The sequence below is a fragment of the Martelella sp. FOR1707 genome, assembly GCF_053484265.1.
In genome coordinates, this window is the sequence record NZ_JBAKFP010000002.1 from 56,950 (window position 1) to 113,931 (window position 56,982).

Here is a 56,982-nt window from a genome sequence, read left to right on the forward strand (position 1 = left end):
CCGGTTCCGGGATACCGACCGCAACAACCGCATGCCGGGTTTTGAAGGAGACTGACTTGAACGATATTCTTGTGTTGGCCGCCCAGCCCGAAGCATGGGCCGCGCTCGTGACCCTGATCGTGATGGAGGTGGTGCTCGGGATCGACAATCTCGTGTTCATCTCGATCTTGACCAATAAATTGCCCGAGGCGCGCCGGCAGAGCGCGCGGCGCATCGGTCTGGGACTTGCGCTGGTTCTGCGACTTGTCCTGCTCGGCGCGGTCGCCTGGATCGTGCAGCTCACCGAACCGGTGTTCACCGCATTCGGGCACGGGTTTTCGTGGAAGGACATCATCCTGATCGCGGGCGGTCTGTTCCTTGTCTGGAAGGCCACCAAGGAAATTCATCACAATGTCGATCCGGAAGAAGAGGCCGGCGAGATTGTCGGCGGCGCTGTGAAGACCGGCTTTGCCGCCGCGATTTTCCAGATACTGCTGCTCGATCTCGTGTTTTCGGTCGACAGCATCATCACCGCCGTCGGCATGACCGATCATCTGCCGATCATGATCATCGCCGTGGTGGTCGCCGTCACGCTGATGCTGATCGCCGCCGGTCCGCTTGCCCGCTTCATCGAGGCCAATCCGACCATCGTGATGCTCGCGCTCGCCTTCCTGCTGATGATCGGCATGACGCTGATTGCCGATGGCCTCGGCTTCCACGTACCGAAGGGCTATATCTATGCGGCGATGGCGTTCTCGGGGCTTGTCGAGGCGCTCAACATGCTGGCGCGGCGCAAACGGATGAAGGATCGTGCCATGGGCGGCGAAAGTACAGCGAGCGCATCGACGGTTCACTGAACCTGCCGGAGAAGGCCGATGGCCGGGCCGATGGCTTGACGGAAAGGGTTGAATATGGCCTAAGGCTGGCCTGAACGGGCCGCCGTCCTTCAAGACCTTTCGCGGCCAGCACATTCAGCATTTTCAGGGAAGCTGCCGGCCTGCCCGGCGCTACGGACAAGAACAATGAGCACAACCGGCCCGCGCCTTCGCATCGCGCCATCCCCGACCGGCGAGCCGCATGTCGGCACCGCCTATACCGCGCTGTTCAATTATCTCTACGCCAAGAAGATGGGCGGCACCTTCATTCTGCGCATCGAGGATACCGACGCCACGCGCTCGACGCCGGAATTCGAGAAGAACGTGCTCGACGCGCTGAAATGGTGCGGGCTCGAATGGGCCGAAGGTCCGGACGTCGGCGGCCCTTACGGCCCCTATCGTCAGTCGGACCGGAAGGATCTCTACAAGCCCTATGTCGACCGTCTGGTCGAGGAAGGCCATGCTTTCCATTGCTTCTGCACGCCGGAGCGGCTGGAGCGGATGCGCGCCGGCCAGCGCGCCGAAGGCAAGGCGCCGAAATATGACGGGCTCTGCATGCATCTGAAGGCGGAGGAGGTGAAGGCCCGCATCGAGGCCGGCGAGCCCAATGTCGTGCGCATGAAGATCCCGACCGAAGGGTCCTGCAAGTTCACCGACGGCGTTTACGGCGATGTCGAAATCCCGTGGGATGCGGTCGACATGCAGGTGCTGCTGAAGGCCGACGGCATGCCGACCTACCACATGGCGAACGTCGTCGACGACCACATGATGAAGATCACCCATGTGGCGCGTGGTGAGGAGTGGCTGGCCTCGGTGCCGAAGCATATCCTGCTTTACACCTATCTGGGTCTGGAGCCGCCGCAGTTCTTCCATCTGCCGCTGATGCGCAATCCCGACAAGTCGAAACTGTCGAAGCGCAAGAACCCGACCTCGATTTCCTATTACTCGGCGCTCGGCTACCTGCCGGAAGCGCTGATGAATTTCCTCGGCCTGTTCTTCATCCAGATCGCCGAAGGCGAGGAACTGATGGATATGCCGACGCTGATCGAGAAGTTCGATGCCGACAATCTCAACAAGTCGGGCGCCGTCTTCGATACGCAGAAGCTCGAATGGCTGAACGGAAGGTTCCTCCGCGAGACGTTGTCGGAGGAGGATTTCATCCTCCGCGTTGCCGCCTGGGCGTCGGAGAACGCGCGGCTGAAGGAAGGGCTGAAACTCTCCCAGAGCCGGATCACCAAGCTTGGCGAACTGCCGGCGCTGATGGGCTTCCTGCTGCAGTCCGACATGGTTCCGGAGGCCGAAGCCTTCGCGAAGATCAAGAAGACCAATCCGGAGGAAATCCTGGAAATCCTCAAGGCCGTGCAGCCGGTGCTGGAAAAGCTGGTCGAGTGGAACGCCGCGACGGTGGAAGAAGCGTTGCGCCAGCTTGCCGAGGACATGGACAAGAAGCTGCGCACCGTTGTTGCGCCGCTGTTCGTCGCCATGTCCGGCTCGTCGCGCTCGCTGCCGCTGTTTGACAGTATGGCCATTCTCGGCCGCGCGGTCGTTCGCCAGCGGCTGAAGACGGCCGAGGGCGTCGTCGCGGGCATGGTCGCAGAAGAGGCAAAGAAGTAAGATGAACAAGAAGACCGAAGAACTCTCCTCCGACGCAACGGAAGTCCGCGCCCAGAAGCTTGAAATCCTGCGCGAGAAGATCGGCGACGTCTATCCGGCGCATTTCCACCGCACGATGACCAATGCGGAGCTTGCCGAAAAATACGCCGACTTGCCCGATGACGTGACGACCGAGGATGTCGTCACCGTCGCCGGTCGCGTCTATTCGATGCGCAATTCCGGCATGTTCGTCGATCTGCGCGATGCCTCCGGCAAGATCCAGATCTTCTCGCACAAGGACACGACGCCCGAGGATGTGCGCGAACTCTGGTCGCTGGTGGATCTCGCCGATATTGTCGGCGTCACCGGCGTCGTGCGCCGCACCAAGCGCGGCGAGCTGACGATCAACGCCCAGGAGCTCACAATTCTCACCAAGGCGCTGAAGCCGATGCCCGAGAAATATCACGGGCTTGCCGATATCGAGACGCGCTATCGCCAGCGCTATCTCGACATCATGAGCAACGAGGATTCCAAGCTGCGCTTCATCCAGCGCTCCAAGGTGCTGTCGGGCGTCCGCCGCTTCCTCGAGGACGAGGGCTTCATGGAAGTCGAGACGCCGATGCTGCAGTCGATCTATGGCGGCGCGACGGCCGATCCGTTCAAGACCCATCACAATGCGCTCGACATGGATATGTATCTCCGCATCGCGCCGGAGCTCTATCTGAAGCGCATTCTGGTGTCGGGGCTGACCGACAAGGTGTTCGAGGTCAACCGCAACTTCCGCAATGAAGGCGTGTCGACCCGGCACAATCCAGAATTCACCATGATGGAGTGCTACTGGGCCTATGCCGACTACGAGGACATGATGGGCCTCGTGGAGCGCATGTTCGAAGCGCTGGCGCTCAAGCTGCACGGCCAGACGAAGCTGCCCTTCGGCGATATCGAACTCGACTTCAAGGGCCCGTTCAAGCGCGTTCCGATGCCCGATGCTGTGAAGGAAGCAACCGGCATCGATTTCCGCGCGATCGCGACCGATGAAGAGGCCCGCGCCGCCGCCAAGGCCGCCGGCTTCGAGATCGAGGACGACTGGACCTGGGGCGAATGCCTCGCCTTCATCTTCGAGGAGAAGGTCGAGGACACGCTGATCCAGCCCGCTCACGTGACCCATTTCCCGAAGGACATCTCGCCCTTCGCCAAGGAAGTGCCGGGCGAACCGCGCCTGGTCGAGCGCTTCGAGACCTATGTCAACGGCTGGGAACTCGGCAATGCGTTTTCCGAGCTCAACGACCCGGTCGAACAGCGCCGCCGCATGGTGGAACAGCTTGAACAGTCTCACGCGCGCGGCGAGACCGAGAAGCGTCTCGATGAGGATTTCCTCAACGCCATGGATCACGGCATGCCGCCGGCCGGCGGGCTGGGCATCGGCATCGACCGCCTGATCATGCTCCTGACCAACGGCCCCTCAATCCGCGACGTCATCCTGTTCCCGGCGCGGCGCCACAGGGATTGAGTTTTCGGGAGAGCGGCATGCGCGAAAAGGAAATTCCCCTTTCCGGCGGCCGCTTTACTCCCGGGGTGGTGCGGCTCGGTGACACGGTGCGCCGGCCTTTGCGCGAGGGCCTTGCCGAGTCCTTGCTCGGCTACCTGGAGGCGGCGGGCTTTTCCGACGCGCCGCGCTTTCTTGGGCGCGATGACAAGAGTAGGGCGATTCTGACCTATATCGAGGGTAGTGTGCCCTCCGAACTTGGCCATTTCGACGATGCTGCCCTGGCTGCCGCTGCGGGTTTGCTACGACGGTTTCATGATGCCACGGCGGAATTTCCGGTTGTCGTCGAAGCCTCTGCCGAAGTCGTCTGCCACAACGACTTCTCGCCAACCAACGCCGTTTTCCGAGATGGCCTGCCCATTGCGTTGATTGATTTCGATACGCTCGCCCCCGGAACAAGGCTTTGGGACCTGGGTTATTCCGCCTTTACCTGGCTTGATCTCGGCAATGACGATTATTCCGGTGCCGAGCAGTTGCGGCGACTTGCCGTTTTTGCTTATGGCTACGGGCTGGCGGCATGTCCGGCCGAGGCTATCCTGTCGTATGCGGTGGTTCGCCAGAACGCGCTGGCGGCAAAGGCCCGCGCCGCCGGGCAATCCGACATGGCGGAATGGGCGGCGGCGGCTGCCGAATGGACGGCGCGCCATATGGCCTCGATGAGCATGCCGTAACCGGGGCGCGGCAAGCTGAGGTTATCAGCCCGCCCGCGCAAAAAGCCGGCGGCTGAACATCAGCGGCACCAGAACCAGTCCCACGGCCGGGAACACCAGCCAGTTCATCATGCTCCAGCCATTGTCGATATGCACCAGCGCGCCGGCGAGGAAGGAGGCGGTGGCGGTGGAGCCGAAGACGAGGAAATCGTTGAGGCCCTGCACCTTGCCGCGCTCCTCCGGGGTGTGGCAGTCGGTGATCATCGCGGTGGCGCCAATAAAGCCGAAATTCCAGCCGACGCCGAGCAGGATCAGCGCCAGCCAGAAATGCGTCAGCCCGAGGCCGGAAAGCGCGATCGCCGAGCAGGCGGCAATCAGCGCCAGACCGGTCGCGGCGATCGTTTCCTTGCCGAAGCGGGCGATCAGCCGGCCGGTGACGAAGCTCGGACCGAACATCGCCAGCACATGCCACTGAATGCCGAGCGTCGCCTGGCCGACGGAATGGCCGCAGGCGACCATGGCGAGCGGCGTCGCCGTCATGATGAAGGCCATTAGCGCGTATGAAACGACGCCGGTGGCGGCCGCCATGATGAAACGGGGCGAGCGGGCGATCTCGGAAAGCGGCCGTCCGCCGGAGATCGTGACGGCAACGGGGCGCGGAATATTCAGCCGCGAGACCAGCAGCAGCGTGATCAACGCCAGCGCGGACAGCCCGATGAAGCTTGCGACATAGGGGTGGCCGGGCACGGCATCGACCGTCCAGATCGCCACCTGCGGGCCGATGATCGCGGCGGCGAGCCCGCCGATCATGACCCGCGAAATCGCCTTCGCCTTCATGTCGCCATCGGCGGTGTCGGCGGCGGCGAAACGGAAGCTCTGGATATAGGAGCCGTAAAGCCCGACGGTCATGATCGCGAGGCAAAACAGCAGAAACAGGCCGGCGGTGATTGCCGTTGCGGCCAGAAGCCCGCCCAGGATGCCGATCATCGCGCCGAAAATATAGCCCTCGCGCCGGCCGAAGCGGCGCATGATCCATGCCGCCGGCAGCGTGCCGACGGCGACCCCCACATTGTAGAGGCTGACCGGAAAGGTCGCGAAGGCCGGGTCCGGCGCCAGCGCCGTGCCGACAATCCCGCCAAGCGAAATCACGATCGGCGGCGCGGCGCCGCCGATGGCCTGTCCCATTGTCAGGATATTGATGTTGCGGAAGGCATTGCTGTCGGTCATCGGGCGTCTCCGGCCTTGTCATGCCCCGCCTTTGGCAAGCGGAAGGGCCGGTTCGTGCCTAGCGCATTAGCGCGAAAATCGGAAACGGTTTTCGCGCTGCAGGATATATGCGCGGCAATCAGTGGATGAAATTGGTGATGGCGTAGCCCTGTTTTTCCAGGCCCGCGCGCACGGCAGCCGCTATCGGAATGGCTCCGGGCGTATCGCCATGGACGCAGATCGAATCGATGGCTGTGGGGATTCGTTTGCCGGAAAGGGTGATGATCGCGCCTTCGCGCACCATTTCGCCGACGCGGCGCGCGGCCTCTTCCGGGTCGTGGACCACCGCGCCCTGCAGGCCGCGCGAGACCAGCAGGCCATCGTCACCGTAAGCGCGGTCGGCGAAAACTTCCGACACCACCGTCAATCCCATTTCCGTGGCCGCGCGCTGCTGCTCGCCGTGGGCGATCGTGAGGCAGATCAGGGCGGGGTCGACCGCCTTGATGGCATTGCAGATCGCCCGGGCGACCTCCTTGTTTTCCTGCGCGAGATTTCCAAGCGCGCCATGGGGCTTCACATGGGTGATGGGGTGGCCGACATATTGCGCCATCGCCTGCGCCGCGCCGATCTGATAGGCGACCAGCCGCTCGATCTCGGTCGCGGAATAGGGGATGCGCCTGCGCCCGAAGCCCATGAGATCGGGAAAGCCCGGATGGGCGCCGACGGCGACATTGCGGTCGCGCGCCAGCACGAAGGTTTTCGCCATCGTATCGGGATCGCCGGCATGGAAGCCGCAGGCGACATTGGCCGAGGAGACGATCTTCAGCATCTCGGCATCGTCACCCTTGTCCCATGCGCCGAAGCTCTCGCCCATGTCGCAATTGATGTCGATGCGCGGTGCTGTCATATGGGTATCTCCCGGGTCGGTTGATGCGACATGTTTAAATCCCGCCGCGCGGTGAGACAACGCCTTTCCTTCAAACCGTCAGAATTTCGCGGCAAGGGCTGGTGGTCGGCCGAGGCTTCCAATTTTTGCGCGGAGGCATTATGCCCTCAACGAGAGCGCCCTGGAGATATGCGATGAACAGCCTGACGATCCGCCGCCCCGATGACTGGCACCTGCATTTGCGCGATGGCGCGATGATGGAGGGCGTGATCGGCGATACCGCGCGCCATTTCGGCCGCGCGATCATCATGCCCAATCTGGTGCCGCCGGTGGTAACTGCCGTTGATGCCGCGGCCTATCGCGACCGCATCGTCGCGGCCCTTCCGGCCGGCGCGCGCTTCACGCCGCTGATGACGCTCTACCTGACCGAGACCACCGAGCCCGCCGATGTTGCATCCGCCTTCAGCGAGGGCCTGATCAAGGCGGTCAAGCTCTATCCCGCCGGTGCCACCACCAATTCCGCCAGCGGCGTGCGCAATATCGACAATGCCATGCCGGTGCTGGAAAAGATGGCCGAGATCGGCCTCAATCTCTGCGTCCATGGCGAGGTCACCGACAAGGATGTCGACATTTTCGACCGCGAGGCGGTGTTCATCGAAACCGTGCTGGACAAGATCAGGTGGCGGCTGCCGGAGCTGAAGATCACCATGGAGCACGTCACGACCAGGGATGGCATCGATTACATCAGGGACGCGCGCAAGAACCTTGCCGGCTCGCTGACCACCCATCACCTGATCATCAACCGCAACGATATCCTCGTCGGCGGCATCCGCCCGCACTATTACTGCCTGCCAGTCGCCAAGCGCGAGGAACACCGCAAGGCGCTGGTGGCGGCCGCGACCTCGGGCGACAAGCGTTTTTTCCTCGGCACGGATTCCGCGCCCCATGTCGATCCCGCCAAGGAATGCGGCTGCGGCTGCGCCGGCATCTACACCGCGCCCAACACGATGAGCTGCCTTGCCCATGTTTTCGAAAACGAGGACGCGCTCGACAAGCTCGAGGCCTTCGCCTCGCTCAACGGTCCGGCCTGGTACGGGCTGAAGCCGAACGAAGAGACGATCACGCTGGTCAAGCGCGACGAGCCGGTGCAATATCCGGAAAAGCGGGAGACCGGGGCTGGCCCGGTCACCGTCTTCGATCCGAAATTCCCGCTTTACTGGGATGTGGAGACCGCCTGACGCGCGCGGCGTCCGGCGACCAGCATGGTCCGCAGAAAACTCGCGATGAAGGCGAGCGTCATCACCAGCACGATTGTCGGGGCCGGGGCGCTGTCGATGTAAAAGCTGGCATAGATGCCGGTGAGCGTCGAGCCGAGCGCCACGGCGAGCGCCACCAGCAGCATCGCGGAAAACCGCCGCGTCCACAAAAACGCGATCGCCCCCGGCGCGACCAGCAGCGCGACCGACAGGATGATGCCGACAGCCTTCAACGCTGCAACCACCGTCAGCGACAGCACGATCAGCAGACCGTAATGCAGGAGCTTCGTCGGCAGGCCGATGGCGCGGGCATGCTGTTCGTCAAAGGCATGGACCAGCAGATCCTTGCGCTTCAGCACCAGAAAGGCGGTGGCGGCCAGCGCGATCAGCCCGGCCTCGATAAGGTCGCGCATGGTGATGCCGAGCATGTCGCCGAACAGGATGTGGTCGAGATGCACGGCGGAGTGGACCTTCACGTAAAGCACCAGACCCAGCCCGAACATGCCTGAGAAAACGATGCCGAGAACGGTGTCCTCCTTCACCCGGCTGTTTTCGGCAAGAAACCCGGTCGAGAGCGCGCAGACCATGCCGGCGACGAAGGCGCCGAGGCCGAGCGGCAGGCCGATCATATAGGCAAGCACCACGCCCGGCAGCACCGCATGGGAAACCGCATCGCCCATCAGCGACCAGCCCTTGAGCACCAGAAGGCAGGATAAGAGCGCCATCGGCGCGGCGACCATGAGCGTGATCGCGAACGCCTTGAGCATGAAATCGAGCTGGAAGGGAAAGGTGGCCATCATCCAGAAATCGCTCATGGCTTGGCCTCCTTCAGCGCAAGCCGCGCGCGCCGCTTCGCGGCAAGCAGCCCGTGCTTGGGCGCAAAGGCGAAAGCGATCAGGAACAGCGCCGTCTGCATCACGATGATCACGCCGCCGGTCGCGCCGTCGAGGAAATAGGAGACATAGGCTCCGAGCGCGGAGGTCACCGCTCCGATCAGGGCGGCCAGCGCGATGAGGCGCGGGAAGCGGTCGGTCAGAAGATAGGCGGTCGCGCCGGGGGTGACGACAAGCGCGATTACCAGAAACGCGCCGACCGTCTGCAGCGCTGCCACGGTGGAGGCGGCGAGCAGCGTGAAGAACAGCAGCTTCATGGCGTCGGGGTTGATGCCGATCGAACGGGCGTGGTTCTCGTCGAAGAATACCACCATCAGGTCCTTCCACTTTACCGCCAGCAGGGCCAGCGTCACGCCGCCGATGATTGCAAGCTGGATCGTGTCGGAACGCGTGATCGCCAGCACATTGCCCATGATGATGGTCTGGATGTCGATCGGAACCGGCGAGATCGACACCATGAACAGGCCGAGACCGAAAAAGCCGGTGAAGATCAGGCCGATGATCGCGTCTTCCTTCAGCCTGGTCTTGTTGTTGAAGAACAGCATCGCGCCCGCCGCAAGGCCACCGGCCGCAAAGGCCCCAAGCGAGAACGGCAGGCCGAGCATATAGGCGCCGGCGACGCCGGGCACGATCGAGTGGGACAGCGCGTCGCCGATCAGCGACCAGCCCTTCAGCATCAGATAGGCGGAGAGAAAGCCGCAAACGCAGCCCACCAGCGCACTGACCCAGATCGCGTTCAGCATATAGCCATAGGTGAGCGGTTCCAGCAAACGGTCAAGCATCGCCGTCTTTCCGCCGGCTTGTCGCAACGGCGGTATCGGTGCCGCGCTCGCCATAGATCACGAACGGTCGCTCGTCATCGGTGATCACCTTTATCCGTCGGGTGTCCTCGTCGTCGTGAAGGGCAGCGCCCTCCAGCACGAAATGCCGCAGCACGCCGCCAAAGGCCTGTTCCAGATTGGCCTGGGTGAAGGTGGTTTCGGTCGGGCCATAGGCCAGCACCGTGCCCTTGACGAACACCGCCCGGTCGCAGAATTCGGGCACCGAGCCGAGATTATGGGTCGAGACCAGCATGATCCGCCCCTCGTCGCGCAATTCGCCGAGAAGCTTGATGATCTGCTCCTCGGTCTTCACGTCGACGCCGGTGAAGGGCTCATCGAGCAGGATCACCTGGCCTTCCTGCGCCAGCGCGCGGGCCAGAAACACGCGCTTGCGCTGGCCGCCCGAAAGCTCGCCGATCTGGCGTTTGGAAAACGCCGTCATGTTGACCCGCTCGAGCGCGGCGGCGACCATCTCATGGTCGGTGCGCGAAGGGTGGCGCAGAAAGCCCATATGGCCGTAGCGCCCCATCATCACCACATCCTCGACCAGCACCGGAAAGTTCCAGTCGACCTCCTCGGATTGCGGAACATAGGCGACGAGGTTCTGTTTCAGCGCCGCGCGCGCCGGCTGGCCGAGGATTTCGACTGTGCCGCGCGCCAGCGGTACGAAACCCATGATCGCCTTGAACAGCGTTGATTTTCCCGCGCCGTTGACGCCGACCAGCGCCGTGATCGTGCCGCGCGGGATTTCGAAACTGGCATTGGCGAGCGCGGTGTGGCCGTTGCGATAGGTCACGGTCGCTTCGCGAACCGCAAGGCCGGGCTCTGCTTTTGTCATTCGCTGAGGCCTTTCGCCACGGTTTCGGTAGTGACCGACAACAGGTCGAGATAGGTGGGCACCGGCCCGTCCGGCTCGCTCAGACTGTCGACATAGAGCACGCCGCCATAATCCGCCCCGGTTTCGCGGGCGATCTGGCGGGCGGGTTTGTCGGAGACCGTGCTTTCGGAAAAGATCACGCCGATATCGTTCGCCCGCATGGTGTCGATTACTTCGCGGATCTGCTGGGGCGTGCCCTGCTGGTCGGCGTTGACCGGCCAGAGATAGAGTTCCTTCAGGTCAAGGTCGCGGGCAAGATAGGAAAATGCGCCCTCGCTCGTCACCAGCCAGCGCTTTTCCTCCGGCACATCGGCAAGCATGGCGCGCATCGGCTGAAGCCGGGCAGCGATTTCATCGGCATAGGCCTGGGCATTTTCCGTATAGGCCTCGGCATTGTCGGGGTCGATCCCGATCAGTGCGTCGCGGATATTCATGACATAGATTTCGGCGCTGTCGGGCGACATCCAGGCATGGGGGTTGGGCTTGCCGTCATATTCGCCGCCGGCAATATCGATGGGATCGATGCCTTCGGAGACAACGACATTCGGCACATCGCCCAGATTCTGCAGGAACTTCTCGAACCAGCGCTCGAGATTGAGCCCGTTAGAAAGAATGATGTCGCCATCGCGGGCATTCAATATGTCGCGCGGCGTCGGGGCATAGCCGTGGATTTCCGCGCCCGGTTTGGTGATCGAAACCACCTCGGCATGCTCGCCCGCGACATTCTCCGCCATGTCGGCGATCACGGTGAAGGTGGTAACCACTTTCGGCTTGTCGGCGGCAAGCGCGGAGGTTCCGATCATGGCGATCGTCACCATGGCGACCGTGCTGGCAAAGCGCATCTATCGATCCCTTGAATGCAGTTAAGAATTATTTGCAACTAATATGGCAATGTTGGATTTACGTGTCAAACGCTATTGCAAATCATTCGCAAAAAGATTCTTTCACCAGACTGCTGACAAAGCACCAAGCATTGACCATCATGTGCCATCCGCACCTCGTTCTTGGGGCATGCTCGGACTTGATCCGAGCATCCAGGCGGAATATTTACAGCGTCTCCTTGCCAGGCGTTCTGGATCCTCGGGTCGAGCCCGAGGATGACTCTAAATGTGGGAGACGTTTGTGAGCAGACTGATCCACTCGGTCGTGCAAAGCGTCCCGGCCGCCAGAATGCAACCACCGGGAAGTTGCCTGCACATCGCCGCAAACGGCTCTGATCTCCGCGAACGCACCGCATCTTGACGCGGCCGGGTTTTCTACCCCAAATGCACGCGGCATGAATTGGGAGGATTTGGAATGCCTGCGGTTGACTTGCTGCGCGCGCGGTTTCTTGAATATTTTGATGGCGAGCCGCAGTTCTTTCGCGCGCCGGGGCGAGTCAATCTGATCGGCGAGCATACCGATTACAATGACGGCTTCGTGATGCCGGCGGCGCTTGAATACGAGGCGCAGGCCGCGGCGGCTGCCCGGCCCGACCGGGTGATCCGCATTCATTCCCTCAACAATGGCAAGACCGCCGAAATCGAACTCGACGGCGCGAAACCCGAACCGCGCGGCGACTGGACGGATTATGCCTTTGGCGTCGCGGTCATGCTGGAAGCGGCGGGGGTGAGGCTCCCGGGCGCCGATATCGTGGTTTCCTCCTCGGTGCCGGTCGGCGCGGGGCTCTCGTCCTCAGCGGCGCTCGAAGTGGTGGTGGGCTATGCCCTGCTTTCGCTTTCTGGTCGCGAGGTCGACACCGTCGAGCTTGCGAAGATTTGCCAGAAGGCGGAAAACGAGTTCGTCGGCATGCGCTGCGGCATCATGGATCAGTTCATCTCCTGCAATGGCGTGGTCGATCACGCGCTGATGATCGATTGCCGCTCGCTTGCGAGCCGGCCCGTTCCGATCGATCCGAGGGCGCGGATCGTGGTCGCCAATTCCATGGTTCACCACGCGCTGGCCGACGGCGAGTACAACAAGCGCCGCCAGTCCTGCGAGGAGGGGGTAAGGCTGCTCCGTCCGGCGCTCGGCGAAATCCGGGCGCTGAGGGACGTCAGTTTCGAGGATCTCGAGGAGAACCGCGATTTCCTGCCGGACCTCACCTATCGCCGCTGCCGCCATATCGTCACCGAGAACGAACGCGTTCTGCAGGCGGCCGATGCCTTGCAGAATGCCGATCTCGACACCTTCGGACGGCTGATGAACGCCTCGCATGTTTCGATGCGCGACGATTACGAAATCTCCTGCGCGGAGGTCGATAGCCTCGTCGATATCGCCCAGGCGCAGAAGGGCGTCTATGGCGCGCGCATGACCGGCGGCGGCTTCGGCGGCTCGGTGGTGGCGCTGGTGGAAAGCGGCGCGGTGGAAAGCTTCATCGCCAATGTCCGCGCCGCCTATGAGAATGCCACCGGGCACAAATCGGAAATCTTTGCCTGTGCGCCGAAAAATGGCGTCGGGCCCCTTACGGATTGAGCGTAGACATGAGCACATTCACCGATCATCCGCATCGTCGCTACAATCCGCTTGCCGGCGAGTGGGTGCTGGTATCGCCGCATCGGTCCAAACGTCCCTGGCAGGGGCAGGTGGAGGACGCGGAGGTGCCGGATATGCCGGCGCATGATCCGGACTGCTATCTCTGCGCCGGCAATACCCGCGTCAACGGCGCGAAAAACCCCGACTACAAGCACACCTTCGTGTTCGACAACGATTTCGCCGCGCTGACCGAAGATGCGCCGGACGAGAGCTTTCGCGACGGGTTACTGATGGCGGAGGGCGAGAGCGGCATCTGCCGGGTGATCTGCTTTTCGCCCCGCCACGACCTGACGCTTGCCCGCATGGCCGTTGATGATATCGCACGGGTCGTCGATGCCTGGGTCGAGCAGTATGTCGAGCTCGGCGCGCGGCCGGATATCGGTCACGTTCAGATCTTCGAGAACCGGGGCGCGATGATGGGCTGTTCCAACCCCCACCCGCACGGCCAGATTTGGGCAAGCCGCAATCTGCCGAATGCCGCCGAGAAAGAGACCGAAACCCAGCGCGCCTATTACGATCAGCACGGCACGCCGCTGCTGATGGCCTATCTCGCGCAGGAACTGGCGCTCGGCGAGCGTATCCTTTTCGAAAATGACGGCTTCGTCGTGCTGGTGCCCTATTGGGCGGTCTGGCCGTTCGAGACCATGGTGCTGCCGAAGCGCCATATCCGCTCGATGGAGGAGATGGAGGCGGACGAGCGGGTGCAGCTTGCCGAGGCGCTGTCCAAGGTCACGATCCGCTACGACAATCTGTTTGCCACCTCGTTTCCCTATTCTATGGGCTTTCACCAGCGACCGACCGATGGTGAGGCCCATGACGAATGGGTGATGCACGCCCATTTCTATCCGCCGCTGTTGCGTTCGGCGACGGTGAAGAAGTTCATGGTCGGGTTTGAGCTGTTGGGCACGCCGCAGCGCGACCTGACCCCGGAACAGGCGGCCGACCGCTTGCGCGGCCTGTCCGATATCCACTATCTCGCCGGCTGAGCCGTGCCATGAAGCAAACTGCCGGAGCGTCGGCGGGCAAGGGAGAACAAAAATGACCATTCTCGTTACCGGCGGCGCCGGTTATGTCGGATCCCACATGGCCTATGCGCTGGTCGATCGCGGCGAGAAGGTGGTGGTGCTGGACGATTTGTCCACCGGCCACGGCGAACTGGTGCCGGAGGCGGCGAAGCTCGTCAAGGGCGATATCGCCGACCGGAAACTTGTAAGCAAGCTGATCGCCGATGAGGGCATCAACGCGATCGCTCATTTCGCCGGCTCGATCGTGGTGTCAGATTCGGTCGCCGACCCGCTGACCTATTACGAAAACAATACCGTCAAATCCCGTGCTCTGATCGAAACGGCGGTCGCCGCCAAGGTCGAGGCCTTCCTGTTCTCCTCCACCGCCGCCGTCTACGGCGAGCCAGGCGCGGACCTGCTGGACGAGGAGCAGAACCTGCAGCCGGTCTCGCCCTATGGCTGGTCGAAGCTGATGACCGAGGTGATGCTGCGCGATAGCGCCGCCGCCTACGGCCTCAAATATGCGGCACTGCGCTATTTCAACGTCGCCGGCGCCGATCCTGAGGGCCGCACCGGGGAGACCCGCGAACACGCCACCCATCTGATCGAGATCGCCGCCCAGGCGGCAACCGGCCGGCGCAACCGCATGGAGGTGTTCGGCACGGATTACCCAACGCCGGACGGCACGTGCCTGCGTGATTACATCCACGTCACCGACCTGATCGACGCCCATGTGAAGGCGCTGATGCACCTGCTGAACGGCGGCGAGAACTTCGTCGCCAATTGCGGCTACGGCCACGGCTTCTCGGTGTTGCAGGTGGTCGACGCGATTAAGCGCGTCTCCGGCGTCGATTTCCGCGTGGACATGTCCGACCGCCGCCCCGGCGACCCGCCGGCGCTGGTCGCCGATTCAGCCCGCGTGCGCGAAATCCTCGGCTGGGAACCGCAATATGACGACCTCGACACGATCGTGAAACACGCGCTGGCGTGGGAGGATCAACTGGTGAAGGGGCGGGTGAAACTGTAGGGGGAGGTCCCCCTGTTTTTCGTTCTCGCGTGTAAAGCGACAGCCTCGGACCTCGCCGCATAGCCCCCCAATATTCTCTCCCGCTAGCGGGAGAGATGCCCCGACAGGGGCAGTGAGGGTGGTACAGCGTTTCAAATCGCGAGGGCGTTCGATGAGGCTCGGTAGGGATCTCGCACGCGGCTTACCGACACCTCCACCCTCTCAGGCGTCACCCTCGGGCTTGACCCGAGGGTCCAGGCAAAGTTCTCCGTGCGGCCTGGATGCTCGGGTCAAGCCCGAGCATGACCCGTAATAAATGGCATGCGCTTTCAAAAGCCCCCTCAAAGCCGCGTGATATAATCCGCAAGCCGGTCGGCTGCCTCGGCCAACTGCCCGCCATTGCGCAGGAAGCAGGCGCGCAGGAACGGGTCGCTTGCGTCGCCGAAGGCGGAGCCCGGGGCGAGGCCGACGCCGGTTTTGTCGACGATATCGAGCGCGGCCTTGCGGCTGTCGGTGATGCCGTCGATCTTCAGATAGGCATAGATCGCGCCGGCGGGCTTCAGGGTCTCGACCCGATTGGTCGCAAGCAGGCGGTCGCAGAAGATGTCGCGGCCGGCCGTTGCCCGCGCGATGTTCTCGGCGACGAAATCATCCCCCTCGCTCACCGCCGCAACGGCGCCGCGCTGCATGAACTGGGCGACGCCCGAGGTCGTATACTGCACGAGGTTCTCGATCGCATCGCCGAGTTCGGGCGGTGCCACCACCCAACCGACGCGCCAGCCGGTCATCGACCAGTTCTTGGAGAAGGAATTGGCGAACACCACCCGGTCGCCCTCTTCGATGATGTCGAGGAAGGAAGGAGCCCGGCCGCCGGCATAGTGATAGAGCGCGTAGATCTCGTCGGCCAGGATCCAGATGCCGTGGCGGCGCGACAGGTCGAGAAGCGCCTTGAGGTCGTCGAGGCTTGCCGTCCACCCGGTGGGATTGGCGGGCGTGTTGACGAAGATCATCGTGGTCTTCGGCGTGATCGCTCGCTCCACCTCTTCGATATCGAGCGACCACCGGCCATCGGCAAAGGTCAGCGGCACGCCGACCTTGCGGGCGCCGGAAACGCCGAGTGCTGCCGCGATATTGGGCCAGCACGGCGTGAAATAGATCGCCTCGTCGCCGACATCCGTTAGCGCCTCGACCATCAGCTTGATCGCGTGCATCCCCGAGCCGGTGACATAGATATGCTCCGGCGAGAGCCGGGCCTTGAAATGGCGGGCGTAATAATCGGCGATTGCGCTTCGAAGTTCGGGAATGCCGCGCTGATAGGTGTAGAAGGTCTCGCCATTGTCGAGCGCGGTTTTAGTGGCGTCGCTGATGAAGGCGGGCGTGGGCAGGTCGCCTTCGCCGGCCCACAGCGGCAGCAGGTTGTCGCGGCCGCGGGCATGATTGATGATCTCGACGATGCCGCTTTCCGGGGCTTCGTGGGCGCGGCGGCTGAGGTTTTCGGTAAGGCGCATGCGGGGTCTCCTGTCGCACCAGTCTTAAAATGGCGCAGGTGGGAAATGCCATGAATTTTACGCTTTGATCAATTGATTCTTTTGATGGGTGTGCTGCGACAGTCGCATTTGAAAATCTCGGGCCTTGGCATATCGTGAGGGCCTGCGGCCGGGAGTGCCGCATCGAGAAACGGGAGAATGCGCGGATGTTGCCCGGCTGGCTGATATTGTTGTCGGCGCTGCTTTACATCCTGCTGCTGTTTGCCGTCGCCAGTTTCGGCGATCGGCAGGCCAAGCGGCAGATGCGGCCGCGCGACGGGCGCAATATGGTCTATGCGCTCTCGCTCGCGGTCTACTGCACCTCCTGGACCTATTTCGGCGGCGTCGGTTTGGCGTCAACGCGCGGGCTGGAATTTCTCGGAATCTATATCGGTCCCATTCTGGTGTTCACCGTTGGCATGCCGGTGGTGCGGCGGATCGTGGCGCTGGCGAAGGCCGAGAAGTTGACCTCAGTCGCCGATTTCCTGGCCGCCCGCTACGGCAAGAACCCGATCGTCGCCGCCCTCGTGGCGATCATTTCGCTTGCCGCCGCCATTCCCTATATCGCGCTGCAATTGAAGGCTGTCTCGGATTCCGTCTCGGTCATGGTCGGCGGCGAAACCGGGTTTCTCTCGGCGGGCGCTGCCTATGGCGTCGGCCTGCCGCTCGCCGTCACGCTGGCGCTGGCAAGCTTCGCCATCGTGTTCGGCACCCGCCACACCGATGCCACGGAGCATCAGGACGGGTTGATCCTGGCGATCGCGATGGAATCCGTGATCAAGCTGGTGGCCTTCGCCTCGGTGGGCCTGTTCGCGCTGTTCGTGCTGTTCGATGGACCCGCCGATCTTCTGACCCAGGCGCGCGAAAACGCGGTGACGGCTGCCGCGCTCAGCTATGAGACGCCGATCAGCCGCTGGATCTTGCTGACCGGACTTTCGGCCTGCGCCATCCTGCTTCTACCGCGCCAGTTTCATGTGACCGTCGTCGAAAACCGCTCGGAAGGCGAGCTGAACCTCGCCCGCTTCCTGTTTCCGCTCTATCTGATTGCGATCAACCTGCTGGTGTTGCCGGTCGCGATCGGCGGGGCAATGACGCTTGGCCCCGGCGCCGACCCCGATCTCTACGTGCTGCAACTGCCTATCGCCGCCGGTCAGCGGCTGATCTCGCTGATCGCGTTCCTGGGCGGCTTCTCGGCCGCCACCGCCATGGTCATCGTTGCCTCCGTGGCGCTGGCGATCATGCTGTCGAACGATATCGTCAACCCGATCTTCCTCAGACGTCGGATGATGTCGGGCGAGGGCCGGCGGCATGATTTCTACGCGCTGCTGCTCAATGTCCGCCGCGCCTCGATCCTCGGCGTCATGCTGCTTGGCTATGCCTATTATCGCCATATCGACAGTGATCGCGGCCTGTTTTCGATCGGGCTTCTGGCATTCGCGGCGATCGCCCAGGTGGCGCCAGCGCTGTTCATCGGGCTGGTCTGGCGCAACGCCAATGCCCGCGGCGCGATCGTTGGCCTGTCGCTCGGCTTCGTCACCTGGGTCTATCTGCTGTTCGTGCCGAGCCTCGGCGGGCCGGATCAATCCGCCGTCGCCGGCATGGTGATGAATTTCCTGATCCCCGGCACCCACCTCTTTACCGGGCCGGATGCCGATATCCTGCTCAACGTCACCTGCCTGTCGCTGCTGGTCAATATCGCGGGTTTGGTGATCGGCTCGCTCAGCCGCCCGGCGCGGCCGCTGGAGCGCATCCAGTCCGGCATTTTCGTCAAGCGTCAGGCGCGCTGGCAGTCGACCGCGCGCGGCATTGGCACCGGCGTCTCCGTCGGCGTGCTGCGTGAAACGCTGAAGGGCTATCTAGGCGCGGAAAGAACGGCGCGATCCTTTGCCACGTTCGAACGCAATGCCGGGCGCAGGATGGCCGATGACGAGCAGGCCGATATGGCGCTCATCCATTTCTCCGAGCAATTGCTGGGCACCGCCATCGGCTCGTCGTCCGCGCGGCTGGTGCTGTCGCTGGTGCTGCAGCGCGCGGAGGCCGCCTCGGGTGACGCCGCCTTCCTGCTCGATCAGGCGAGCGAGGCGCTGCAGTATAATCAGGGCCTGCTGCAGACCGCGTTGTCGCAGATGGATGAGGGGATCGCCGTCTTCGACGCCGCCAACCGGCTCACCGTCTGGAACAAGCGGTTCCGCGCGCTTCTCGACCTGCCTGAGGAAGTGGGGCAGGTCGGCTATCCGCTGATCAACATCATCGGACGACTGTCCTCGCGCGGCGATCTGACCGGCGACGAGGCGAAAGAGGCCTTGCGCAAGCTGCGCGCCCACGAAACCGCTTTTCCGCTGGTGCTGGAAAGCGGCAAACGGATCATCGAGGTGCAGTCGCGCGCCATGCCGGATGCCGGCATGGTGGTCACGTTCACCGACATCACCCGCCGCGTTGAGGCGGATCTGGCGCTCAAACAGGCCAACGAAACGCTGGAGCAGCGCGTTGCGGCCCGCACCGCCGAGCTTACCGAGGTCAACAAGGCGCTGCGGCTGGCGCGGGCGGCGGCCGACGAGGCCAATATCGGCAAGACCCGGTTCTTCTCCGCCGCCGGCCACGACATTCTCCAGCCGCTCAACGCCGCCCGCCTCTATGCCACCGCGCTCGGCGAACGGCTGCCGGCCGAAAGCGAGGTGCGCGGCTTTTCCGACAAGATTGATTCCGCCTTGCAATCGGTCGAGGACATCCTCGGCGCGGTGCTGGACATCTCGCGGCTCGATGCCGGCGCGATGAAGCCGCATTTTACCACCGTCAATCTCGGCGATACGCTGAAGCGGGTCGAAACCGATTTCAGGCCCCTTGCCGATGAGAAGGGGCTAGAACTGGTTGTGGTGCCGTCCTCGCTGAAGGCGCGCTCCGATGCGCAGGCGCTCCGACGTCTGGTGCAGAACCTGGTGTCCAACGCGATCAAGTACACGATCAGCGGCAAGGTTCTTGTCGGCGTCAGGCGCCGGGGCGATCATGCGGTGATCGAGGTGCATGACACCGGCATCGGTATTCCCGCCGAAAAGGCCGAAAGCGTGTTCAAGGAATTCACGCGGCTGGACGAGGGCGCGCGGGCGGCGCAGGGGCTGGGGCTCGGCCTGTCGATCGTCGACCGGCTAGCGCGCATGCTCGAACATCCGGTGACGATGGCGTCGGCGCCGGGCGAGGGGACGGTATTCCGCCTCTCAGTTCCGCTGGCCGAGGCCGGCGTCGAAAGCGGCCAGCCCGCGGCCAAACCGGCCGGCAAGCTGCCCGGCCACGCGATCGCCGGGCTCAAGGTGCTGTGCATCGACAATGAGGAGGCGATCCTGGAGGGCATGCGGGTGCTGCTCGGCGGCTGGGGCGCCGACGTTCATGTGGCGAGAGGCCAGCGGGAAGCCCGCGCGCTCGATATCGTTCCCGATGTGATCATTGCCGACTATCATCTCGACAATGGCGCAAGCGGCGTCGATGCAGTGACGATCCTGCGCGAGCACTACCAGCGCCATATCCCGGCGCTGCTGATCACCGCCGACCGCACCCAGGAGGTGCGCGATCTTGCCGAGGAAGAGGACATCGCCGTTCAGCACAAGCCGCTCAAGCCTGCGCTGGTGCGCGCCTTCCTCAACCAGATCGCGATCTTCCACAAGGCCGCCGCCGAATAGCCCGGCGGTCCGGCCGTCAAAGCGTCTCGGCGAGTTCCTGCAGCTTGCGCCACCGGATCGATGACCACAGCGAAAGCGCGATCAGGCCCGCGCCCACAAGCCCGGTGATCGCCTCGGGAATGTGCAGCAGCGTCTGGGCATACATGATCACCGCCAGCACCAGAATGGCGTAGAACGCGCCATGCTCCAGGAAGCGGAAATGCGACAGCGTCTGGCGGTCGACCAGCATGATGGTGAGCGAGCGCACATACATCGCGCCGATGCCGAGCCCGATCGCGATCACCAGCAGGTTCTTGGTCAGCGCGAAGGCGCCGATAACGCCGTCGAAGGAGAAGCTGGCATCGAGCACTTCGAGATAGATGAAGGCGCCGAGGCCGCCCTGGGCCGCCGCCTTTGCGGTCTGCGTCTGGGTCGCGTCGATCAGGCCGCTGAAGACCTCGATCGCGAGATAGGTCAAAAGGCCATAGATCGCGGCGTAGAAGAATTCCTGCGCCCGTGCATCCTCCACCAGCGTGGAGAAGATGAGGACCAGCACCAGCGCAATCCCGGTTTCGATGCCCTTGACCGCGGCGAGCCTCGCCATCGGCTTTTCGAGCGGCGCGAACCAGTGCACGTCCTTTTCGTGGTCGAAGAAGTAGGACAGCCCGACCATCAGCAGAAAGGTGCCGCCGAAGGCCGCGATCGACAGGTGGGCATCATGCATGATCGCGGCATAGGCCTTCGGCTCGGCAAAGGCGAGATGAATGGCGGCAAGCGGCCCGATCTTGGCGGCAAGCACCACGATCACGAGTGGAAACACCAGCCGCATGCCGAACACGGCGATGAGGATGCCCCAGGTGAGGAAGCGCCGCTGCCAGACATGGCTCATGGTCTTGAGCTTGTTGGCGTTGACGACGGCATTGTCGAAGGACAGCGAGATTTCCAGTACCGCCAGCACGGCGGTGATGAACAGGAAGGCGAGCGCGCCGCTCATGCCGAAGCTGAAATAGCCGTAAAGCGTGCTTGCCGCGAGCCCGGCTATGGTGACGATGAATGCCCATTTGAAATAGGAAATCGTGGAGGCTCTCATGGGCGGGCCTCCCCGATCGGGCGGAAGACCGTGTTCCGGTCGAGGGCAAAGGGGAAAGCGCGCATGCGAAACTCTCGCACGCGCGGCCAAAACGTCGCAATGTGAAGCATGGTAACCATGTCCGCCGGCTAATTTGCGGGCGGTACCGACATCACGAGAGCGCCGTCAAACTCTCGCCAGAGGGGCCCGGCACCGGGTTCGTCGCGGCTCCTCCAGGATGCGCCGGACTGCACCAGACTTAGCCGCAAAATCGCTGACGTCAAGTGCCGCGTTGCCCTCGCTTTTCACATTGCGGCCCGACCGCGCCGTGATAGATTGACAAATCACAACCGGGTTGGGAGTTGGCGGCATGCTTTATCTTCTGGCGTTGTTCATCGGTATTGTTGCGGGACTAAGGGCGATGACGGCGCCGGCTGCTATCAGCTGGGCCGCCTGGCTGGGCATCCTTGATCTTTCGGGTTCATGGCTCTCCTTTCTGGCCTCTCCCTGGGCCGTCGGCATATTGAGCGTGCTGGCGCTCGTCGAACTCGTCACCGACCAGCTTCCCTCCACGCCAAGCCGCAAAGTGCCGCCGCAATTCGGCGCGCGCATCGTCATGGGCGCGGTCTGCGGCGCGGCAATCGGATCGGTCTCGGGCGTCTGGATCGCGGGTCTCGTGCTCGGCATTGCCGGCGCGGTGGTCGGCACGCTTGGCGGCGCCGCCGTGCGGCAGCGGCTTGCGGCCCGGTTCGGCCGCGATCTACCGGCTGCCCTCATCGAGGACGCGGTTGCCATCCTTGCCGCATTGGGTATCGTGTGGAGCCTATGAGGACATTCGATGCGATCATTATCGGAGCAGGGCAGGCGGGGCCGCCGCTTGCCGCGCGTTTTGCCGCCGAGGGTCAAAAGGTCGTGCTGATCGAGCGTCATCAGGTCGGGGGCACCTGCGTCAACACCGGCTGCACGCCGACCAAGACGATGGTTGCCAGCGCTCGCGCTGCCCATGTGGCGCGGAGGGCTGCCGATTTCGGCGTGGATATCGCCGGCGGCATCAGCGTCGACATGAAGCGGGTCCAGGCGCGCACGGCCGAGATTGCCGGGGCATCGCGCTCCGGCCTTGAGAGCTGGCTTTCCGGTCTCGACAATGTCACGCTGTTGCGCGGCCATGCCCGGTTCACAGGTCCCGATCGTGTTGCGCTCGGCGACGCGGTGCTGACCGCACCGAAGATTTTCATCAATGTCGGCGGCCGGGCCGCGATACCGGATATCGAGGGGCTTTCCGATGTCCCCTATCTCACCAATAGCGATATGGTCGGCTTCGACCGTCTGCCGGAGCATCTTCTGGTGCTCGGCGGCAGTTATATCGGCCTGGAATTCGCCCAGATGTTCGCCCGGTTCGGCTCGAAGGTGACGGTGGTGGAGCGCAGCGCGCATCTGATCGGCCGCGAGGATCCGGAAGTCAGCGACGCCGTACGCGGCTTTCTTGAGGATGAAGGCGTCACGGTGATGACCGGCGCGGAGTGTATCCGCGTCGAGCGGCGCGGCGACGGCATCGTCATGCATGCCGATTGCGACGGCGAGACCCGGACGGCCGCAGGATCGGACCTGCTGGTGGCGCTCGGCCGCAAGCCCAATACCGACGATCTCGGTCTCGACGAGGCGGGCGTCGCCACCGACGAGCGCGGCTTTGTGACCGTCGGTCCCGGTCTTGAGACCAGCCAGCCCGGCATTTTCGCGCTCGGCGATTGTAATGGCCGCGGCGCCTTCACCCACACGTCCTATAATGACTACGAGATCGTCGCCGCCAATCTTTTCGATGGCGAAAGGCGCTCGGTCGATGACCGGATCCCGGGCTATGCGCTTTACACCGATCCGCCGCTCGGCCGCGCCGGGATGAGCGAGACGGAAGCGAAGAAGGCCGGCTATAACGTCGCCGTCAGCAGCCGGCCGATGACCAACGTCTCCCGCGCGAAGGAAAAGGGCGAGACGGCGGGGCTGATGAAGCTCGTCGCCGATGCCGATAGCGGCAAGCTTCTCGGCGGCGCCATTCTCGGCCCCGGCGGGGATGAGGCGATCCACGCCGTCCTGAACCTGATCAATATGGGTGCCACGGCCAAAGACCTGCAATGGGCGGTGCCCATCCATCCGACGGTTTCGGAGCTATTGCCCACGCTTGCGGGCGGGGTCGCGCCAGCGCGCTGAACCTCGTTTTTAGCGCTTGCCGCCGATGCGCAGGCAGTGGTATGGAACGGCTTCCGACGCGGTCGGACGGGCGGGTATGATGTAATGGTAGCCTGTCAGCTTCCCAAGCTGAACGCGCGGGTTCGATTCCCGCTACCCGCTCCAGGGTCTCTTCACGTTTCCGCTGGCTTGTGCTCGGTTTTGCGCCACAGATAGGGCGCGTGGTAGAGTTCCACGAATGCCTTCCAGGCCGAAAACGACAGCATCAGCCAGTAGAGCGGCAGCCAAAGGACGCTTGCGCGCATGCTGAGCATTTCTCCCTTGCGCATTTTCGACACGCCCAGCCGCAGGAATATCCAGTAGCTGGCGATAATGTTGATCAGGTCTATGCCGGTCAGGATCTGCTGCAGCGGCCCCGGATTGGGGGTCGGTTGCAGCAGCAGCCATCCCGTCGTCAGCACCGACAGGAACAGCAGCGGGTGCAGCAGCGATGACAGGATCATCCCGCCCGTATTGGCCAGGAAAACGGCAAAGCCGAGCAGGCCGAGTTCGTCGCGCAGCCGTCCGGGCTCCCTCAGCGCCACCAGCGCCGTCTGCAGCCAGCCCTTGAGCCAGCGCGATCGCTGGGCAATCCAGGGCCGGATCGCCGTGGGCGCGTCCTCCAGCGTTTCTGCGGTGATCGCCCCGCAATAATAGCCGAGCCGGTGCATCCGAAGGCCGAGATCGGCGTCCTCCGCGACATTGTAGGGATCCCAGCCGCGGCAGGCCCGCAGCGCCTGAATGCGAAAATGGTTGGAGGTGCCGCCGAGCGGTATCGGAAACCGGTGAAGAGCGAGAAACGGCAGGATGCCGCGGAAAAGACCGGCATATTCGCAGGCGTAAAGCCCCGTGATCCAGTTTCTTCCGACATTGGAGATCGTCAGCGGCGCCTGAAGGCAGGCAAGCTCACGCGGCGATTGCCGGAAGGTGTTCCAGGCTTCGCGCAGCTGGTCGGAATGCGGCCGGTCTTCGGCATCATAGATCACCACGAACCTGCCCCTGGCGCCGCAGAGCGCGTAGTTGAGCGCATTCGGTTTGGTCCGGGGGCCGCCGGCGGGCACGACCACCAGCTCGAATTGCGCCGGTAGACGTGCCCGCGCGATGGCTTTGATGGTTTCCGCGTCATCCGCCTCGCAGACCAGCTTGATATCGAGCTTGGAGGTCGGCCAGTTGATGCGTTGCATACTCTCCGACAATTGCCCGATCATCCCGGCCTCGCGGTAGAGCGGGATCAGGATTGTATAGACCGGCAGGTCCGGCGGTTCGCTTTCAGGATTAAGGGTGCGCTGGCGGGGCCTTGCCCGCGTGGCGGCAATGCGGACGAGCAGGGCGAACAGATAGAGCGTCGTGAACGCGATATGGGCAAGCAGCAGGGTCTCTGCGGGAAAGAACAGCAGACCGGCGACCAGCGTCGCCGCGCCGCCGCCGAGCAGGAAACCCTGTTTGCCCCAGAACACGATCCGCGCGGAAAAGCGCGGCTCCCAGACCATGAGGTCGTTGACGGCGTTGGTGAGCCGCCGGCCTTCGCCGGTCTTCCACACCGCCGCGCGCACGGCTTCCGGCGTTGTGATGATGACGCAGCGCCTGATTTCGGGCCGCGACGCCAGACGGAGATGGAGGTCGGCAAGATCGCCGGCGGTGGGCACCACGGCGAAGCGGCGCTCGGCCTCTCCGCTGTCGAGCCTGAGGCCGCGCGGATCGGCCAGGAGGCGGTCGATCCCGGGGCGGTCCGTGACACAATCCGGATCGATGCGGCTTTCAAACGGCAGCACGAGATAGCGGGCGAGCCTCCTGTAATAGTCGCCCGAAGCGACCGCGCCGCTGAAAAGAAGCTCCTTTTCGATCGTGGTGTTGTTGGCGAGCGCGGCCTTGATCCCATCCTCGATGACGGTTTCGTCAAAGCCGAGGCGACGCAACATCTGGCGCTCCTTCCAGATCGCTTTCGGGAGCGAACGCAGGGCAGCAGAGGCGCGATCCGGCGTGCGGATAACGGCCTGCCTGAACACGGACATGATACCCCTCTTTACCGCGCGCCCTTTTTATTTTTTTCTTACTAGTAAAGACTCAAGGTAACGGAAAAGACAAGCTGGAAATTTTGCTTTGTCATCCCGTCGGAATGCGTCTTTCATCCATGTGTCCGACGCTTTTCAAGAGTATAGGTCCACGAAATACTTTAGGTATATCTAATCAAGCGAAGTTGATAATTAAAACCGGCGAAAGCCGCCTCAAACAGTGCGGTAGCGGGCGATCGCGCCGCGTTCGATGGCGGCGCAGGTCAGCTTGTCGAGGTGCAGCCTGTCACGCAGAAGCTGCAGCAGGCGGATTTCCTCGGCGCGGATAACCTGATCGACCGACATGATCTCGACGGCCAGCGCATAGGCCGTGTCGTAGAGCCGCTTGGGCAGCGTGTCGCGGATGATCTCCAGCGCGATATCCATGCCCTCCGGCCCGGAAACGATCCCGGCGCAGTCATGGGCGATGCGGGTGAGGTCGTTTTCATCGAACCCTTCGAACACCGGCAGCGAGCGGGTGATATGTCCGATCCGCGCCATTTCCGTGTCGCTCATCGCGCTGTCGACGGCGGATGCCATCACCATCACATAGATCAGCGCGTCATAATGGGTAAGCTCGGATCGGGACATGAGGTCTCTCTCGGTCTTGGAAAATTACTGGCTGGCCCAAAGAATGCGGGCGATCCATTCTATGTCTGAAAGGTCGAAGACGATATTGGCGTGGGCCGGGTTGATCGACATCAGTTCGATCTGGCGGGCGGTGCGGCGCACCAGAACCTTGGCCAGAACCTCGCCCTCGCGGGTGCGCACCACCACGCGGTCGCCCTTGCGGGTTTCGGCATTGGCCTCGACGATCAGTACATCGCCGTCGCGGTAGAGCGGCATCATGCTGTCGCCCTGCACCTCAAGGGCGTAGATCCCCTGGGCGCTGCGGGAGGGAACCGGAAAGTCGACCTCGTCCCAGCCCTGGCCGACCGGATATCCGCCATCATCGAAGAAACCGCCTGCGCCGGCGCGCGCCAGGCCGAGAAGCGGTATTGTCGAAGGCTGCGGCGGGAAGCTGCCGATCGGTCCCGGCACGCCGCCGGCAGCCGCCGGGCTGTCGTTGACGAACTCCGTCATCGATGTGTTGGTTGCGGCAAGAATCTTGGCGAAGGATTCCATTGACGGCCAGCGTTCCCGGCCGTCCGGCGCGCGTCGCTTCGACTTGTTGAAGGTGGTCGGATCGAGCCCGGCCTTGCGCGCGAGGCCCGACGGGGTCAGCTTGTGGCGCGCGGCAAGCCGGTCGATCGCGCTCCAGATCTCGCTATGGGTGAGCTTTTCAAACATCGCCGTCGGGTCGGTTGATATCCACTTAACCTATAGCTTAACGGATATCGCAGCGTAAAGCCGGACAGGAATAAAATCCTGTCTTTTACATGTCATCACGCAACCATCGCCATATTGACCTTGCCGAGCTGGATGACGGCCTGGGTCCGGCTGTCGACGTTGAGCTTCAGCAGGATCGCCGAGACATGCGCCTTGACGGTTGCCTCCGAGACGCCGAGCTCATAGGCGATCTGCTTGTTCAACAGCCCCTCGCACAGCATTCTGAGCACCCGCGACTGCTGGGGCGTCAGCGTCTGCAACCGCTGCAGCATGTCGGCGATATCGGGATCGCTTTCCTCGCCGCCGCCATAGTTTTCCGGGGTGTAGACCTCGCCTGCAAGCACCTTGCGGATGCCGTTGCGCAATTCGTCGATCCCGACCGACTTCGAGATGAAGCCGGAGGCCCCGAGCGCGAGCGAGCGGCGAATGGTGTCGTCATCATCGCTGCCGGAGATCACCACGATCGGAAGGCTGGAAAACTCGGAGCGCAGCGTGATCAGGCCGGAGAGGCCGCTCACCCCCGGCATGGCGAGATCGAGCAGAAGCAGTTCGGCTTCCGGGTTGTCGCGCGCGGCCTGCTGGGCGCTTTCGAAATCGCCCGCCTCGACCACCGCATAGGGCGTCGCCATGCCGCCGATCGCCTGTTTCAGCGCGCTGCGGAAAAGCGGGTGATCGTCCGCGATCAGAATGGTTTGTCCGGTCATTCCTGGCCTCCTCCCAAAGGCAGTTTCACAACCCTTAACATTCGACCTCGCGCTGCTGCAACTGTTTGACGGCACAACAATGGCGGTCCTGCTATTTATGATCGCCGCCACGCCGCATTAGCAACCCAAAAAAGCGCATAATGCCGTCAAATACGCGATTTCCCCTTGCTTTCGGCCCGTGAAGCCGCGTGGCGATGGACATTTGCGCCACTCTTTGCCAAACCCGGTGCCGGACAGCAAAGCGACGGGACGGATATGAACCAGCAACCGATTTACAAGATCGTTTCCGAGGACGAATGGCAGGCGGCCCGGTCCGCCGGCGTCTTCAGGGGCGCGGCGGTCGATCTCGCGGATGGTTTCATCCACTTCTCGACCGCCGGTCAGGTGGAAGAGACCGCCGCGCGACATTTCGCCGGTCAGGCGGGTCTTCTGCTGGTCGCCGTCGACCCCGCGGCGCTGGGTGACGCGCTGAAATACGAGCCGTCGCGCGGCGGCGCGCTGTTTCCCCATCTCTACGGCGATCTGCCTTTCGACGCCGTTCTCTGGGACAAGCCGCTGCCCATCCGGGGCGACGGCCGGCACGATTTTTCGGGATTGCTTTGATGATCGACCTCTACCGTTGCGGCGGCCGTCGCGCCGCCTTCGCGCTCGATCCCGAGCTTGCCCACGGCCTGACGCTGAAGGCGATCCGCACCGGCTTCCTGCCCGGTGCCCGCCATGCGGACAACAAGAGCCTTGCCTCCACGGTGGCCGGCCTTGCCTTCAAAAACCCGTTGGGCGTTGCCGCCGGCCTCGACAAGAATGGCGAGGCGCTCGACGGATTGCTGAAGCTCGGCTTCGGCCATGCCGAGGCGGGCACAGTCACGCCGCGTCCGCAATCCGGCAACCCGAAGCCGCGGCTGTTCCGGTTGGTCCAGGACGAGGCGGTCATCAACCGTATGGGCTTCAACAATGACGGCCACGACGCGCTTGCAGCCCGGCTCGAGCGCCGCAACAGGTCGACGGGTCCGGGCGTCGTCGGCGTCAATATCGGGGCCAACAAGACGTCTGAAGACCGGATTGCCGACTATGTCGCCGGCATTACGCGGTTTTCAGGGCTTGCCGACTATCTCACCGTCAATATTTCCTCGCCCAACACGCCGGGCCTGCGCGATCTGCAGGCCCGCGCGGAGCTCGCGCGGCTTCTCGGCAGGGTCGCCGAGGCGCGGGAAAAAGCGGCGCGCAAGGTGCCGGTGTTCCTGAAAATCGCGCCAGACCTGACCGAGGAAGGCCTCGATGATATCGTCGCCGAAGTGCTGGACAGCGCGCTTGACGGCGTCATCGTTTCCAACACCACGCTGTCGCGCGCGGGTCTGCGCGAGGAGAAACTGGCGGGCGAGGCCGGCGGGCTTTCCGGCTCGCCGCTGTTTGATCGCTCGACAGCACTTCTCGCCCGCATGCGCCAGCGGCTCGGGCCCGACCTTGCGCTCGTCGGCGTCGGCGGCGTCAATTCCGGCGCGCGGGCGGTGGAGAAGATCCGCGCCGGGGCCGATCTGGTGCAGATCTATTCCGGCATGACCTATGAGGGGCCGCAGCTGATCGAGGACAGCCTGACGGCCATCATCGCCGCCATGCGCGAGGCCGGTGTCAGTTCGCCGCGCCAGTTGCGCGACAGCGGCGTTGCGGAATGGGCGGCAAAACCGTTTACTGGCTGAGGCACATCGCCCAGAAGGGCTGGTTGCCGGAATTCGGGCTCACGGCGCGGGCGACGCCGATATGGGAATAATTTCCCAACATGTTCTTCAGATGCCCCGGCGAATTGACCCAGGCCTGGAAGGCGCGTTCCGGCGTGCGCTGCTGCATGGCGATGTTTTCAGCCGCCGGCAGGGGCAGGCCCATACGCTTGAACCGGGCCAGCACGCTTTCGCCGCCGGTGATGTGGTTCATCTTGTCGGCAAGCGCCATCCGGCTCGCCTGATCTATCGCCGCCTGTTCGCAGGCGCGCGAATAGGAGAGCGCCGAAAGCCCACGGCTTTTGCGCAGATCGTTGACCCAGGGCAGGAAGGTGGACGTCATCGCCTGGCTGTCGACATCGCCGCGCGGAAGGTCGCTGCCGAAAAACGGGCTGCAGGCCGAAACGCCGGCGGCGAGCGCGCCCAAAAGCAGGACGCGGCGGGTGGTGGCGATCTGTGTCAACGGCGATAGCTCAGAATGCGGATGATCAGGAAGACCGGCACGACGATGATCGCGCCCAGCACGAAATAATGGCCGACCTCGCCAAGGGCGGCAAAGCCGCGATTCCAGATGTTGCGCAGGAAATCGATGATGCCGTAATAGATGTCGAGCGGATGGATACCGAGCGCCGACAGGATGAAGCCGACGATCAGCGAGACCACAAGCAGCTTGACGATGGTGCCGACCACGCTGCCGCCGAGAAACCTGTTTATGCCGTTGCTCATGCCGCTCTCCTTTTCCCGGCTAGATAAAGAGGCTTTGCGGCGCATTCAAGATAAAAAGCGGTGAAGCGATTCCGCTTGCTTTTCGTTCCGAAAAGCGACATTGGCGCTCAGTTCCCTACCGGTTTTCGAAACATGAGCGTTCTTTCCCTTTCCTCGGGCGATCTGATTGCCGATCGCCGCGCAGACTATGCCCGCATGCTGGACGAGGCCGGCGATCACGAAGCTGCGGCGGAAGTGATGGAGCAGGCGATGGCGCTTGTGCCGGACTGGCCGGCGGGCCTCGCGCTGCTTGCCGCCTATCGCGAGCATGCCGGCGATGTCGCGGCGGCGATCGCAACGCTGGAAAAGCTTGAGGGCGAGGATGACGACGACCTGTTCGCCGCCAGCCTGAAGCTTGCCGTTCTCGGCGCCGCCGAACCGCCTGCCCATCCGCCGGGCCGCTATGTCGAGGCGCTTTTCGATTCCTACGCCGATCATTTTGACGCGGCGCTGACCGAGCGGCTCGATTACAATGCGCCGGAAAGGCTTGCCGCGCTTCTGGAAAAGAGCGAGGGAGAAGCGCGCCGCTTCAGGCTCTGCGCCGATCTCGGCTGCGGAACCGGGCTTTCGGGTGCTGCCTTTTGCGCGCGTGTCGATCGTCTCGAAGGCTTCGACCTTTCGGCCAATATGCTGGCCAAGGCGGAGGAGAAGGCGGTCTACCAGCATCTCGCCCAGGCCGATCTCCTGCTTGCGCCGGAGGAAAGTGGGCTGTTTTCGCCGGCGCTTGCGCGCCACCGCGCCGATCTTGTCGTGGCCGCCGATGTGCTGATGTATCTCGGCGCGCTTGAAAGCCTGATGGAAAATGTCGCGGCGCTGATCGCGCCCGGCGGCCTGTTCCTGTTTTCGGTGGAGGATGGCGGGGATGCCGAGGCCTATACCCTACTGCCATCGCTGCGTTACGCCCACGCCTTCGCCTATGTCGAGCGCTTGCTTTCGGGCGCCGGTTTCGAGTTGAAGCGCCATGAGCGGGCGGCCCTGCGCAAGGATGCGGGCGAACCGGTTCCCGGCATCCTGTTTCTGGCGGTCAAGCAGCTTCCCTGACGGGGCGATATCGCGTCGGGAGGAACCCCCGTGCGGTGCTGCGCGTTTATCTACAAAACGTGTCCAACAGACCGAAAGGAGGCTGACCATGACCTTCACGCCTGAACTTTGCCACGCCGCGCGCATTCTCGCCCGGATCGACCGCCCGACGCTTGCCGCAGAAAGCGGGATTGCGGAAGACAGGATCGAGGAATTCGAGAATGGCAGGGCCGAAATGGGCGACAATTCGGCCGAGAAACTGAAGACGACGCTCGAGGCGCTCGGCGTTATCTTCCTGCCGGAGGAGAAGGAGGGCGGGGTCGGCATCCGCCTGAAATTCACCGGCAGCGAAACGCGACGCATCCTGAATTGGGAAGGCGAGGGCGGTCGCGTCAATCAGGATGACGTGGTGTAATCGGATAGTCGTTTGCTTCCGTTTGACGCGCGCGTCGAATTGCGCGATTGAAATATCGGGGCCGGTCCGGCCCCGATTTTTCATGTGCGGAGCCTCGCATGTCCGAAAACCGCTTTCTCGCCGGTATCGTCAGTTCAACCTCCGAAAGCCATTCGGCGCTTGAGGATGCGCAGGGCATCATTGCCGGCTCGATCCTTGCTTGTCTCGGCGTGATGGTGCTGAAGGCCGGCGGTCTGCTGACCGGCGGCACGGCAGGTCTTGCTTTCCTGCTCACCTATGCGACGGCGCTCGATTTCGGCCTTGCCTTCTTCATCGTCAATCTTCCGTTCTATTATTTCGCCTGGAAGCGGCTCGGGCTGAAATTCACCCTCAAGACCTTTCTCGCCGTGGCGCTGACTTCGGTCCTGACGGCGGCGGTACCCGATTTCATCACGATCGGCGAGACCGATCCGCTGGTCGGCGCGCTGTTCGGCGGCGTTCTGGTGGGCGCGGCGCTGCTGATCCTGTTTCGCCATTCGGCAAGTCTTGGCGGTTTCGGCATTCTGGCGCTTTACCTGCAGGACCGGTTCGGCTGGAAGGCGGGCTATGTGCAACTGATGCTGGATGGCTGCGTGCTGCTGTTGTCCTTCTTTGTGGCGACGCCTTTCATCATCGCCTGCTCGGTCGCCGGCGCCGTGGTCATCAATCTGGTTCTTGCCATCAACCATCGCCGCGATCGCTATATCGCGATGTGAGCCGGCAAAATAACCGCTGGCCATCCTCGCCAATAATTGCCATTTTGCGCTCATGAACGAAACGGAAACATTGCCGGAGCGCTTCCGCCGCTGGTTCGCCGAGAACGGCTGGCAGCCGCGCGCGCATCAGCTTGAACTGCTGGCGCGCGCTGGCGTTGGCGAGGACATGCTGCTGATCGCACCCACCGGCGCGGGCAAGACGCTTGCCGGCTTTCTGCCCTCCCTTTCCGATCTTGACCGGCGCGGGCCGCAAAAGCCGGGGCTGAGGCCGCGCGGCGTCCACACGCTTTACATCTCTCCCTTGAAGGCGCTGGCCGTCGATATCGCGCGCAATCTTGAGCGGCCGGTGGTCGAGACCGGACTTCCCATCACGATGGAGACCCGCACCGGCGATACGCCCCAGGCCAAGCGCCAGCGCCAGCGCCTGAAGCCGCCGGATATCCTGCTGACGACGCCGGAACAGCTGGCCCTGCTGCTCGCCGGCAAGGATGCCGACCGGTTCTTCGAGGATTTGCGCTATGTGATCTTCGACGAGCTGCACTCGCTGGTCACCTCGAAACGCGGCCATCTGCTCTCGCTCGGGCTCGCGCGCCTCAGAAGGCTGCGGCCCGAGCTCACCGCCATCGGCCTCTCCGCCACCGTCTCCGACCCGATGGAGCTGCAGCGCTGGCTGGTGGCGCAGACCGGCGAGGTCGATCCGCCCCATGCCGGGCTGATCACGGTGAAAGGCGGCGCGCGGCCGGAAATCACCATCCTGAAGGCGTCCGCGCGCATTCCCTGGTCCGGCCATTCGGCGCGCTATGCCGCGCCCGATATCTACGAGGAGCTGAAACAGCGGCGGATGACGCTGATCTTCGTCAATACTCGGTCGCAGGCGGAGATCGTGTTCCAGGAGCTTTGGAGCATCAATGACGACAACCTGCCGATCGCGCTGCATCACGGCTCGCTCGATGTCGGTCAGCGCCGCAAGGTGGAAGCGGCGATGGCGGCGGGAAAACTGCGCGCGGTCGTCGCCACTTCCACGCTCGATCTCGGCATCGACTGGGGCGATATCGACCTCGTGATGCATATCGGCGCGCCCAAGGGGGCGAGCCGGCTCGCCCAGCGGATCGGCCGCTCCAACCACCGCATGGACGAGCCGAGCCGCGCCATTCTGCTGCCGGCCAACCGGTTCGAGGTGATGGAATGTCAGGCGGCGCTCGACGCCAATTATGTCGGCGCGCAGGATAGCCCGCCAATCGGCGAGGGCGCCCTCGATGTGCTGGCCCAGCACGTGCTCGGCATGGCCTGCGCCGAGCCCTTCGAGATCGACGCACTCTTTGACGAGGTCCGCACGGCGCTGCCCTATACCGGCCTCGATCGTGAAACCTTCGTCCGCGTCGTCGATTTCGTCGCCACCGGCGGCTATGCGCTGCGCAGCTATGAGCGCTACGCCAAGATCCGCGAGACGGCGGACGGCACGTGGCGGATCTCCCATCCCGATGTCGCCCGTCAGTATCGCCTGAACCTCGGCACCATCGTCGAGATGCCGATGCTGAAGATCAGGCTTGTGCGCGCGGGCAAGCGCGGCGGGCCGCTTCGGGGCGGGCCGACGCTGGGGGAAGTGGAAGAGTATTTCATCGAGATGCTCAGACCCGGCGACACCTTCCTGTTTTCCGGCAAGGTGCTGCGCTTCGAGGGCATTCGCGAGAATGAATGCCTGGCCTCGGTCGCCTTCGATACTGACCCCAAGATCCCCGCCTATGCCGGCGGCAAGTTTCCGCTGTCGACCTATCTCGCCGATGGCGTCAGGGCGATGCTCGCCGATCCGGAGCGCCGCAAGGCGCTGCCGGGGCCGGTGCGCGAGTGGCTTTCGCTGCAACAGCAGCACTCGCACCTGCCGGGCCGCGGCGAATTGCTGGTGGAGACCTTTCCACTCGAAAACCGGTTCTACATGGTGGCCTACCCCTTCGAGGGCCGGCTTGCGCACCAGACGCTCGGCATGCTCCTGACCCGGCGGCTGGAGCGCATGGGCGCGTCACCCACCGGCTTCGTCTCGACAGACTATTCGCTAGCGATCTGGGGGCTGAAGGATATCGGCGCGATGCTGGCCGATGGCGCGCTCGACCTTCGTGAGCTGTTCGACGAGGACATGCTCGGCGACGATCTCGAGGCATGGCTTGACGAGAGCTACATGCTGAAGCGCACCTTCCGCGCCTGCGCCACAATCGCCGGCCTGATCGAGCGGCGTTATCCGGGCAAGGAAAAGACCGGAAGGCAGATGACGGTCTCCGCCGATCTGATCTATGACGTGCTTCGAAGCCACGAACCCGACCATATCCTGCTGCAGGCCACCCGCGCGGATGCGGCAGCTGGCTTGCTGGACATCGCCCGCCTTGGCACAATGCTGGAGCGAATCAAGGGCCATCTCGTCCACTACCGGCTGGAGCGGGTTTCGCCGCTGGCGGTGCCGGTGCTCTTGGAAATCGGCCGCGAGAGCGTCAATGGCGGCGCCGGCGACGCCGTGCTTCAGGAAGCCGCCGACGAACTTGCGGCAGCGCTTGAGGCCGCCGAAATGATGCATGAAGAGGCAGGCGAATGAACGTACAGGCGTCGATTGAACGGGAAGGGCAGGCCGGCCGCGCGCGCCGGTTTTCGGGCCATGCCGTTCAATTCGATGCGTCCGGAGCAGCCTTCTTCCCCGAACTCGGCCTCCTCGTCGTCTCCGACCTCCATCTGGAGCGCGGGGCCGCCCATGCGCGCCGCGGCTTCTTCCTGCCGCCCTATGATACCGGACGCACGCTTGCCGCCCTTTCAGCCGTGATCGCCCGCTATCGCCCCGCCCGCGTGGTCTCGCTCGGCGACAATTTCCACGACCGTGTCGGCGCGCGCGAAATGCCGGCGGAGACGCGCGAAAAGCTTTCGGCTCTTGCGGAAAGCTGCGACTGGGTGTGGATCAACGGCAACCACGATCCCGACGGCGTCGGGGGTCTTCCGGGTCGGGTGTTCGATGTCTGGGAATTCGAGGGACTGACTTTCTGCCATGAACCGGGCCGCAACGCCGGCGCGGAAATCTGCGGTCATCTCCACCCCTCTGCCGTACTTCATCGACCGGGCAAATCCGTCCGCCGTCCCTGCTTCGCCGCCGACGAGACGCGGCTGATGCTGCCGGCCTTTGCCACCACGCGCGGCGGGCTTGACCTGCGCCATCGCGCCTTTGCCGGATTGTTCAATCGAAAGCTGCTCAACGTGCACATGCTGGGCCCGGACAGGGTCTATTCGCTGCCCTTTGCAGCGCTTGGCTGCTGATGCACGCCGATGAAGCGCCCGTCAGCCTCCCGGCGGCGCGCGCGCTGATCTCCGCACAGTTTCCCCAATATTGCGATCTGCCGGTGAGCCCGCTTGCGGGCGGGACGGACCATGCGATCTTTCGCGTCGGGCAAAACATCGCGGCGCGCTTTCCCAGGCGGCGGGAGGACGCCGAAGCGTGCCGCATCCGGCTTGAGGCCGAAGCGCGCGCGCTTGCCGAACTGGCTGCCTGTTGTCCGGTGCCCTGCCCGGAGCCGCTCGGCCTCGGCCGGCCGGGCGATGCCTATCCGATGTACTGGACGCTGCAGACATTTCTGCCGGGCGAAATCGCGACGCCCGCGGGGCTGGCCGGGTCCGACGGATTTGCCGATGATATTGCGCGATTGATCGCAGCGCTCAGGCAGGCGGATACGAAAGAGCGGCGTTTTGACGGGCGCGGGCGGGGCGGCCGCCTGACGGATCACGATGCCTGGATTTCGACCTGCCTTGAAAACAGCCGCGGCCTCCTCGATGTCGCGCGGCTTTCGGCCTTGTGGGAAAGATTGCGGCTGCTGCCGCCGGGCGGCCCCGACGTGATGAGCCATCGCGACCTGATCCCGGGCAACCTGCTGGTGAAGGGGGATCGGCTTGCCGGCGTGCTGGATGGCGGCGCCTTCGGACCGGCCGATCCGTCGCTCGATCTGGTGGCCTGCTGGCATCTCTTCGATGCTCCGCGCCGGGCCCAGATCAGGCAGAGCCTCGGCTCGGACGAACCGGAATGGCAAAGGGGCGCCGCCTGGGCGTTTGCGCAGGCGATCGGGCTCGTCTGGTATTACGAGGCGAGCAATCCCGGCATGGCGGCGCTCGGCCGCAGCACGCTCGCCCGCCTTCTGGATGATTGCTGAGCTCAGCTCTTGCGGAAGATAACGCTGGCGAACCAGCCCGAAAACAGCGCGATGGCCACCGCGCCGAGGCCGTAGAACAGCGGATACTCATGCGCGGCGACTGTGAGCCGGGCCTCGAGCCCGGTCTTCACGACCTTCAGCGGCAGGGTTTCTGTGGCGATCTGGCGGCCGTTCTTGAACAGGTAGGCGCGCACCGTGTGGGTGCCCTGGGGAATGTTCACCGAAAGCCTGAGGCTTGCCCGGAAAAGGCTGTTCGACACGAAGGACACCCCGTCCGGCTCGCTGTCGTAAAGCGCGTCCGTGGCGTTCAGCCGCAGCATTGCCTCGCGGAAGGTGGCGACGTCGCTGGCATCGCCGAAATAGCCGACGGGCGAGATCCGCAGATGCGAAACGCCGATGCCGGCCGAATTCAGCGCCTGCGGCGTGGTGACCTCATCCAGCGGGCGCGTGCTCGAAATCGAGTAGGAGCGCGGCACATGCTCGAAGGTCACCGTCTCGCGGTTGACCCAGATGCCGAAGACGCGTTCCTTGCGGCGCACATCGGCCTCGGCCTTGGGGCCTTCCAGGATCACCACGATGTCGTAGGCGCCCTTGGAGAGCAGGATCGGATCGGCATCGTTGATCGCGCCGAACACTGTCAGGTCGGCGCCGGAGAAATCGGAGGTGATCGCGATCTGGTTGGTCGAGGTGCCGATTTCGAGCGTCTCCTGCTGCGGCACCTGGGCAAGGGCTGCGGCGGGAAACAGAAGCACGGCGAGGAGGAGGTTGCGGATCATTGCGGCGCTCCCTCGAAGACGACCGAGAACACATCGCTTGGCGTGACGACCAGACCGAAGGCAAGGCGGACGCCGACGGCAAGGATCAGGATCGCCAGCAGCGCGCGCAACTGCTCCCCCTTGAGCTTCTGGCCGACGCGCACGCCATATTGCGCGCCGATGACGCTCGACAGCATCAGGATGGTGGCGAGCACGATGTCGACCGAATAGTTGGTGGTTGCCTGTATCACGGTGGTGTAGGCGGAGACGAAGATGATCTGGAACAGCGACGTGCCGACCACGATATTGGTCGGAATGCGCAGGAGATAGATCATCGCCGGCACCATGATGAAGCCGCCGCCGATGCCGAGCGATGAGGTGAGCACGCCGATCATGCCGCCAAGCGTGAACACCGGAATGACGCTGAGATAGAGCTTCGATTTCTTGAAGCGCATCTTGAACGGCAGGCGGTGGACCCAGTTGTGCTGGCCGGGCTTGCGCAGGGAGACGGATTGCTGTTTGGCGCTGCGGCGGATGGCGCGGATGCTTTCCACCAGCATCAGCCCGCCGATCGATGACAGCAGCACGACGTAGAGCAGCGAGATCACCAGATCGAGCTGGCCGAGATCGCGCAACAGCGAGAACAGCCAGATACCGACGGTCGCGCCGACAATACCGCCCGTCAGCAGCACCGTGCCGAGCTTCATGTCCAGCGTGCCGCGCCGGAAATGGGTGAGCGTGCCGGAGACCGAGGAGGCCACCACCTGGCTTGCGCCGGTCGCGACCGCCACCACGGGAGGGATCTGGTAGAAAATCAAAAGCGGCGTGATCAGAAACCCGCCGCCGACGCCGAACATGCCCGATAAGAAACCCACTGCCGCGCCCATGCCGAGTATCACGAAAATATTGACCGAAAGTTCGGCAATCGGCAGGTAGATCGACACGCGTGTCCCCAATAGCATTTGGGCCGGATGTTGAATCCAGCCTTCTTAAGTATGCTTTCTTTCTGCGACTCAAAGCCCTGCAAGTCAATTCGCAAAGCCGTGATATTGCAATTCTTTTCAGGCGCTGTTGCGGGCCAGCAATGCCTTTACCAGTTCGGGCGTGATCGCACCGTCGGCGGCAAAGCCATTTGCCTTCTGGAATGCCTTGATCGCGGCATCGGTCTTCGCGCCGAGCACGCCGTCAGCGGGGCCGGCATCGTAGCCATTCTTGTTGAGGATGGTCTGGATATCGCGCACCACGGTCTCCTTGTCGACGGGCGCGCTGGCGGCGACGAGATCGGCCGGGGTCCATTCCTTCGGGCTTGTCAGGCGATTGGCGGATTCATCGAGCGGTTCGGCCTTCCACGCCTCGGCAAGCTGCTTCGCACGGCTGAGATCGGCGTCGCCGAGCGCTTCGGCCACTTCATCGCGGCGTTTGGCGGCCTCGGCATCGCCTTCCCTGGCGGCGACGGCGAACCATTTGTAGGACTGTACCAGATCGGCATCGGCGCCGGCGCCGCGGGCATGCAGGATGGCGAGATTGAACTGGCTGTCGGCGACGCCGTGATCGGCGGCCTTCTGGAACCATTCGGCGGCTTCGGCAAAATCGGGCTTGCCGCCGTCCGCGCCATTGGCGAGCATGACGGCGAGGTTGTGCATGGCGCTGACATTGCCCTTCTCGGCGGCTTCGCGATAAAGCGACACGGCCTTGCCGGCGTTCTCGTCAACCCCGGTGCCCTTCTCGTAGAGGCTGCCGAGCTGAAATGCGGCGGGCGCGGAGCCGCGCTCGGCCGCCAGTTCGAACCAGAAGGCGGCTTTTGAAAGATCCTGCTTGAAGCCGAGACCGTCGAGGTAGCGCAGGCCGATCTCGTAGAGCGCTGCCGGATCGCCGGCCTTGGCCGCGTCAGCGAGAAGCTTGGTCTCGAGGCCGGCCGGCAGGTCAGCCGTGATCGGCCGGAAACCGGTGTCATCGGCCTTTGCTGCGGCTTCGGCCTGCCGGGTCGGGGCTTCTGCCGGGGGCGCGCTGGCAATCGGCGTTTCCGCTTCGGCGGTTTTCGGCGCAGCCTTTGCCGGCGCGTTCAGAACGTCGAGTACATCGCGTGTGGTGACGGCAGCGGTCTCCACCGCTTCTTCCGTCTTGTCTTCAAGCGCGGCAGCCGCCTTCTTGAGCTTTGCCGCCACGGGTGACGAGGTGGCGGCGTCCGCAGCCGTATCGGGCTCGATGCTGCCGGTCACCACATTGTCGGTTTCGATCATGCTGAAGGCGCGCACCGGCGGGCTTGCGACCTCATCGGGCGCTTCGGCGGCGAAGTTGTTCTTCACCACCGGCGTCATGGTGAGATCGATCGTGGCCGGGGCGGCGTTGCTGACCTTGACCGGCGCGGGCGCCGGCGCTTCCCGCCTGATCGTGGCGGCGTCGAGCGACTGCGCCGCCTGGAGGATGGCGTCGCGGTCGCGGCCCATGCCGGTCAACAGCGGATAGGCCATGATCGCGAGCAGGATTGCGCCGCCCGCGAGATAGACCGGGCGGCGGGAGAACCTGTCCTTCGGCGGCTCGGCCGCCTCGGTCTGTTCCGTTTCGCCGGTTTCCTCGGCCGCCGTGTGGACCGCGCGGCGTGCCGCGGCGATCAGGTCGGCGCGCGGCGGGCGCGGGCCGAGACCTTCGCTGATGACGCCGGCGGGCTTGGAGCGCGCGCCTTTCCGGCTTTCCGCCGCCGGGCGTTCATGCACCGGCAGCACGGGGCCGAGACTCGGCATCGCGTCCTTCTTCTGTCCCGCGCGCACCCGCGAAAGGATATCCAGAACGTCCTGACTACCGTTCTCCTCCGGTTTCGCGGCGGAAGAACCGGCATTGAAACGGGTTTCGAACGGCGGCGGGCCAAGCGGCGAAGACGGCTGAACTCGCGGTTGCGGCTTCTCGCGCGTTGCCGGCGCTTCAGCAGTCTCCGGGGCCTCGGGGGATTTGACGCCGGGCATGGCATCGAGCCGGCTCGCGATCGTCTTCAATGTGTCATGAAGACCGGCGCTCGCCTTGTCCTGATCGGCGTTCGCCGGGACCCGGAGCGCCTTCAGATCGGAGGCGAGACCCTTGATGATTTCGATATGTTCGTCGGTCTCGCCCTTGCGGCCGGCCTCGAAATTCTTCAGCGCTTCTTCCGCCGCATGCTGGGCGGCCTCGATCACCAGATCGTCATTGCTGGCCGAAAGCGCCTCGATGCGCGCGCCGATCCGCTCCTCAAGCTCGCCGATCGGCAGTTTCGGTTCCGGCCGGTTCATCAGCGTGGTGAGTTCTGCGATCTGGCGCTCGAGCTTCTGCAGTTCGGGACCGCTCTTGTCGCGGCGGCTTTCTTCCAGCCGGTTGGCAAGCGCCGTCAGTTGTGCCGAGAGGCGGCTTTCCGCGCTGTTCTGCTCCACGGCGGCGATCTTGCGCGACAACCGTTCCTCAAGGCCGGCGATGTCGAGGGCGTCAAGACGCTCGGCCACCCGGCTTTCGGCCACAAGATTGGCCTCGATCTTCTGGCGCAGCTCGGGGTCCGCGCCTGCGACCGGCATGGCGGAAATCTGGGCTGCGAGCCGGCGCTCGGCGGCGGAAAAGTCGATCTGGCCGATCTTGCCGTTGATGCGCGAGACGGCGTCTTCGAGGGCCGCCGGCTCGATGCCGCGCCTGTTCTCGATCAGCGTTGCAAGGTTTGAAAGCTGGCTCTTCAGCTCGCGCCGGTCATGGGCGCTGAACCCATCCGAGCCGGCGGTTTCGATCTTCTGCGCCAGGCGGCGTTCGGCGCCCTTGAGGTCGAGCCCGGCGATATTGTCGTTGAGCCGGTTGACCGCATCCTCGATCGCGCGGGGATCGCGGGTCTCGATCAGGCTCGCCAGATGGCCGATCTGGTCCTTGATCTCGCGGCGATCGGCCTCGCTCAGTCCGCCCGCGCCAACGCCGTCCAGCTTCGCGGCCAGCCGGCGCTCAACGCTTGTGAGGTCGATCTCGCCAACCTTGTCGGAAAGCGTGGCGACCACCTTGCCGAGCGTATTGCGCTCGTTGCCGATCCGCTCGACCGAGCCCGCGAGCGCTTCGATGCGGGCCTCGAGCCTGGTATGGGCATCGGCGCTGTTATGGCTTTCAATGCGGCGGGCAACCGCGTCGAGGTTTTCCAGAAGCGTCGCCTGCTTGGTGCTCTGGTCGCGCATCTGCCAGTCGACGGCGGCAACGGCGTTTGAAAGATCGCCAAGACGGGATTCCAGCCGCTCCACCGCCGGGTCGCGCGTGGTTTCGCTCTGGCGGCGGCCGATCCGCTCAAGATTGCGGTCGATATCGTCGATCCGGCGCTCGATTGCATGCATCTGGCCGTCAAGCCGGTCGCTAGAAGCGGGAATGCGCGCGCACAGCACCTCCATGGCTTCGGCAAGCCCCGCCATCCGGGCTTCGATTTCCTGAAGACTGTGGCCGCTATCATCGTTTTCGAGAAAGCGTCGCACATCGTCCAGTCCGCGCGCCAGCGCCGTCAGTTCGAGATCGAGCCTGGCCGGATCGAAGGGCGCGATCTGGCGTTCGAGATTGTCGAAACGGCTTTCCAGCCGGGCCACGCTCTTGGCATCGGCAAGGCCGCGCAGCAGCGATTGCAGATGATCGAACTCGGCCATCAGCCGGCTGTCGTCATCGGCGGCCGCGTTGCTCAACAGCCAGTCGACGCCCTCGGAAATCCGGAGCAGCTCGCTGCGGGTGTCGTCATCGATATCGCGGGTATCGGTCTGGCGCTCGATCTGGGAGAGCATGGTGTGAAGGCCGGCGAGCTCGTCCCTGAGGCTCGCGGTGAAATCGTCGCGCACGGACTGGCGCAGGTCCTTGAGCGTGCGGGAGATGTCGCGCAGTTCCGCATCAAGACGGGCATTGGCGGGTTCTGCCGGCAGGCGGCGCTCGCGCGGCGCGCGGTCGCGATAATCCGGCGACCTGGCCGGACCGCGGGGCGAGAGGCCGGCGGCGCGGGCTTCCATCATTTCGGAAAGACGAGCCTCGAGGCCTTCGATCGTCTGGCTGAGCGCGTTGAGACCGGGTCTTGCCTCTACCCTCTCCTGTGCCATCCGCGCTTGCGCCATACCGCTGCCCCGAAATGTTGGCGGCTGCGCGCACATCCCCCGGCGCGCAGAACCGCATCAAAAATCCTGGGACAAGGATTCGCGCAACATGGTAAAGAAGTTGTTAATTTTTCGCACTGAAGCGGGCGGAAAGTGCTGGAGCGGCGGCTTTTCCGGCTTTTGGGACGGAGGGCTGCTCAGTCCGCGGTCACCATCGTCGCGCCGAAAATTGCGCCGGGGTTGCCGTCTGCGTCGGTGGCCTGCAGCAGGATCGCGCAGCCATCGCTCTCGCGCGGTTCCAGCACGCGCGCCGGCAGCGTCACCTTGGTGGCCTCGCCGTGCCACATGCCTACCGTCTGAACGTCGGTAACGATATTGCGGTAATCGATGGTCCGGCCCTCGTTCTCACCGTCCTTGATCGCGACCTGTTCGCGGCTCTTGAAATAGACCACCAGCACATCGGCCTTGCCCTTGCCGCTGCCGATATCGATGATCACCTCATCGCCGGATTTGCGCAGGCTGACGGGCACCGTCAGGCCCTTGTCATCGGATTTGAGATCGGCAATCGTTCCGCGCAGCTTGTCCAAGCTGGTTCCGACCATCTCGGCCCGGCCGTTGACCACGGCCTGCGGCGTGTAGACCCCGGAACGGCCCATCGCGGCGCTGTAATCATACTGCCGCTTGGTGTTTTCCGGACTGCTCATCGTATCGGTCCAGCCGAGATAGTTCCAGTAATCGACATGGTAGCTGAGCACGATCACATCGCCCTCGTCGGCAAGCGCCGCCGCGGCCTTGTCGGCGGGCGGGCAGGACGAGCAGCCCTGCGAGGTGAACAGTTCCACCACGCCAAGCGGGCTTTTGATTTCGCCCGCCTCAGCACCCGCAAGCGAGAAAGCGGCAAGGCAGGCACTCAATATGATAGTCTGTTTAAACACCGCTCAAAACCTTGATCGTCGGGGACAGCGCCCGCTGAACTGGAAGGCAATCTAGCGCCAACGCACATCAATCGAAAGTCACGATGGGGTGAAAAAGCGGAGGGATGACGTGAGCTGGATGTGATGCTTACTGGTGCTGTCTAGTGGGATGTGGCCGCGAGCCGGCAAAAGCAGCCGGCCCCCGGGCGGACGGGCCTCTCCTGGCGTGGCTTCTGGAGCTTCAGCCGGACGTGTCCGCGTCTCCGGCGCTTCTCATTTGATCAGTAATCTGTTTCAGGCTTACGGTCATTTCCTCAATAGCATGCAGATCGATGCCGGAGAGCTTCTTGCTGATCTCGGTCTGGTGTTTTGCCACCGCGTTTTCGAATACCGTTTTGCCCTCGGGCGTGATCGAAGCTCTGAAGGAACGCCGATCGTTGGGTTCGACCGAACGCCTGACATAGCCGTCCGCTTCCAGCCGGGTGACGAGGCCGGAGACGTTTCCGTTCGTCACCTTCAGCTTTTTGGAAAGCGCGCCCATCGAAATTCCCTCGGGGTAGCGATAGAGTTGCGCCATCACATCGAACTTGGCGATGCTCAATCCCGCCTCGTTGATCAGGCGCGCGTTCAAGTCATTATAGATGAGGTGATGGACATTAAGGATCTGAAGCCAGAATCGGGTCTCCGCCTTTTGCCGACGGGAGAGATTTGCTTCCGGGGATGTATTGCTCTCGTGTTCCAGACCATCAATCATCGTCGCAAGCCTCCCTCGATCGCACCGATAGAGGAAGCATCTACTGACACCATTTTCCAGAATAGGCAACTATTGCCGCCTTGATATCCGCCGGAATAACGATGGACTTGTGGTGATCGAGCGAAGTCGTGACGGTGGTGAAATGTCCGCGCAACGCTTCATGGCCGTCTTTCATCGCATGCAGCATCAATGTGTAGGATTTGCTGCCCACCCGAACGACGCGCACGAAAATCTCGATCTTGTCGCCCATCATGCAGGGCGTGAAGAAATCGGCCGATGCGGTCACATAGCCGAGGCCCGTCCGGCGCTCGCCTATGACATGGTAATAGTCGATTCCCAGAACCTCGATGAACCAGCCTTCGATGGCGTGATTGAATAAATCGAAGAATTTGGGCGTGTAGACGATGCCTGCGGGATCGCAGTGGCCATGCCGGATCGTTACCTTGAACGACCAGCACGACGGCGGTATCGCCTCGGCGTTGATGGGGGAGGGAAAGCCTTGCTGGCGCGCTGTGTTCTGGTCATTCATAGATGTGTTTCAATCGTTTGTATGGTCTCATTGAGAGATTTTTGTTCGGGATCCTTGACAGCGGCAAGCAATAGCAGGCGCGCCCACTGAGCCGCATCGTCGCGATCGAGCAGCCGTAGTGTGGTGTTCATAACCTTGTCGAACTTGGCGTGTCCACGCACATGCGTGTCGGAATATCCCTTGATCAGCCGGCGGAAGCGCAGCATTTCAACCCCGAGATCGTAATTCGCAGTCAGGCCGCGCTTTGCGTTGGTCAGCCATTCGTCGCGATGCGCCACCTCTGTAGCGTGTCGCAACGAGACCCGCCGCATGCGCTTCCAGCGCGCCACGATGTAGAGCGCGACAAACCAGCGCAGGGAGTAGGTATTCACATGCCGGCCCTTGTCGACGCGCCGGTCGAGCCAGGCGTAAAATCCCTTGCGCGACCTGAGCCAGCGGGCAAAGCCGGCCGGCAGCGCGGACGAGACCTCTTCCATGCGCGGATGCATGAATTCGGTCGTCTTGAGAATCTGATTGTCCTTGACCCTGAGTTCGCTGGCGATCCTGGCCTTGCGCGCCTTGCGGGTCTTCAGGTCCGCCACCCGCATCAGATCGTCATAGGCCATGGCGTTGGCGAGATATTTGGCGGCTTCGCTGGTGAACAGCCAGTCATGGCCGTCCCCGCCCACCTGCCGGTCTGCCGTGTAAATATCCGCCAGCAGATCGAGATACTCGTCGCCATAGGCGACATCCTGGAATGCCACTACCTTCTGGAGACCGGCGAACGCCATTGCGTGGGCGGCTTCGGGCAGTTCGGACCTGAGCCGCTGCAGAAGACGGTTGGCCTTGCGCGATGCCAGTTTGGCGGGAACCGGCGCCGGCGTGCTGTCTCCCGTGGATTCTTCAACCGGGTCCCGTCCCTTGAGGGTGCGGTCATAGGCGGCGTCGAACGCCCTGATGCTTGCCTCCACGCCCTTGCCGCCCTTGCGAATGACCTCGTGATAGGCCTCCCGCGCGAAGGGCAGGGCGCCCGATGCGGCAAGGCTGCCGAACATCGATGCGGAGATGACGCTGCCGTTGCGCACCGCCAGTTCATTCATGTCGAAAATGATCTTCTGTCTGGCGGTGACGCCGACGGCCTCGTCGACCGAACTGCTGTTCGCGACGCCCATGCCGGGCGGCATCTTCTCGGTCACCGCCAGCGCGCGATGGCTCGACGCGATCAAGGTGGTGCGGTCGGGCGTCACCAGGCCGCGCAGGATCGAGCGTCCGGCCTCCATGAACTCGGATGCGATCACCACATCGACATCGCCCGGCGTCGGCATCTGCGCCAGGATCGGGTGCCGGCCGTTTTCCCGTGCCTTCATCATCTCGACATAGTAGATCGTCGCGCCGGTCCGCTGGGCCACGCCCGGCACCGACGTGGACTGACCGATCCAGCCCTGGCTTTCCGCCAGCTCGACGATCCAGCCCGTCAGCACGCCGCCGCCCTGGCCGCCCATTGCCACGATTGCGATGGATATAGGCCGTTCGGTGGCCTCGCCCGCGGGAGCAAGGCTCAGTTTTACAGTGTCGTCTCTCATGTCGGTGTCAGGCCTCGAAGCTAACGGCGAAACGTTCGCGGGTGTTCTGCAGGAAGCCGATGATGCTCATCGAAATCCTGTTGGAAAACCGGTCCCACTTCGATGGGTTGTTGATGACGTCCGCGCGGTAGAAGCTCGGACAGAGAACGGCCGCATCCGCCACTTCGCCGCAATTGCCGCAGGCGACGCAGGTGTTGTCGATCGCGGCCACCGGATCGTCGCGCAGCGGGTCGTCGAGCTGTTTCACCGAGAGCGACGGACAGCCCGAAAGCCGGATGCAGGCGTGATCGCCGGTGCACACGTCCTCATCGACGCCGAACCGCGCCGTAACCGTTCGCTTGCCGTCGCTGATGGCCTTCCTGACCTGAGGCTTCACGCGGCGCTGCTTGTTGAGCATGCACTCGGACGAGGCGACGATCACCTTCGGCCCCTCGAACGATGTTGTCAGCGCCTCCTTGAGGACATCGCGCATCTTGTTGACGTCATAGGTGCGATCGATCTCACGCACCCATTCCACGCCGATGCCCTTGACCGCCTTGACGATGCTGTTGTTGGTGTTGCGCCGCTTGTTGAAGGCGCGCGACGACAGGATGTCCTGCCCGCCCGTGGCGGAAGAATAGAAATTGTCGATGATCAGAAAGACGCCGTCATGCTTGTTGAAGACGGCATTGCCGATGCCGCTAGTCAAGCCGTTGTGCCAGAAACCGCCGTCGCCCATGATCGAGATTGAGCGCTTTGCGCCCTTGACGTTGAAGGCCGCTGACGAGGCCCCGCCGAGGCCGTAGCCCATCGTTGTGGCGCCAAGGTTGAAAGGCGGCAGGATCGAGAACAGGTGACAGCCGATATCGGCCGAGACGTGATGCTCGCCGATTTCCTCGTGAACCAGCTTCATCGCCGTGAAGATCGGCCGCTCGGGACAGCCGGTGCAAAGACCGGGCGGACGCGACGGCACCACTTCCTTGAGCTTCGCCACTTCCGGCAGGGCAAGCGTCGGCTCGGCGCTTGGCACAGGCGGGCGGTTGCCGAGGCGAGTGGACTCATGATCCTCGAAATAGCGTTGCAGCCCGTCGGTAAGCACCTGCGCGGTATAGTCCCCGCCCATCGGCAGGTAATCCTTGCCGTGCACCGTGGTCGTCGAGCGCACGCGGGCGAGGGTGGTGGAAATCGACTGCTCGATATATTCCGGCTGGCCTTCCTCGATCACCAGAACGGACTCAAGCCCCTCGCAGAATCTTTCGACTTCCGAAACGATGGTGGGGTAGGCGACGTTCATCACGTAGATCGGGACCCTGGTGTCGCCGTAAGCGTCGGCGAGGCCGAGGAACTGCAGGGCGCGGATCGTGCTGTTATAGGTGCCGCCCTGAACGATGATGCCGGTCTTGCTGTCGGCCTTGTCGCCGAAGAATTCATTGAGTTTGTGCTTTTCGATGAACTCGATCGCGGCGGGCATCCGGCGCTTGATCTTCTCCTGCTCGTGCTCATATGCCGCCGGCGGCAGAACGATCCGGTCGAGATCGCGCTTCGGGTTGTTCATCGCGTCGGCAAGCGTGAATTCCGGGCGCACATTGTCCTTGCACACGAAGCTGCCATGCATGTGACAGGAGCGCACGCGCACCTGCAGCAGAACCGGCGTGTTGGACTCCTCGGAGAGTTCGAAGCCTTTTTCGATCAGGTTGACGATGCATTCCTGGTCCGGGCGCGGGTCGAGCAGCCACATCTGCGATTTCATCGCAAAGGCGTGGGTGCGCTCCTGCATGATCGAGGAACCTTCGCCATAATCCTCGCCGACGATAACCATCGCACCGCCGGTAACGCCGCCCGAGGCGAGGTTGGCAAGCGCGTCCGATGCGACATTGGTGCCGACCGTCGACTTCCAAGCCACCGCGCCGCGCAACGGATACATCACCGATGCGGAAAGCATCGCCGCTGCAGTCGCCTCGTTGGCCATGCTCTGGAAGTTGACGCCCAGTTCCTCGAGGATTTCGTCGGCGTCGGCCAGAACGTCCATAAGGTGAGAGATCGGCGAGCCAGGATAGCCGCCGACATAGGAAATGCCGGACTGCAGAAGGGCCTTCGTAATCGCCAGAATGCCTTCGCCGCGGAAAACGTCGCCCTCTCCAAGCTTGAGGTCCTGTACTTCTTTCGCAAATGAGCGTTCGGCCATCAAAGTCTCCAAAAAGTGTGCGCCGAAAATAATTTTATATGTAAAATATGTCAACGGGTTTTTGCCTGTAGCTCGCCAGCGGTGCCCTTTGCATGGTCGCGAATGCAGCCGCTTCGGCATGACCACGGAAGCGACAGGCGTGTTCCGATAACCCAACGCCCAGCGCGGTTTTCAGGAAATAAAAGGGTAGCCAAATTTAATTTTATATGTAAAATACCTTGTCATAAGAGATGAATTTGTGGCGAGACCTATCGCTTTTCCGGGTTGCGATGTCCTGAATAAGTAAAGCGATATCAATGATATAGGTCGATGCCGGTCCTGGCTTGGTAAAGGAGTTGCCTGCCATGGCAGGCCTTCGTGGCAAGCTCGGCGCTCAGACGCATCTCAGATGCAAATTCTTGGCATGCAAGGGAACGGTTGAATGCTTCCAATACATGATTTTCCCAAATTCAAGGCAGCCGCCGTGCAGGCAAGCCCGGTCTATCTCGACGCCGCCGCGACGGTGGAGAAGGCTGCGGATCTGATCGCGGAGGCCGCCGGCAACGGCGCGCGCCTGATCGTGTTTCCGGAGGTGTTCGTTCCCGGCTATCCGTACTGGAACTGGATCACCGATCCGGTAACCGGCAGCGCCTGGTTCGACAAACTGGTGCGCGCATCGGTTTTCGTGCCGGGACCGGAAATCGACACGGTGCGTGCTGCGGCCCGTTCCCATGGGGTCTATGTCATCCTGGGCGTGAACGAGCGCAGCCCGGTATCGCTTGGCGCGCTCTACAACACGCTGGTGTTCATCGGTCCCGACGGGGCGATCATCGGCAAGCACCGCAAGCTGGTGCCGACCTGGGCGGAAAAGCTGACCTGGACCGGCGGCGATGGATCCAGCCTCAAGGTTTACGCCACCGAGATCGGTCCACTCGGCGGTCTCGCCTGCGGTGAAAACACCAATACGCTGGCGCGCTTTACCCTGCTTGCGCAGGGCGAGCTGGTGCATGCCGCAAGCTACATTTCGCTACCCGTCGCGCCGCCGGATTACGATATGGCGGAGGCGATCAAGCTGCGCGGTCAGTCGCACAGTTTCGAGGGCAAGGTATTCACAATCATATCCACCTCGACCATTTCGGATGAGATCATCACCGAAATGGAAAAGATCCGGCCTGACGCGCGGGCATTGCTGGAGCGCAAGTCCAGCGCGTTTTCGGGCGTCATCGGCCCGGACGGCCGCGTGATCGGGGATGGCCTGATCGACGACGAGGGGATTGTCTATGCCGAGATCGACCTCGGCAAGTGCATTCAGCCCAAGCAGATGCACGACATCATCGGCCACTATAACCGGTTCGATGTTTTCCAGCTCAATGTGAACCAGACGGTTCGAAATCCTATCGAGACGCTCCACGCATCCGCCGACGAGGCGGAACGGGGCGATACGACGCCTGAAGACTTGGAACCCATCAAGATTCAAAAATGAGGAGGTTGAAACCATGACTGACACAGCGCAAAGCGATGACATTCTGGGCCGCGCCCGCGTCAAGGACAATGCGGAGCTCGAGGCCTATTACAACGACCTGGCCAAGCTCGATACGGGCGCCCTGTGGACCGTCGCCAATTCGATCGAACCCTGGCAACCGACGCCGGCTTCGGCGCCGGTTCTCTGGAAGAATTCCGAATTGCGCGATCAGGTTCTGCGCGCGCTCGATCTGGTTCGCCCGGAAGATGCCGGTCGGCGCGTCGTCTATCTGCGCAACCCCAAGCGCACCGAAGTCAGTGCGGCCTGCGGCTGGCTGTTCTCCGGCATTCAGGTCATGCGGCCGGGCGAGCGGGCAGGGGCGCACAAGCACGCCGCCTCGGCGCTGCGCTTCATCATGGAGGGCGCCGGCGCCTACACGATCGTGGATGGTCACAAGATCAATCTCGGCGCGCGCGATTTCGTCATCACCCCGAATGGCACCTGGCACGAGCACGGCATTGCCGAGGACGGCGAAACCAGCATGTGGCAGGACGGGCTGGACATTCCGCTGACCAACGCGCTGGAGGCCAATTTCTACGCGGTTCACCCGGACGATTACCAGACCACCAACCTGCCGCTGAATGACAGCCCGCTGACCTATGGCGGTCCCGGGCTGCTGCCGCTCATGGACAAGTGGGACAAACCCTATTCGCCCCTGATGCAGTATCGCTGGGAGCCGACATACGAAGCGCTCACCAACTATGCCAAGGTCTCCGACGGCTCGCCCTACGACGGCATCATCATGCGCTATACCAACCCGATCACAGGCGGCGACCCGATGCTTACCATGGGTGCTGCGATGCAGCTTCTGCGCCCCTCCGAACACACCAAGGCGCACCGCCACACCGGCAACGCCATCTACCAGGTCGCCAAGGGCGAGGGCTATTCGGTCATCAATGGTCAGCGCTTCGACTGGAAGGAAAAGGATATCTTCTGCGTCCCTGCCTGGATGTGGCACGAACACTGCAATACATCGTCCGGCGACGATGCCTGCCTTTTCCAGTTCAACGACCTGCCGACCATAACCAAGCTGGGCTTCTATGCCGAGCAGGGCCTGAACGAAAATGACGGTCACCAGATCGTCAAAACGAACTAGATCAAGGACTGCATTATGAAATTGGTAACCTATCGCGGACACGTGTCCGCGGAGGGCCGCCTGGGCGTCGTCCAGAATGGCCTCGTGATCGACGTTGAAGGCCTCGGCGAGGCGGTCGGCGAGATTTTCGCCGGCTCGATGCTGGAGCTGATCGACCAGGGACCCGACGCCCTGGCCGCGCTCCGGTCCGCCCTGAAGGAGACCGACGGCGCCCGCCCGCCCGGAATCGCGGTGCCGCTGGAAAACGTCAGGCTGCTGGCGCCGATCCCGCGCCCGCGCAAGAACATCTTCGGCATCGGCCTCAACTACGTCGAGCATGTGGCGGAGTCCGCGAAGTCGCTGGACACGTCGAAAGATCTTCCCAAGCAGCCCGTGGTTTTCTCCAAGCCGCCGACCGCCGTCATCGCTGATGGCGAGGCGATCCAGCACAATGCTGCGATGACCCAGCAGCTCGACTGGGAAGTCGAACTGGCGGTGATCATCGGCAAGCGCGCGACCCGGATCGCCAAGGACGACGCGATGAGCCATGTCTTCGGCTATTCGGTCATCAATGACGTGTCCGCCCGCGACAACCGCCGCGCCGGTCAGTGGATCTTTTCCAAGGGTCAGGACACTTTTTGCCCGTTCGGACCGATGATCGTGACGGCAGACGATATCGCCGATCCACATAATCTCGATCTCTGGCTGAAGAAGAACGGCGAGGAAAAGCAGCGCTCCAATACAAGGCACCTGCTGTTCGATATTCCAACGCTGATCTCCGACATTTCGAGCGGCATCACGCTCGAGCCCGGTGATATCATCGCCACCGGCACGCCGTCCGGCGTCGGCGCCGGCCGCGATCCGCAGGAATGGATGTGGCCCGGCGACGTCATCGAGTGCGGCGTGGATGGCATCGGCGTTCTGCGCAACCCTGTCGTCAGGATCGGTTGAACGTCATGGAGAACCTCAACGACACCATCAAGATCGGTCAGATCGTTCCCTCATCGAACCTGACGATGGAACGCGAGATTCCGGCAATGCTGCGCGCGCGCGAAACGATATTGCCGGAGCGCTTTTCCTTCCATTCATCGCGCATGCGCATGAAGAAGGTGACGGCCGAAGAGCTGAAGGCGATGGACTGCGACAGCGACAGGTGCGCCCTGGAGCTGTCCGACGCTGCCGTGGATGTGATGGGATATGCCTGTCTTGTGGCCATCATGGCGATGGGCAAGGGCTATCACCGTGAAAGCCAGGACCGCCTGCGCAAGCTGACCGTCGAGAACGGGCATCCCGCGCCGGTGGTCAGCTCGGCGGGCGCGCTTGTCGATGCGCTGCACCTGATGGGGGCGAAGCGCATTTCGATCGTCGCGCCCTACATGAAGCCGCTCACCCAGATGGTGGCCGATTATATCGAGAATGAGGATATCGAGGTCAGCGACTATGTCGCGCTTGAGATTCCGGACAATCTCGAAGTGTCGAGACAGAACACCGACAACCTTCTCGACATCTACAAGAGGGTCAATCTGAAGAATATCGATGCGCTGGTGCTTTCCGCCTGCGTGCAGATGCCGTCTCTGGCCGCGATACAGAAGGTCGAGGACGAGTGCGGTATTCCGGTTCTTTCCGCATCGGTCGCCACAACGCACCAGATGCTCAAGAGCCTTGGCCTTGAGGCCCGGGTGCCGAACGCAGGCGCGCTGCTTTCGGGTAAATACAGCTAGAGCAATTCCAGGTGAAGTGGACACCGGTTCACCGTCCGGAATTGCGTAAAAACAAAGAGATAGAGCCTTTCCGCGTTTCCGTTAAACGCGGAAAGGCTCTAGAGAGCGTCCGGTGAGCACGCGTCACCGGACGAAAGACCAAGGCGATCAGGCGATGTCGAGAACGATGCGGCCGCGCGAAACCTTGCCCGCTTCCATCATCCGATGCGCCTCGCTCGCCTGCGCAAGGGGCAGGCGATGGGCGACCTGCGGACGAAATACGCCGTCGCGCGCCAGCTTCGCCACCGCCTCAAGCGCATATTTGCTGTCGTGGATGTGGGGTATGCTGAGCTGGACGCCATAGCGCTCGGATTGGTCCTCGAAAGGCTCGGCGCGCAGGCACACCATGTGACCGCCAGGCTTCAGAACTTCGTATGAACGGCGGTGCACATCGCCGCCGATCAGGTCAAGGACGACGTCGAAGGGCTCCTCGATCGCGGTGAAGTCCTCCCTGTCGTAGGCAATCACCTCATCGGCTCCCATGGCGGTGACATAGTTTGCGTTGGCCGCGCGGCAGGTGGTGGTCACGTGGCAACCGAGATGATGGGCGAGCTGAATGGCGAGACCTCCGATCGCCCCGGCGCCGGCATGCACCAGAATGCGCGCGCCGGCTTGCAGATCCGCGGTTTCCACAAGGCCTATCCAGGCGCAGATGCCCGCATGCATCAGCGAGGCAGCTTCCCCGAACTCCAGCGTTTCGGGCATGGCGACGATGGTGTCCCGGTTGCGCACGATCTTTTCGGCATAGGTGCCGTCTTCGGCATGTTGCGCGACAACGCACACCGCATCGCCGACGCTTGCGTAGTCCACGCCTTCCCCGAGCGCGAGCACGATGCCGGCGCCATCGCGGCCGGGTATCTTCGGCAGGCTGACGGGGAGCATGCTTTGCAGCATGCCCGCGCGCACTTTCCAGTCGGCGGGAATGACGCTCGCGGCCTTCAGGCCCACCAGCACCTCGCCGGGGCCTGGCCGGGGATCGGCGACTTCGGCCACCTTCAGCACGCTCGGATCGCCATAGGAGTCATATCTTATTGCGCGCATGGTTCACCGAGGATATGTTTTAGGAATAAAATAATATGTGTCGCACATTGTGCGGCCTGTCAACTTGGTCCGCCGGGAGAAATTGATGCGCTTTACCTACTTTCTGTCTTTCTTCGACCGCAACGAGCCCGCAAGGGAAGTGGAGCGCGCAACCCTGGACCGGGTTGGCGAGATCGTGCGCTTGACGCCGAACCTGAGGCGCGGGCTGGTGTTTCACGCCGATCAGAGCGCGGGGCAGCATTATCCCGGCGGCGACGCGCCGCCCCAACTGGCGCTGCAGCTCTATTTCGACGAAATCGCACACCTGGAGAACGCGGTCGCGCGCGAAGGCCATCTCCAGCAACTGGCCTTGCCGCAGACCCTGCCGGATCTCGCCGCCGCCGAGGCCCAGCAGCAGGCCATGATCGTGCGGCGCTTCGCGGTGCCCGAGCCGGTGCGCGGCCGGCCGGCGAGCGACCCGTTTTGCACATATCTCGTACATTATCCGGGCCCCGCCGAGGACCTGAATGCCTGGCTCGATCATTATGTGCGCGAACACCCGCCGATCATGGCGAAGTTCCCGAAAGTGCGGGAGGCGGAGGTTTGCTCGCGTATGGACTGGTTGGGCTTCCTGCCATGGCCCAGGGTCGATTACATGCAACGAAACAAGGTGGTGTTCGACAGCGCCGAGGATCTGGTGGCCGCGCTGAACTCGCCGGTGCGCGAGGAGATGCGCGCCGATTTCGTCGCGTTCCCGCCCTTCAGCGGCGGCAACGCGCATTACCCTCTGACAACGCAGGAGTTTTTGCCGTAGGGCGTTTTTTACGGTCGGTCGCCCTCTACTGGCCGGGGGCGACCGCGAGAACCCGCAGCGGGCTTCCCGAGCCATTGAGAATTTTCAGCGGCGCGGCGAAGACGATTGCGCCTCTTGGCGGCAACTGATCGAGATTGCAGAGGCATTGCAGCCCGTAGCGGCCAGCGCCGTGCAGGTAATGATGCGCCGGGTGCGGCGGGTTGAGATGGTTGGCCTGTCCCCAGTCCGTTCCGATGGTCTCAGTGCCGAAACCGAGAATGCCGCGTTCTTCCACCAGCCATTTCATCACATCGGCGTCCGGGCCGGGGGTATGCGCGCCGTCTTCCTTCAGATTGGCGTAGTCGCGGAAATCGCGCTTCGACCAGTCGGTGCGCAGCAGAACCCACTCACCCGGCTCGATCTTGCCGTGTTGCTTCTCCCACGCGATCACATGATCGCGGGTCAGCAGGAAATCCTCGTCGGCCGCGGCTTCCGCCGAGCAGTCGATCACGCAGGCGGGGGCGATCATATGCTTGACCGGCAAGGTGTCGACGGAGCCATTGGGCACGTCCTTGCCGGTGTGCCAGTGGATCGGCGCGTCGAAATGGGTGCCGGTGTGCTCGCTCAGCGAAATCTCGTTCCAGTACCAGCCGGGGCCGGCATCGTCATAGCGCGAAATGGTGCGGATGCGCACCGGCGCGGCCTGGCCGAGTTCCGGCGGCAGCACCAGAACGGGAAAGTCCGGCGACAGCGTGAAGGTGAGATCAACGAGCCGCAGGGCGCCGGAGGCGATCGCAACTGCAATTTCGGTCGGGTCGGTCAATGCCATTGTCGATGTTCCACTCAGGTGTGCCGATTGGTGAATTCGCGCTCAACGCTCTTCGGATTGTCGACGAGATTCTGCTGTATCTCCTTGGCGACATCGCCAACGAACATCTCCTCGACGCCCTCGTTGAGAGCTCTGACCACGGCGCTGGCAAGCGCCTTGGGCGCGACCTTTGGCGGCGGCAGGGTCTGGAACCATTCCGTCTCGGTTGGCCCGGTGAACAGGTTGACCACGCGCACCCCGCCGCCGCGCAGTTCGCCGCGCAGGCAATGCGAGAGCGAAAGGCAGGCTGCCTCCGCGGCGCTGTGGGTGCCGAACGCCGACCAGTTGGCAAGCGCATGAACGGAAAAGATGTTCACCCAGGCCGCGGCACTGTTGATCTGGTCCGCGCCGCGCCCCAGCATGGCCGGGCCGAAGGCCTGGGCAAGGTTCACGAAGCCCAGATAGAGTTGCTCCATTTCATCGCGGATGACGGTGGTGCGACCCCGGTCCAGAAGACCGCCCGGGCGGATGAATTCCGACGTATTGACCAGAATGTCGATCTTGCCGCCGATATCGGCCGCCAGCTCGCGAACGGAACGTTCGTCCGGGGCATCAAACGGCACGATCTGGTAAGGGGCCTTGCGCAGCCTTTCCTCGCCTTCAAACGGCTTCCACGGCTCGGCAATGCCGACATAGACGGTGGCGCCGGTTTCGGCCAGGGCGCTTGCCACGGCCTGACCGATGGCGGAGCGGCCGTTGGTCACCAGCACGCGGCGGAATTGGGGTTTCGCAACCATTTCGTACCACTGCCTGTCTTGGTCCATATTCGGGGTGGGTTCAGAGGGTATCGCAAAAAAGACGGCCTGCCCGGATTTGTCGAGCTGCAATGTCGCCCGCACGCGATCGCCATCCTGGCAGTCGCCATGTAGGTGCGCAACGGCGATCGGGCCGCAGTCGAGCTTCACCATGCCGATCCGCCAGGGCATCCGCTCGCGGAAATAGCTGTCCGAGGTTACATGGGTGGTGGTCTCGGAGACGATGACGCCGCCATCGGGGGCATCGGTCAGCGCCAGATCGACAGACAGGCAATTGGGGCAAACTTCGCGGGGAGGGTAGATATAGTTCCGGCATTCCGCGCAGCGCTGCAGCGCGAATCGCCCCTCGGCCGCAGCCTGGGTCAGCAATTGCGCCGAACGGCTACGGGCGGCGGGCGGCAGCGTCTGCTGCCGTGTCCGCGCGAGCGGGTTCTTGCGTTTCGGGGGCTTGAGCGGCTCTACCATCACCTGTCTCCCGTGAGGATGACCGCGCCGGAGGACAGGCCCCTCGCGTAGTTGATCATGCCGAAACCGGATGCGAGGCCGACCTTCGCGCCCTTGACCTGCGTCGGTCCGGCGGTGCCGAGCACTTGCCGCACGGCCTCGGTCAATCCGATATAGGCCCCGCCCGCACCCGCCTGTCCGGACGAGAGCTGGCCGCCGGTGGTGTTGTGCGGAAAGTCGCCATCGATCGTGAGGTCGTGGCTGCGAACGAACTCGGCGCCTTCGCCCTTCTTGCAGAAGCCGAGATCCTCGAACTGCATCATCACAATGAAGGGATAGTCGTCATAGGTCTGCACGAAATCCATGTCATCCGGCTTCAGGCCGGCCATGGCATAGAGATCGTCGATATCGGCAACCCAGCCGCCATGGCTCTGCACCACGTCGTCGGTGCGCACATTGTGTCGCTCGATGGTGCCGAGGATTTTCGCGCCCGCTATTCCGCTCGCAGCCGCCGTCTCCTCGCGCATGATCAGAAACGCTTCCGCGCCGGCGCAGGGCATC

The 56,982-nt window shown here is 63.2% G+C and carries 50 protein-coding genes and 1 tRNA gene (1 of these 51 only partly in view); 25 read left to right on the plus strand and 26 right to left on the minus strand.

What is annotated here, in order from left to right; all coding sequences use genetic code 11:
- Window positions 1-56: 56 nt before the first annotated feature.
- The 4 genes from V6765_RS04170 (at window position 57) to V6765_RS04185 (ending at window position 4,664) form a co-directional block, all read left to right on the plus strand.
- Window positions 57-836, plus strand: a complete 780-nt coding sequence (locus V6765_RS04170; RefSeq protein ID WP_448426728.1) for a TerC family protein — start codon at window positions 57-59, stop codon at window positions 834-836.
- Window positions 837-1,001: 165 nt separating this feature from the next.
- Window positions 1,002-2,468, plus strand: coding sequence for a glutamate--tRNA ligase (gltX, locus tag V6765_RS04175; protein WP_448426730.1), 1,467 nt, complete (start codon window positions 1,002-1,004; stop codon window positions 2,466-2,468).
- Window position 2,469: 1 nt separating this feature from the next.
- The gene (lysS, locus tag V6765_RS04180; RefSeq protein ID WP_448426731.1) at window positions 2,470-3,957 is read left to right on the plus strand and encodes a lysine--tRNA ligase; all 1,488 of its coding nucleotides are present in this window, start codon (window positions 2,470-2,472) and stop codon (window positions 3,955-3,957) included.
- Window positions 3,958-3,974: 17 nt separating this feature from the next.
- Window positions 3,975-4,664 carry a phosphotransferase gene (locus tag V6765_RS04185; protein WP_448426733.1) on the plus strand — a complete coding sequence of 230 codons (690 nt, stop codon included), beginning with the start codon at window positions 3,975-3,977 and terminating at the stop codon, window positions 4,662-4,664.
- Between the two features lie 24 nt (window positions 4,665-4,688).
- Here V6765_RS04185 and V6765_RS04190 read toward each other — a convergent pair whose 3' ends face one another.
- Together V6765_RS04190 and V6765_RS04195 are read right to left on the minus strand one after the other, a co-directional pair.
- Entirely contained in the window at window positions 4,689-5,870 is a 1,182-nt protein-coding gene (locus V6765_RS04190) for an MFS transporter (RefSeq protein ID WP_448426735.1), read from the minus strand.
- Window positions 5,871-5,988: 118 nt separating this feature from the next.
- On the minus strand, window positions 5,989-6,756 hold the full coding sequence (locus tag V6765_RS04195; protein WP_448426737.1) for a LamB/YcsF family protein: 768 nt from the start codon (window positions 6,754-6,756) through the stop codon (window positions 5,989-5,991).
- A gap of 173 nt (window positions 6,757-6,929) precedes the next feature.
- On the opposite strand from V6765_RS04195, the gene pyrC reads away from it, so the two are divergent.
- On the plus strand, window positions 6,930-7,973 hold the full coding sequence (gene pyrC, locus V6765_RS04200; protein WP_448426738.1) for a dihydroorotase: 1,044 nt from the start codon (window positions 6,930-6,932) through the stop codon (window positions 7,971-7,973).
- Here the strand turns inward: pyrC and V6765_RS04205 are convergent.
- From V6765_RS04205 to V6765_RS04220, 4 genes are read right to left on the minus strand one after another with little or no spacing between them, the layout of a single operon-like run.
- Complete coding sequence (locus V6765_RS04205) at window positions 7,949-8,806, minus strand: metal ABC transporter permease (protein WP_448426740.1); 858 nt, start codon at window positions 8,804-8,806, stop codon at window positions 7,949-7,951. The two genes, pyrC and V6765_RS04205, sit on opposite strands and share 25 nt — an antisense overlap.
- Complete coding sequence (locus V6765_RS04210; RefSeq protein WP_448426741.1) at window positions 8,803-9,666, minus strand: metal ABC transporter permease; 864 nt, start codon at window positions 9,664-9,666, stop codon at window positions 8,803-8,805. The genes V6765_RS04205 and V6765_RS04210 overlap by 4 nt, the downstream gene beginning before the upstream one ends.
- Window positions 9,659-10,543, minus strand: coding sequence for a manganese/iron ABC transporter ATP-binding protein (locus V6765_RS04215; protein ID WP_448426742.1), 885 nt, complete (start codon window positions 10,541-10,543; stop codon window positions 9,659-9,661). The genes V6765_RS04210 and V6765_RS04215 overlap by 8 nt, the downstream gene beginning before the upstream one ends.
- Window positions 10,540-11,424, minus strand: coding sequence for a metal ABC transporter substrate-binding protein (locus V6765_RS04220; protein WP_448426743.1), 885 nt, complete (start codon window positions 11,422-11,424; stop codon window positions 10,540-10,542). The genes V6765_RS04215 and V6765_RS04220 overlap by 4 nt, the downstream gene beginning before the upstream one ends.
- Before the next feature lie 454 nt (window positions 11,425-11,878).
- On the opposite strand from V6765_RS04220, the gene V6765_RS04225 reads away from it, so the two are divergent.
- Genes V6765_RS04225 through galE form a run of 3 tightly spaced genes read left to right on the plus strand, consistent with a single transcriptional unit; the run spans window position 11,879 to window position 15,127 of the window.
- Complete coding sequence (locus tag V6765_RS04225; RefSeq protein WP_448426744.1) at window positions 11,879-13,036, plus strand: galactokinase; 1,158 nt, start codon at window positions 11,879-11,881, stop codon at window positions 13,034-13,036.
- An 8-nt stretch (window positions 13,037-13,044) separates the two neighbouring features.
- Window positions 13,045-14,082 (plus strand): UDP-glucose--hexose-1-phosphate uridylyltransferase, encoded by a 1,038-nt coding sequence (locus tag V6765_RS04230; RefSeq protein WP_448426746.1) that lies wholly within the window; start codon window positions 13,045-13,047, stop codon window positions 14,080-14,082.
- Between the two features lie 52 nt (window positions 14,083-14,134).
- Window positions 14,135-15,127, plus strand: coding sequence for a UDP-glucose 4-epimerase GalE (galE, locus tag V6765_RS04235; RefSeq protein ID WP_448426747.1), 993 nt, complete (start codon window positions 14,135-14,137; stop codon window positions 15,125-15,127).
- 320 nt (window positions 15,128-15,447) lie between these two features.
- Here the strand turns inward: galE and V6765_RS04240 are convergent, their stop codons facing one another.
- Complete coding sequence (locus V6765_RS04240) at window positions 15,448-16,614, minus strand: pyridoxal phosphate-dependent aminotransferase (RefSeq protein ID WP_448426748.1); 1,167 nt, start codon at window positions 16,612-16,614, stop codon at window positions 15,448-15,450.
- Between the two features lie 185 nt (window positions 16,615-16,799).
- On the opposite strand from V6765_RS04240, the gene V6765_RS04245 reads away from it, so the two are divergent.
- The gene (locus tag V6765_RS04245; protein WP_448426750.1) at window positions 16,800-20,303 is read left to right on the plus strand and encodes a PAS-domain containing protein; all 3,504 of its coding nucleotides are present in this window, start codon (window positions 16,800-16,802) and stop codon (window positions 20,301-20,303) included.
- Between the two features lie 16 nt (window positions 20,304-20,319).
- Here the strand turns inward: V6765_RS04245 and V6765_RS04250 are convergent, their stop codons facing one another.
- Window positions 20,320-21,372, minus strand: coding sequence for a DUF475 domain-containing protein (locus V6765_RS04250; protein WP_448426752.1), 1,053 nt, complete (start codon window positions 21,370-21,372; stop codon window positions 20,320-20,322).
- Between the two features lie 349 nt (window positions 21,373-21,721).
- On the opposite strand from V6765_RS04250, the gene V6765_RS04255 reads away from it, so the two are divergent.
- From V6765_RS04255 to V6765_RS04265, 3 genes are all read left to right on the plus strand, one after another.
- Window positions 21,722-22,180: a DUF4126 family protein gene (locus V6765_RS04255; protein WP_448426753.1), complete on the plus strand. Its 459-nt coding sequence runs from the start codon at window positions 21,722-21,724 to the stop codon at window positions 22,178-22,180.
- A complete protein-coding gene (locus V6765_RS04260; RefSeq protein ID WP_448426755.1) occupies window positions 22,177-23,553 on the plus strand; it encodes an FAD-containing oxidoreductase in 1,377 nt (458 codons plus the stop codon). Before V6765_RS04255 ends, V6765_RS04260 begins: the two co-directional genes overlap by 4 nt.
- Before the next feature lie 70 nt (window positions 23,554-23,623).
- A tRNA-Gly gene (locus V6765_RS04265) sits at window positions 23,624-23,697 on the plus strand.
- A gap of 8 nt (window positions 23,698-23,705) precedes the next feature.
- Here the strand turns inward: V6765_RS04265 and V6765_RS04270 are convergent.
- The 4 genes from V6765_RS04270 to V6765_RS04285 all read right to left on the minus strand — a co-directional run bounded on the left by V6765_RS04270 (window position 23,706) and on the right by V6765_RS04285 (window position 27,655).
- Window positions 23,706-25,583, minus strand: a complete 1,878-nt coding sequence (locus V6765_RS04270; protein ID WP_448426756.1) for a glycosyltransferase family 2 protein — start codon at window positions 25,581-25,583, stop codon at window positions 23,706-23,708.
- Between the two features lie 213 nt (window positions 25,584-25,796).
- The gene (locus tag V6765_RS04275) at window positions 25,797-26,213 is read right to left on the minus strand and encodes a tellurite resistance TerB family protein (protein WP_448426757.1); all 417 of its coding nucleotides are present in this window, start codon (window positions 26,211-26,213) and stop codon (window positions 25,797-25,799) included.
- A gap of 24 nt (window positions 26,214-26,237) precedes the next feature.
- Complete coding sequence (locus V6765_RS04280) at window positions 26,238-26,912, minus strand: S24 family peptidase (RefSeq protein ID WP_448426759.1); 675 nt, start codon at window positions 26,910-26,912, stop codon at window positions 26,238-26,240.
- Between the two features lie 95 nt (window positions 26,913-27,007).
- Entirely contained in the window at window positions 27,008-27,655 is a 648-nt protein-coding gene (locus V6765_RS04285) for a response regulator (protein ID WP_230720397.1), read from the minus strand.
- 255 nt (window positions 27,656-27,910) lie between these two features.
- On the opposite strand from V6765_RS04285, the gene V6765_RS04290 reads away from it, so the two are divergent.
- Window positions 27,911-28,258, plus strand: a complete 348-nt coding sequence (locus V6765_RS04290; RefSeq protein WP_448426761.1) for a DUF952 domain-containing protein — start codon at window positions 27,911-27,913, stop codon at window positions 28,256-28,258.
- Window positions 28,258-29,349: a quinone-dependent dihydroorotate dehydrogenase gene (locus tag V6765_RS04295; RefSeq protein ID WP_448426763.1), complete on the plus strand. Its 1,092-nt coding sequence runs from the start codon at window positions 28,258-28,260 to the stop codon at window positions 29,347-29,349. Before V6765_RS04290 ends, V6765_RS04295 begins: the two co-directional genes overlap by 1 nt.
- On the opposite strand, the gene V6765_RS04300 is transcribed toward V6765_RS04295, so the two are convergent.
- Window positions 29,339-29,830 (minus strand): CAP domain-containing protein, encoded by a 492-nt coding sequence (locus V6765_RS04300; RefSeq protein WP_448426764.1) that lies wholly within the window; start codon window positions 29,828-29,830, stop codon window positions 29,339-29,341. The two genes, V6765_RS04295 and V6765_RS04300, sit on opposite strands and share 11 nt — an antisense overlap.
- Complete coding sequence (locus V6765_RS04305) at window positions 29,827-30,093, minus strand: DUF6460 domain-containing protein (RefSeq protein ID WP_448426766.1); 267 nt, start codon at window positions 30,091-30,093, stop codon at window positions 29,827-29,829. The genes V6765_RS04300 and V6765_RS04305 overlap by 4 nt, the downstream gene beginning before the upstream one ends.
- Before the next feature lie 132 nt (window positions 30,094-30,225).
- Here V6765_RS04305 and V6765_RS04310 point away from each other — a divergent pair, with 132 nt between their 5' ends.
- The 6 genes from V6765_RS04310 to V6765_RS04335 all read left to right on the plus strand — a co-directional run bounded on the left by V6765_RS04310 (window position 30,226) and on the right by V6765_RS04335 (window position 36,473).
- On the plus strand, window positions 30,226-31,173 hold the full coding sequence (locus V6765_RS04310; protein ID WP_448426768.1) for a methyltransferase: 948 nt from the start codon (window positions 30,226-30,228) through the stop codon (window positions 31,171-31,173).
- An 88-nt stretch (window positions 31,174-31,261) separates the two neighbouring features.
- Complete coding sequence (locus tag V6765_RS04315) at window positions 31,262-31,567, plus strand: XRE family transcriptional regulator (RefSeq protein ID WP_448426769.1); 306 nt, start codon at window positions 31,262-31,264, stop codon at window positions 31,565-31,567.
- A 98-nt stretch (window positions 31,568-31,665) separates the two neighbouring features.
- The gene (locus tag V6765_RS04320; RefSeq protein ID WP_448426770.1) at window positions 31,666-32,301 is read left to right on the plus strand and encodes a YitT family protein; all 636 of its coding nucleotides are present in this window, start codon (window positions 31,666-31,668) and stop codon (window positions 32,299-32,301) included.
- A gap of 52 nt (window positions 32,302-32,353) precedes the next feature.
- Complete coding sequence (locus V6765_RS04325; RefSeq protein WP_448426772.1) at window positions 32,354-34,882, plus strand: ligase-associated DNA damage response DEXH box helicase; 2,529 nt, start codon at window positions 32,354-32,356, stop codon at window positions 34,880-34,882.
- Window positions 34,879-35,589, plus strand: coding sequence for a ligase-associated DNA damage response endonuclease PdeM (gene pdeM, locus V6765_RS04330; protein WP_448426773.1), 711 nt, complete (start codon window positions 34,879-34,881; stop codon window positions 35,587-35,589). Before V6765_RS04325 ends, pdeM begins: the two co-directional genes overlap by 4 nt.
- Window positions 35,589-36,473, plus strand: a complete 885-nt coding sequence (locus tag V6765_RS04335) for a phosphotransferase (RefSeq protein ID WP_448426775.1) — start codon at window positions 35,589-35,591, stop codon at window positions 36,471-36,473. Before pdeM ends, V6765_RS04335 begins: the two co-directional genes overlap by 1 nt.
- Window positions 36,474-36,475: 2 nt before the next feature.
- Here the strand turns inward: V6765_RS04335 and V6765_RS04340 are convergent, their stop codons facing one another.
- From V6765_RS04340 to V6765_RS04375, 8 genes are all read right to left on the minus strand, one after another.
- Complete coding sequence (locus V6765_RS04340; RefSeq protein ID WP_448426776.1) at window positions 36,476-37,249, minus strand: TIGR02186 family protein; 774 nt, start codon at window positions 37,247-37,249, stop codon at window positions 36,476-36,478.
- Window positions 37,246-38,172 carry a sulfite exporter TauE/SafE family protein gene (locus V6765_RS04345; RefSeq protein WP_448426778.1) on the minus strand — a complete coding sequence of 309 codons (927 nt, stop codon included), beginning with the start codon at window positions 38,170-38,172 and terminating at the stop codon, window positions 37,246-37,248. Before V6765_RS04345 ends, V6765_RS04340 begins: the two co-directional genes overlap by 4 nt.
- Before the next feature lie 117 nt (window positions 38,173-38,289).
- Window positions 38,290-42,288, minus strand: a complete 3,999-nt coding sequence (locus V6765_RS04350) for a peptidoglycan-binding protein (RefSeq protein WP_448426780.1) — start codon at window positions 42,286-42,288, stop codon at window positions 38,290-38,292.
- Window positions 42,289-42,479: 191 nt separating this feature from the next.
- Window positions 42,480-43,217 carry a DUF1223 domain-containing protein gene (locus tag V6765_RS04355; protein WP_448426782.1) on the minus strand — a complete coding sequence of 246 codons (738 nt, stop codon included), beginning with the start codon at window positions 43,215-43,217 and terminating at the stop codon, window positions 42,480-42,482.
- Window positions 43,218-43,437: 220 nt separating this feature from the next.
- A complete protein-coding gene (locus tag V6765_RS04360; protein WP_448426783.1) occupies window positions 43,438-43,950 on the minus strand; it encodes a MarR family winged helix-turn-helix transcriptional regulator in 513 nt (170 codons plus the stop codon).
- A 40-nt stretch (window positions 43,951-43,990) separates the two neighbouring features.
- Window positions 43,991-44,479 carry an acyl-CoA thioesterase gene (locus V6765_RS04365; protein WP_448426785.1) on the minus strand — a complete coding sequence of 163 codons (489 nt, stop codon included), beginning with the start codon at window positions 44,477-44,479 and terminating at the stop codon, window positions 43,991-43,993.
- Window positions 44,476-46,041, minus strand: coding sequence for an indolepyruvate oxidoreductase subunit beta family protein (locus tag V6765_RS04370; RefSeq protein ID WP_448426786.1), 1,566 nt, complete (start codon window positions 46,039-46,041; stop codon window positions 44,476-44,478). The genes V6765_RS04365 and V6765_RS04370 overlap by 4 nt, the downstream gene beginning before the upstream one ends.
- Window positions 46,042-46,048: 7 nt before the next feature.
- Window positions 46,049-48,205 carry a thiamine pyrophosphate-dependent enzyme gene (locus tag V6765_RS04375; protein ID WP_448426788.1) on the minus strand — a complete coding sequence of 719 codons (2,157 nt, stop codon included), beginning with the start codon at window positions 48,203-48,205 and terminating at the stop codon, window positions 46,049-46,051.
- 421 nt (window positions 48,206-48,626) lie between these two features.
- Between V6765_RS04375 and V6765_RS04380 the strand changes: the two genes are divergently transcribed.
- From V6765_RS04380 to V6765_RS04395, 4 genes are read left to right on the plus strand one after another with little or no spacing between them, the layout of a single operon-like run.
- Complete coding sequence (locus tag V6765_RS04380; protein WP_448426790.1) at window positions 48,627-49,667, plus strand: carbon-nitrogen hydrolase family protein; 1,041 nt, start codon at window positions 48,627-48,629, stop codon at window positions 49,665-49,667.
- Between the two features lie 13 nt (window positions 49,668-49,680).
- Window positions 49,681-50,802, plus strand: coding sequence for a cupin domain-containing protein (locus V6765_RS04385; RefSeq protein WP_448426792.1), 1,122 nt, complete (start codon window positions 49,681-49,683; stop codon window positions 50,800-50,802).
- Window positions 50,803-50,817: 15 nt separating this feature from the next.
- A complete protein-coding gene (locus tag V6765_RS04390; protein ID WP_448426794.1) occupies window positions 50,818-51,732 on the plus strand; it encodes a fumarylacetoacetate hydrolase family protein in 915 nt (304 codons plus the stop codon).
- 5 nt (window positions 51,733-51,737) lie between these two features.
- Window positions 51,738-52,502 carry a maleate cis-trans isomerase family protein gene (locus tag V6765_RS04395; protein ID WP_448426796.1) on the plus strand — a complete coding sequence of 255 codons (765 nt, stop codon included), beginning with the start codon at window positions 51,738-51,740 and terminating at the stop codon, window positions 52,500-52,502.
- Between the two features lie 147 nt (window positions 52,503-52,649).
- Here V6765_RS04395 and V6765_RS04400 read toward each other — a convergent pair whose 3' ends face one another.
- A complete protein-coding gene (locus V6765_RS04400) occupies window positions 52,650-53,582 on the minus strand; it encodes an NADP-dependent oxidoreductase (protein WP_448426798.1) in 933 nt (310 codons plus the stop codon).
- 85 nt (window positions 53,583-53,667) lie between these two features.
- Between V6765_RS04400 and V6765_RS04405 the strand changes: the two genes are divergently transcribed.
- Window positions 53,668-54,375, plus strand: coding sequence for a hypothetical protein (locus V6765_RS04405; protein WP_448426800.1), 708 nt, complete (start codon window positions 53,668-53,670; stop codon window positions 54,373-54,375).
- Between the two features lie 25 nt (window positions 54,376-54,400).
- Here V6765_RS04405 and V6765_RS04410 read toward each other — a convergent pair whose 3' ends face one another.
- The 3 genes in view from V6765_RS04410 to V6765_RS04420 are tightly spaced (at most 14 nt apart) and all read right to left on the minus strand, a layout consistent with a single transcriptional unit that may run on beyond the window.
- Window positions 54,401-55,183, minus strand: coding sequence for a cyclase family protein (locus tag V6765_RS04410; RefSeq protein WP_448426801.1), 783 nt, complete (start codon window positions 55,181-55,183; stop codon window positions 54,401-54,403).
- A gap of 14 nt (window positions 55,184-55,197) precedes the next feature.
- Complete coding sequence (locus tag V6765_RS04415; RefSeq protein WP_448426803.1) at window positions 55,198-56,442, minus strand: SDR family NAD(P)-dependent oxidoreductase; 1,245 nt, start codon at window positions 56,440-56,442, stop codon at window positions 55,198-55,200.
- A protein-coding gene (locus tag V6765_RS04420) for a thiolase family protein (protein WP_448426805.1) crosses the window boundary here: on the minus strand, window positions 56,442-56,982 show its end. It continues 641 nt past the right edge of the window; the window shows 541 of its 1,182 coding nt (coding positions 642-1,182); the start codon falls outside the window, past its right edge; the stop codon is at window positions 56,442-56,444. Before V6765_RS04420 ends, V6765_RS04415 begins: the two co-directional genes overlap by 1 nt.

Excerpts from the sequence above, each read along its gene's own strand:
- gltX (WP_448426730.1), top strand. The coding sequence starts at position 1,002 with ATGAGCACAACCGGCCCGCGCCTTCGCATCGCGCCATCCCCGACCGGC.
- lysS (WP_448426731.1), top strand. The coding sequence starts at position 2,470 with ATGAACAAGAAGACCGAAGAACTCTCCTCCGACGCAACGGAAGTCCGC.
- V6765_RS04185 (WP_448426733.1), top strand. The coding sequence starts at position 3,975 with ATGCGCGAAAAGGAAATTCCCCTTTCCGGCGGCCGCTTTACTCCCGGG.
- V6765_RS04190 (WP_448426735.1), bottom strand. The coding sequence starts at position 5,870 with ATGACCGACAGCAATGCCTTCCGCAACATCAATATCCTGACAATGGGA.
- V6765_RS04195 (WP_448426737.1), bottom strand. The coding sequence starts at position 6,756 with ATGACAGCACCGCGCATCGACATCAATTGCGACATGGGCGAGAGCTTC.
- pyrC (WP_448426738.1), top strand. The coding sequence starts at position 6,930 with ATGAACAGCCTGACGATCCGCCGCCCCGATGACTGGCACCTGCATTTG.
- V6765_RS04205 (WP_448426740.1), bottom strand. The coding sequence starts at position 8,806 with ATGAGCGATTTCTGGATGATGGCCACCTTTCCCTTCCAGCTCGATTTC.
- V6765_RS04210 (WP_448426741.1), bottom strand. The coding sequence starts at position 9,666 with ATGCTTGACCGTTTGCTGGAACCGCTCACCTATGGCTATATGCTGAAC.
- V6765_RS04215 (WP_448426742.1), bottom strand. The coding sequence starts at position 10,543 with ATGACAAAAGCAGAGCCCGGCCTTGCGGTTCGCGAAGCGACCGTGACC.
- V6765_RS04220 (WP_448426743.1), bottom strand. The coding sequence starts at position 11,424 with ATGCGCTTTGCCAGCACGGTCGCCATGGTGACGATCGCCATGATCGGA.
- V6765_RS04225 (WP_448426744.1), top strand. The coding sequence starts at position 11,879 with ATGCCTGCGGTTGACTTGCTGCGCGCGCGGTTTCTTGAATATTTTGAT.
- V6765_RS04230 (WP_448426746.1), top strand. The coding sequence starts at position 13,045 with ATGAGCACATTCACCGATCATCCGCATCGTCGCTACAATCCGCTTGCC.
- galE (WP_448426747.1), top strand. The coding sequence starts at position 14,135 with ATGACCATTCTCGTTACCGGCGGCGCCGGTTATGTCGGATCCCACATG.
- V6765_RS04240 (WP_448426748.1), bottom strand. The coding sequence starts at position 16,614 with ATGCGCCTTACCGAAAACCTCAGCCGCCGCGCCCACGAAGCCCCGGAA.
- V6765_RS04245 (WP_448426750.1), top strand. The coding sequence starts at position 16,800 with ATGTTGCCCGGCTGGCTGATATTGTTGTCGGCGCTGCTTTACATCCTG.
- V6765_RS04250 (WP_448426752.1), bottom strand. The coding sequence starts at position 21,372 with ATGAGAGCCTCCACGATTTCCTATTTCAAATGGGCATTCATCGTCACC.
- V6765_RS04255 (WP_448426753.1), top strand. The coding sequence starts at position 21,722 with ATGCTTTATCTTCTGGCGTTGTTCATCGGTATTGTTGCGGGACTAAGG.
- V6765_RS04260 (WP_448426755.1), top strand. The coding sequence starts at position 22,177 with ATGAGGACATTCGATGCGATCATTATCGGAGCAGGGCAGGCGGGGCCG.
- V6765_RS04270 (WP_448426756.1), bottom strand. The coding sequence starts at position 25,583 with ATGTCCGTGTTCAGGCAGGCCGTTATCCGCACGCCGGATCGCGCCTCT.
- V6765_RS04275 (WP_448426757.1), bottom strand. The coding sequence starts at position 26,213 with ATGTCCCGATCCGAGCTTACCCATTATGACGCGCTGATCTATGTGATG.
- V6765_RS04280 (WP_448426759.1), bottom strand. The coding sequence starts at position 26,912 with ATGTTTGAAAAGCTCACCCATAGCGAGATCTGGAGCGCGATCGACCGG.
- V6765_RS04285 (WP_230720397.1), bottom strand. The coding sequence starts at position 27,655 with ATGACCGGACAAACCATTCTGATCGCGGACGATCACCCGCTTTTCCGC.
- V6765_RS04290 (WP_448426761.1), top strand. The coding sequence starts at position 27,911 with ATGAACCAGCAACCGATTTACAAGATCGTTTCCGAGGACGAATGGCAG.
- V6765_RS04295 (WP_448426763.1), top strand. The coding sequence starts at position 28,258 with ATGATCGACCTCTACCGTTGCGGCGGCCGTCGCGCCGCCTTCGCGCTC.
- V6765_RS04305 (WP_448426766.1), bottom strand. The coding sequence starts at position 30,093 with ATGAGCAACGGCATAAACAGGTTTCTCGGCGGCAGCGTGGTCGGCACC.
- V6765_RS04310 (WP_448426768.1), top strand. The coding sequence starts at position 30,226 with ATGAGCGTTCTTTCCCTTTCCTCGGGCGATCTGATTGCCGATCGCCGC.
- V6765_RS04315 (WP_448426769.1), top strand. The coding sequence starts at position 31,262 with ATGACCTTCACGCCTGAACTTTGCCACGCCGCGCGCATTCTCGCCCGG.
- V6765_RS04320 (WP_448426770.1), top strand. The coding sequence starts at position 31,666 with ATGTCCGAAAACCGCTTTCTCGCCGGTATCGTCAGTTCAACCTCCGAA.
- V6765_RS04325 (WP_448426772.1), top strand. The coding sequence starts at position 32,354 with ATGAACGAAACGGAAACATTGCCGGAGCGCTTCCGCCGCTGGTTCGCC.
- pdeM (WP_448426773.1), top strand. The coding sequence starts at position 34,879 with ATGAACGTACAGGCGTCGATTGAACGGGAAGGGCAGGCCGGCCGCGCG.
- V6765_RS04335 (WP_448426775.1), top strand. The coding sequence starts at position 35,589 with ATGCACGCCGATGAAGCGCCCGTCAGCCTCCCGGCGGCGCGCGCGCTG.
- V6765_RS04340 (WP_448426776.1), bottom strand. The coding sequence starts at position 37,249 with ATGATCCGCAACCTCCTCCTCGCCGTGCTTCTGTTTCCCGCCGCAGCC.
- V6765_RS04350 (WP_448426780.1), bottom strand. The coding sequence starts at position 42,288 with ATGGCACAGGAGAGGGTAGAGGCAAGACCCGGTCTCAACGCGCTCAGC.
- V6765_RS04360 (WP_448426783.1), bottom strand. The coding sequence starts at position 43,950 with ATGATTGATGGTCTGGAACACGAGAGCAATACATCCCCGGAAGCAAAT.
- V6765_RS04365 (WP_448426785.1), bottom strand. The coding sequence starts at position 44,479 with ATGAATGACCAGAACACAGCGCGCCAGCAAGGCTTTCCCTCCCCCATC.
- V6765_RS04370 (WP_448426786.1), bottom strand. The coding sequence starts at position 46,041 with ATGAGAGACGACACTGTAAAACTGAGCCTTGCTCCCGCGGGCGAGGCC.
- V6765_RS04375 (WP_448426788.1), bottom strand. The coding sequence starts at position 48,205 with ATGGCCGAACGCTCATTTGCGAAAGAAGTACAGGACCTCAAGCTTGGA.
- V6765_RS04380 (WP_448426790.1), top strand. The coding sequence starts at position 48,627 with ATGCTTCCAATACATGATTTTCCCAAATTCAAGGCAGCCGCCGTGCAG.
- V6765_RS04385 (WP_448426792.1), top strand. The coding sequence starts at position 49,681 with ATGACTGACACAGCGCAAAGCGATGACATTCTGGGCCGCGCCCGCGTC.
- V6765_RS04390 (WP_448426794.1), top strand. The coding sequence starts at position 50,818 with ATGAAATTGGTAACCTATCGCGGACACGTGTCCGCGGAGGGCCGCCTG.
- V6765_RS04395 (WP_448426796.1), top strand. The coding sequence starts at position 51,738 with ATGGAGAACCTCAACGACACCATCAAGATCGGTCAGATCGTTCCCTCA.
- V6765_RS04400 (WP_448426798.1), bottom strand. The coding sequence starts at position 53,582 with ATGCGCGCAATAAGATATGACTCCTATGGCGATCCGAGCGTGCTGAAG.
- V6765_RS04405 (WP_448426800.1), top strand. The coding sequence starts at position 53,668 with ATGCGCTTTACCTACTTTCTGTCTTTCTTCGACCGCAACGAGCCCGCA.
- V6765_RS04410 (WP_448426801.1), bottom strand. The coding sequence starts at position 55,183 with ATGGCATTGACCGACCCGACCGAAATTGCAGTTGCGATCGCCTCCGGC.
- V6765_RS04415 (WP_448426803.1), bottom strand. The coding sequence starts at position 56,442 with ATGGTAGAGCCGCTCAAGCCCCCGAAACGCAAGAACCCGCTCGCGCGG.